Origin of the sequence: Gemmatimonas sp. (assembly GCF_046594945.1) — a bacterium.
Taxonomy (GTDB): domain Bacteria; phylum Gemmatimonadota; class Gemmatimonadetes; order Gemmatimonadales; family Gemmatimonadaceae; genus Gemmatimonas.
Window position 1 is genome coordinate 1 of the sequence record NZ_JBKJRB010000115.1, and the last position, 52,457, is coordinate 52,457.

A 52,457-nucleotide genomic window follows, 5' to 3' on the forward strand; every position below is an offset into this window, starting at 1 on the left:
CGGGCAGCAACTGGCGCGCGAGGTCGACGCTCAGGAACTGCGGGTTGGTATCGAGCACCTTATAGCGGGCCATGGCGGGCTCTCGACAGCGAGACGAAACGGCGACACCTTCTCGGCGTCCAACACCCGTCATCGCGTATCGAGTTCCGTTTTCACATGGGCACCATCGGGACTTATCCTACAACCTCGTTAGCAAGCCGTAGCAAGTGCGTAACGCTTGACGCTAATAGCGCCGCGCGCGAACGCTTCTTTATGATCGTCAGTTTCGCCGACAGAGATTCAGAACGGTTGTTTGATCGGCAACCGGTGCGGCGATTTGCAGCCGAACCACGGAGCGTGATGCTCCGCAAGCTCCTGTTGCTTGATGCGACTGTCGAGCTGACTGAACTTGGAGTGCCTCCCGGCAATCGACTGGAGAAGCTCAAGGGTGATCGTACTGGGCAGCACAGCGTTTGCGTCACGCCAACGGGCCGTAGGAAAAGGCAATTTCGTTGCCGGAGGATTTCGTTGACGGTGCTAGCGACGCCGCATCGGGCAGCGTCTCCATGTCGTTCTCCATGTTGAGTACGAGACGATGCAGGGTCCATTCCCCGTGCACCTTCGTGCCGCCACGCAGCGTGAAGCGATCGAGCCGCTCGTGGCGCTGCGGCGTCTGCATGGCGACCGTCAGCTCCCCGTCCGCCGTGCTATTGGTGCGACGGCGCCCAACCATCGTGGTTGCGGTCGCTTCCAACTTCGTGACGCGCGCCGCGAGCAATTCCCTCCGACGCCTGTTCCGCGATCCGGGTGCACATCGCCACGATCGCGAAGCGTACTGCACCGTCCCGCGGCGGCTCCAACGTGGGGTCGGTTCCGAAACCGGCGCGACGCGGAGGATGCAGTCGCGTCAATCCAGGGCCCGACATCCCCGGTGCGGCGCTGCGAGTCAGCCGAGCCGGGAGCTCGTCAGCAGGACGCGTCGTTCGGCTTGTCGTAGACTCATGAGTTTAGGCTGGTGCATTGACGCCGTGACAAGCCGACTGCACGTTTTTGGCTTCTCTCACTCGGAGTGACGTTTGCACCAGCATCAGACATCCTCATGCGGGGCGGCGCGCGGGTCGCTGCTCACGGTAGGCCTGATTTTGGCGGTCATCACGCCTTCGCACGCGCCGGCGCAGCTTAAGCCCGCTGCGAAACCTGTCGCCAGCGGTCCGGCATTGACGCCCGAATTGCAAAAGGTCAGAGCGGCGCTCGACAAGTACAAGGATCCGATCACGGCGGTTCATGACGGCTATTTGTCGACGCTTGGCTGCGTTGAGTATCCGAAGGGCGGCGGCGAAGGGTCGATGAAATACGTCGCGGGCGGTATGGGGGTGCATTTTCTCAATGGCCCGCTGATCGGTCCAAACCTCGATCCGGCGAAGCCGCAGGTGCTCATCTATGAGATGGATGGCGACAGGCTCAAGCTCGTCGCCGCCGAGTGGTTCGTGCCCGTCGAGGCGGCGGGCAAGACCGTGCCCAAGATCTTTGGCCAGGAACTCGGTGGACCGATGGCGGGGCACAAGCCCGTCATGCCTGATGGTCTGGTGCACTACGACCTGCACGTCTGGCTCTGGAAAAACAATCCGGCCGGCGTCTTCTCACCCACGAACCCCGCAGTCAGCTGCCCGAAGGGCGCCTACTCCTTCTCTGAAGACGCGCCCAAGATGCTGATGCCCAAAGGCAAGCGCATGAAGTAGGACTCATGACTCGCTCGTGTGTTTGATGACGGTGTCGAGTGGTGTGCCTCGACTCTTTCGAGGCGTTCATGCAGCGCGTCGTGTTACGACCCTCGGGTATGGTTCAATCGTCGTACGTGCGGGCACCCACAGAGGGATCCACACGCGCGACGTTCTACGATGGCGCATCAAAACCGACGCCGCACTTCCGCGGTTGCCGCGGTGTCGCTCTACACGACGGTGTTCGACGTCACGCGTTTCGTTCTCGCGAACCTGCCGAGAATGAACGTCGAGCCATTCGGCTGCGATGTGCTTTCGCCAGCGACAACAACTGCTTCTTCATCGTCGGCCATGACGGCAACCGACGCAATCCGCCAATCCATACCACGGCGCGCCTGAACCCGGCGACCGGGAATGGCATGGTGATGCGCGAGGTGGGAACTCCCCACCTCGCCATGCGACTGACCGGAGCATGGGTTCTCTTGGAGTAGGCCAACGTGGATTTTGTCATGTTCACCATGGCACGTCCGGACATGCTTCGCCTGATCGGTCTCGGCAGCCTTGCGATCGTGTTGGTTGTGCCGGGAGGCGCGTAGATGCACCATACCAAGCGGCGTCGATCGATCGACATCCGCGCCGCGTAAGCGCTGCTCGCGGTGCTTCTCCTCCTCGCACGCGGTCCCCGATGCCGGCGCGTATGCCCTCGTGCCTCACCCCTTCTACGCCGCCGTCACGCTTACGGCAATCGCTCAAAGGGCAATCGGCGCGGCTTCACCGTAGCCAGCCTGGCCATGAGAACGGGGCCGAGTTCTCCAGTATTCACAGCACTGCCGTTGCACAGAATCCCCAAGGCGAGTTGTCGGCGCGGCAATCGACCGGCCCACGCAACGTATCCCCGGTCCAGCCAGCATGAAACACCATGCGCTCTCCGGCCAACGTGTCCAGCTCCAATCCCATCGCATACGTTGTCGCACGTCCCGAGCGGAGTACACCCGCACGTTTCATGTCTACCGTGAAGCCAGCACCTCCCACACGCGCTGTGTCAAAGTTGTGCAGCCATTTCATGAGATCGGGCACGGTGAAGGAGTCGTCCGCTGGGGCCAACAACGGTCTCGCCCGGCATGTCCAGCTTGAATCGACCGGCCTCGTCAGGGCTTCATGCGAGCGCGCGGTTCGGGACGATCTCGTTGAGCGAATCACGCCAGTGCGTGTGACGCATGCCGAGCGGATCAAAGCTGGTGCGCTTCGTGAACCTCCGAAGCGACTCGCCAGACACGCGCTCAACCAGAATAGCAGCCAGTACGAAGTTGGTGTTGCTATAGCTGAACTCGCTCCCAGAGGGAAAGTTGAGTTCGCGCTGACGGCAAAGACCGTCAGCGCGTCGTCCAAGGAATACGCCGCCGTGCCACTCGGCCAGCGCGTCATCTCCACTAAGTTGCGCCAGTCACGCCAACCGCTTTGATGCGTCAGAATCTCCCGAACGGTGGTGCCACCAAAGTGGGGGAGTTCGGGAATCCAGCGCCGTATGTCGTCATCCAGTGAGCGCTCACCCGCGCGAGCGAGCAGCACCACGGCCGCGGCGGCGAACTGCTTCGAAACTGAGCCAGCCTCAGATACGATACTGGAGTCGTTGCGACTCCCTCGTTTCAGATCGCGCAGGCCAAAGCTGGAAAGCCAGCGACGCTGACCCGTAGCCCATTTATGAACTCATTGAAGGAGCGGCCGAGTCCCTCGTTGAGGGTCCGTGAAAGGGTGCGTGGTGATGTGTCGAGGGACGTAGCGAGTGTGGTGAGCGTCAGCAACGGATCACGATGCCATTCGTTCTGGACTACTTGGTTTTTCCATACAGCGGCCTGAGTCGTGTAGCTTTTGACTGGGGTCCGCGGCCCAGTCGCCTCGGCAGCATAGCGTGCGCGATCAGGCAGTCCGCTCGCAGTCGAAAGCGCCGTCATCGCAATCGCGCGACGACCGTATCGGAATCCCAACTGTCCAGTCACATACGCGAGCACGGCCAGTGTCACCACAATTGGCAGTCGCGCGAAGTCGTCGAGCGGCCGTGTCAAGAGGTGGACCAGCATCATGACCAGGCCGAGCGCTCCGGTGCCCACGATACCGATCAGCATCACCCGAAGCCAATCGAGCCGAGTCTCTTCGCGGTTGCTGACATTCTGATCGAGCCACCCTTGCCACTGCTCGTAGGCGCGCCACGCGCGCGGCGCTGTAGACACCCAGGGACGCCAATACCGCGATTGTTCCAATCGGTTCGACAATGCCGAGGTGCGAGCCACCATACCCATTCCATTTCGCTTGAGGCGGAAGCGCAAAACAGACCAGCTGGTAGAGCAGCTGCAGTGCCACGGGCACAAAATGGCGCCAAAACTGCGACGACAAGGCGCGAGTGGCGAGGGTCTTTATGTAGGTCCAGAGCCGCGGCCCCACGCGAGTGTGAGGTCGAACGGTGCGAAGGTGAGAGCGGGGTGCAGATCGTACGCACCTGCGAACCCGAGCACGTAAGGCGTAATACGGAGCGCGATCGAAGCGGTGGGCGCCGCCAGCCACACGGAACCGACATGGCGACCGAACGGCAGCAGCAGTGCCGCGAGCAGCAACCCGTTCGCAGTGGCGACTAGCAGGAGGAGCGAGTAGGGTCCGAAGTGCATGCGCGTCAACGGCTCGGCGCCGCCGCACGTACCCATGCGGCAACCGTGGCGACGAGTCGCCCGCTGACACTTGGCGGGAGCGCCTGAATCCCACGATACGCGTCTTCCAACAGTGGAAGCGCCGATTCCCGATCGCCAGCGCGCAACAGGCAGTAACCGACCCCCGCGCGAAGCCGCAGCGCAAGCAGCTGCGTGCTGTCGAACGGAACCGCACGCGACGCCGATCGCGCGAGCGCTTCCCCTTCGGCGACTCCTGTGCCGGAACATAAGTCTACGGCCAGCAGCCATTCGGTATTGAGCACAAACGCATCAGTCGCGGGTCGCAACGGCCGCAGGATGGCCAGCGCCTCACGGAGTCGCGCAATCGCCGCGATGGTATCGCCCTGGATCTCACGCGCCATCGCGACATTCGGCAACTGTTGCGCTGCCTGTAGGCTGCGCTCTCCATACACCGCTTGGCGAATCGACAACCCCAAATCAGACAGCGACACATACTCGGCGTTATTCCCTTTCGATCGCATGACCGCCGCCAGCTTTTCGGATGCGTCGCCAACGGCCCAGTGCCGCGGTCCGGCAAACGCCGTCCACTTCTTGATGACCGCGCGAAGAATGGAGTCGGCTTCGTCGAGCCGGTTCTGCCGGAAGATGGCCCATCCAAGTCGCGATTCCATCACCAACGCTTGATCCTCGATGCCAGACGCGCGCCAGATGGGCAGCGCCTCCCGGTAGCGCGACTCAGCTTCAGTCCACTTTTCGCGAGACGTTGCCAAGTTGCCAAGATCGCCCAAGCTGGCCGCGACGGCCGGACTGCTGTTGCCAAGCGCCTTGATACGCGACGCGAGCGCCTGTGTATAGAGCGTTTCCGTTTCGTCCAACCGTCCCTGCTGCGATCGCAACCGACCCAGCGACACACGCGAGAGTTGTACATCGGGATGATCAGCACCGAGCAACGCAATGCGCATGTCAAGCGCCTCGGACACGAGCTCGGCGGCTTCATTGGCTCGACCACGTTCGGCCATCACATTACCGAGGCGTCCGATGACGTTTGCCAGTGTCGGGTGGCGCGCGGGAAACACGGTACGGGCGGCTGGCAAGGCGCGCCGGAGCGTCGCTTCCGCGGCGGCGTTGTCGGGCGTGTTCGCCTGCGCATCGGCGACCCCCACGAGCGCCTCGATCACCCGAGGATGCTTGAGCCCCAACGCACGCTCGAGAATGACGGCCGCACGCTGCAGCAGTGGCAGCCCTTCGCTGGGTCGACCGGTGTAGGCGTACAAGTTGCCGAGCGCTACCAGTCGCTCGCCGACCCGTTGATCATCCGGACCGTGGCGGGTCGTGGCGAGCTCCAGCGCCTCGCGATACAGCCGCTCGGCGTCGGGAAAGCGCGCCTGTCCGTACCGCACCGAGGCCAGTTCGCCAACGGCCGAGCTCACGAAGTCATCGTTCGACTTCCGTGTTCGGCGAAAAATAGTGAGAGCCTCGGTCAACTTGGTATCGGCGGTTGCCAAGTCGCCCGACGCTCTGGCGATGCGCCCAATATCGGCGGCGAGATCTCCAACCACCGTAGCACGAGGCCCAACGGTCCGACGTTGAATCTGATACGCACTGTCGACGTGCGCACGCGCGGCGTTGTAGACGCCCAACTGAAAATAGGTTCGACCAATGGTGGCTTCGATCGCGGCTCGCACCTCCGGCTGCCGGAGCTGCTCATCGCGGAGCGACGCGGTCGACGCTTTGTCCAACAGGTCGCGTACGCGCAAATCCTGACCCTGCGCCGTGGCGGGATCCGCACTGGCCAGCATGTCAGTGAGGAAGGTGGTGACGGCCTGCGACTTCGCTGCTTCTGCGGTGGCGCGCCGTGCGCTGGCGATGGCGGCCTCCTGCTCTCGTATTGCCTGCGCGCGCGCGGCATCGGCAATACCCAACGCCGAATCTGCGACATGAAGCGCCGCGGTCGCCGCGCGCTGTTCGCGCTCGGCCGCTTGACGTGATTTGTCCGCTTCGTCGCGACGCGTCACGGCCAGTTGCTCGGCGCGTGTGGCGCGAATGGCTTGCCACGCACTCACGGTCGCACCAACGGCGAGCATGAGCGTGCCCAATGCGACACTGCTGACCAGCGCACGATTTCGTCGTCCGAACTTCTGGAGTTGATAGAGCGGACTTGCCGGCCGAGCAATGATGGGTTCGTCGCGCAGAAAACGTCGTATGTCACTCGCCAGTGCGTCGGCAGAGTGGTACCGGCGCTGTTTCACTTTCTCCAGCGCTTTCGCGACAATGATCTCGACATCGCCGCGGAGTCGCCGATTGATGGAACTCAGCGGGGCAGGGTCGTCGACGAGAATCACCCGCGCCGCCTCGTGCAACGCCGCGCGTTCGAGATTGTACGGCAACCGTCCGGAAATCAATTCATAGAGCAGAACGCCAAGCGAGTACACGTCACTCTGCCCATCCACGTTGGATGGAATGGCGTCGACTTGTTCGGGGCTCATGTACTGCAGCGTACCCACCATCTCGCCGACGGACGTGTGACGCGTACCCGGAATGTCCGAGTCGGTGAGGCGTGCGACGCCGAAGTCGAGGATCTTGGGTTGGCCGCTTTCGTCGACGAGGATATTGGCCGGCTTGAGATCGCGGTGTACAACGCCCTGCCGGTGCGCATGATGCACCGCATCGCAGATCAGCGCGAACAGTTCGAGTCGCTCGTCCAATTCCAAGCGATTCGTATTGGCGAACGCCGTGAGCGGAAGGCCGCGAATAAGCTCCATCGCAAAATATGAGCGAGGACCTGTTGGGCCCTCGTCGGTACCGACCTCGTAGATCTGCGCGATGCCGGGGTGCTGCAGCCGCCCGAGCGCTTCGGATTCCAGCGCGAATCGACGGGCAAGCTCCGGCGTCACGAACTCACCGCGAATAACCTTGAGCGCCACATTGCGGCGGAGCTGATCGTCCTCCGCTTCGTACACGATGCCCATTCCACCCTCGCCCAGAACACCAAGGATGCGGTAGCGACCAATCATGTCGATGGGCATTTCAGGACGATTGAAGGACGATGACGACGATCATCCGTGCTAATTTAGCCGTCGCATGCACGCCGCCAGTATCGTGGGCGCGGGGCCGAATACTCTCGCCGCCGTCATGCCGCGGTCAAGCGCATCGCCGGTGTCGCGCTTTCCACGACCTTCGTGTCGCCGCTGCATCCGTTCGAGCAACGTTCTGGCATTTTCGAGGTTAAGGTTCTTGGGGGTTTGGTGTAGTTGAGTAAGTGGCCAAAACGCCGCTGAACCACCTTGCTGTGGGTTGGCACGGACATCACGCGGATCACCGGCAACACCCTGAACAACACGCGTCCTACGCCGTCGACTCGCGCGGCCCCGATCCGCGGAGAGGCCGTTGGCGGTTCGGTCCGGTGCCGCGGGCCTCACGGCGGGCTTCGCCGCATGCCGCATCGCCTGCGGTACCATCGGTCGCCTTGCCGACGCGCCGGTGGTGTGTCGATGCGTTTCGGCGGCCGGCCGCCGAAACATCGTTCTACGAGGGGGTAGCCGAGATGCAGCCTCGCGAAGTCCCGACGTGCCAAAAGTGATTCTCCCTTGCGTCAGCCCATTTCGTGGCGTGCCGACGCACGCTGTCGCGCCGCCACCGGCCACGTTGGTGGCGCGTCCGCTGGCGCAACCCAGCCTCTTCGATCTATTCACGCCAGTCTGTGTCGGATACACCGATCGGATGGCGCACATCGCGGTTGATGGTGTACCGGTGTCTACGTTGCGACGCACCCGGTCACCACAGACATCGATCGATCGCCATCTCCTTGTGAAGACGAGCTCGGCGTTTCCGTTCCAGGGCGACGCCCAGCCGTGGACCACTTCGTACCGTCAAGCAGTAGCGCCGTGAGCCCTCCCGCTGCGATTCGCGCCATCGTCTTCGACCTCCTGACCGGACTGCTCGACTCCTGGACGGTGTGGAACGCCGTGGCTGGTGACGACGCGCTCGGTATGCGCTGGCGCGCGGCGTATCTGCGGCGCACGTACGCCGAGCAGCGCTATGCGCCGTATCTCGACATTGTTGCGGCGGCCGCCCGCGACGTTGGCTTGCCGTCAACGATCGCTGACGCGCTTGCCGCGCAGTGGGGTACACTCGCGCCGTGGCCGGAAGTATCCGCCGTGCTGTCAGCGCTCCGCGAGAGCACCCCACTGGGCGTGGTGACGAACTGCTCGCAGGCGTTAGGGGAGCGTGCCGCGCTCGCCGTGGGCGTGCCCTTCGACGTGGTAGTCACGGCCGAGGCGGTGGGATTCTACAAGCCCAATCCGCGCTGCTACCTAGCGGCCGCCGAGGCCTTAGGCGCGGCTCCGGCCGACGTGCTCTTCGTGGCCGGGTCGCCCTTCGATGTGGTGGGGGCCGCCGCCGCGGGCATGCCGGTGTATTGGCACAATCGCATCGGCTTGTCGCGTCCATCGGGGGTCACCATGCCGTCACCCGATGGCTATCGAGAGGCGCGCGATCTGTGGGGACTCGCGCGCTGACGCCATGCGGCTACGATCGTGTACCCGCGGTGAAGCGCCGGCTCATGGGCGGGCCCGGCACGCGCGGCGTATGCGGCGTCACGGGTCGGCTACAGGGTCGTCAACGGGGAAATGAGCCACGTGTTCGTCGTCGTGGAAGAGGTGGTCTTCGGTGCACGGGCCAATGACGGCCTGCTCTGGTACGTCATGCCAGACGTTCGTCTGATAGTCATGACGCGATGACCGACGTGCACCGCGACGTCATCGACTTCGGCAACGGACAGTGGTTGCTGTCGTTGCTGCCCATCCATGCGCTGCGGACCGCGGCCGATCAGTGCCTGACGCGCGGCGATGCGGCCCTGCTGCAGTACGGCGCCGATCAAGGCGACGTGGAATCCCGCGAACCGCTGGCACGTTACCTCGGGCACCGCTAAGTCACGTCGTTTAACGCGACCCAGCTCATGGGGTCGGCCGGTGTATCGCAGGCGCTCGATCTCATGTGCACGCGATTCACACGGCTACGGTTCGGCAGCCGCGACGGGTTCGCCCATACGCTGCGATTGAGTTTCGCGCGCTACGACCCGACGGCGCTGGTCAACGACGTCGGTCGATTGGCGCGGGCGGTGGCGAGCTACGGCACGATCACCGAGTGGATTCGGCGCATGCGCCGGACGAAGCTTTTGAGTGCAGACTGATAACTGGGCGATGAGAGCGATGCGTACTGTGCACCCCTGACACGAACCCTCTCGACACACCGGAGGCGCGATGGTCGCTGCCTCGGACGGTATGACGGCCGAACAGCTGATCGGCGACGAGATTCCCGGGAAGCGCGTGGAGCTGGTGCGTGGCCAGCTCGGCTGGGCGACAGTGCGAGGCCGGCTCGCCACTGCGGATCCGGGTTTCACCCTCGCGCGCCGACCCGACACCGTGCGCGCACCGGATGTCGCGTATCTCTCGCGTGAGCGGTATGCCGGACCGATGCCCGACGGCTTTCGGGAGTTGTGATCGCACAGGCGCGGTGGTCGTGGGCTGGTTGTCGCTGGGGACCGTAGTGGTGTGGGTCGTCGATCCGCCGTGCGGGCAGGTGGTGGGGTACCGCGCGGACGGTCCGGTGTCCGTGTTGCCCATCGGTGACAGGCCGAGCGGTGAGGAGCGCCTCCCGGGATTCACGTTCCCGCTACAGGAATTATTCGCGCCTGATTGAGCGGTGTTGGTGGGCCTCGGCGAACCGTCAGCCGACTACGCCGCAAGGAACTAAGCGGCCGTTAAGAATCGTTCCATCAGTGTTCTGACCTCTCGAGTCCGCGGGAAGCCGGCCTCATATCCACTGTCGTGGCCCGACGGGCCTGCCTATCGAAGCGTTTGACCCGGTCCGTCGCCCTCCCGCTGAAACCGGTTGCTCGATCCCACCATTCCGGAGATGTACTGCTATGCGTGTTCCCCTCCGACGACTCGTGCGCGGTGCCGCGCGCTGTCGTGGTCCTGCGCTTACGGCGGCGGCCCTGCTGGTCCTGCTCGCCTCCACGTCTTGGCCGCTCCTCGCGCAGAGCACCGCGACGGTAACCGGGAAGGTGACCGATCAGGCGACCGGTCAGCCGCTGCAGGGCGCCAGCATTCTGTTGGTCGGTACGCAACGCGGCGCCCTGACGCGTGAAGACGGCAGCTATCGGTTCACGGCTCCAGCGGGTGGCTACGAACTGCAAGTGCGCTACATCGGCTACGGCACCAAGCGTGCGCCGATCGTGCTCACCGTGGGTGGTACCACCAGCAACGACTTTGTGCTGGAGAAGTCGACGTCGCAGTTGCAGGCGTTCGCCATTACCGGTACTCGCCGCACGAGCGAGCGCACGGTCACCGAAGCGTCGGTACCGATCGACGTGATTTCTGCATCCGAGATGAAGCAGACAGGCCGTACCGAGACGAGTCAGATCCTCCAAATGCTCGTGCCGTCGCTCAACTTTCCTCGCACGAGCATTGCCGGCGGGACCGACATGCAGCGGCCGTTCACGCTTCGTGGGCTCACGCCCGATCAAACGCTGGTGCTCGTGAACGGCAAGCGTCGCCACACCGGCTCCGTGCTGGCGTTGAACAACTCGATCGGCCGCGGCACCACCGGTGTGGACCTGAACGCGATTCCCGCCTCGTCCATCGAGCGGATCGAAGTGCTGCGCGATGGCGCGGCGGCGCAGTATGGCTCTGACGCCATCGCGGGCGTGGTGAACGTGATTCTCAAGGGAGCGGGAAGCACCAGTACCGACTTCTCCGTTACCACCGGGGCCACCTCCGGCGGCGACGGCGAAACGTTTCAGGCCGACGGATCACACACGTTCACGTTCGGCTCGAACGGTTTCCTCAACGTGTCGGGGGAGTTCCGCAACCGCGGGCGCACCAACCGGTCGCTGGCCGAATTTCAACCGTCGGGCTGGTACGTCAGTGACGCGACGGCCGACCAGGGTCGCCTGAACTACGCCCGCACGAACACCAATTGGTTTGGTGATGCCCCTTCGACCGAAGGCGGTTTGATGTTCAACGCGGGTGCGCCGATCGGGAACATGCAAGCGTATGTGTTTGGCGGTACCATGCTGCGCCAAGCGACGGCCTTCGGCTTCTCGCGCCGCGCGCGTGACGACCGCAACGTGCGCGGGGTCTATCCCGACGGCTTCCTCCCTCAGATCATCGGCACGAGCTTCGACGCATCGCTGGCGATGGGTCTCAAGGGCACGACGGCCGGTTTCAACTGGGACGCGAGCATCGAGAACGGCAACAACTACTTCCGCTTCAATCTCGCCAACACGCTCAACCCCACCTACGGACTGGCGACGCAGAAGGCGTTCTACGCCGGCTCGCTCAACTCGAATCAGATCACGGCGAACCTCGATGCGTCACGGGCGCTGTCGCTTGGCCTGGCCAAGCCGGCCAACCTGGGCGTCGGCCTTGAAGTACGGCGGGACCAGTACAACATCTACGAAGGTGAGGCGGCCTCGTACAGCGACGGCGGACAACGCATTCTCGACGGTCCCAGCCTCGGGCGCTTGGCGATTACCGGTTCCCAGCTGTTTTTCGGATTCCGGCCGGTGGACTACACGAACGCCTCGCGTACGTCGTACGCCGGCTATGTCGACGTGGAGCAACAGCTCGGGAAGTGGCTCACGCTCGGCGGGGCAGGGCGCGCCGAGAACTTCTCGGATTTCGGCGGGACCACCATCGGCAAGCTGACGGCCCGCGTGCAGCTCGTTCCCGATAAGTTGGCGATTCGCGGTGCCGTGAACACTGGCTTCCGCGCTCCGTCTCTCGCGCAGATCAACTACTCGGCGTCGGCGTCGAACGTGTTGGTGATCAACGGGGTCCCCACGCCCAACGAAGCGCGGACGATTCCGGTGAACACCGATGTCGCGCGTGCCCTGGGGGCCAAGCCGTTGGAAGCCGAGCGCAGCACTTCGTACACGAGTGGTTTCGTGTTCACGCCCACCGCATCGTTCTCCGCCACCGTCGATGGCTACAACATCGATATCCGCGATCGCATCATCCTGTCGTCGAACTTCACCGGCACCGCGATCCAGAGCATTCTGAGTCGCTTCCCCGGTTTCGGCGGGGACGTTCGGCCGCGCTTCTTCACGAACGCGATCGATACCCGTACGCGGGGCGTGGATGTTGTGCTGCGCTACGCCACCACGATGAGCGATGGCGGCACGTTGCGACTGACGGCGAGTTACAACTACACCGAGAACAGCATTCTCAACGATTCCATTCCCAATCCTTCTGAGTTGCGCGGCGTGTCGGAACAGCTGTTCGATCGCACTGAGCGTGCCCGCCTGGTCGAGGCGCAGCCTCGCACGAACGTGCGTGTGGGCGCCACGTATCTGCGCGGACCCTGGACCTTCGAGCTTCAGCAAGCACAGTTCGGGTCGTTCATTACGCGCTCGGACGCCCGTGAAAGTGCGGCCGGTCGCATCGCCGACCAGCGGTTCAGTGCGAAGTGGGTGAGCGATGTCAGTGCGTCATACGACTTCGGGAAGCTGCGCGCCACCGTCGGCGCCGACAACCTGTTCAACGTCTATCCTGATCAGATCTCGACGCTCAATCCGGACAACTATTTCGGGTCGCGCCAGTACTCGCCGTTCTCACCGTTCGGCGCCAATGGGCGCTTCGCCTACTTCCGCCTCGCCTATACCCCGCGATGAGACACTTCAGCCGATTCTTCATTGGCGTCGCGCTGTGCGGCGCGCTTCCCGTCCACACTCTGGCCGCACAAAGCACCGGCACCGGCACCGGCACCGGTACGGTAACCGGCACCGTGACCGAGGTCAGTACGGGTAAGCCCGTGGCGGGCGCGACGGTACAGGCCCTGGGCACAACCCGTGGTACGCTGACCAGCGCCACGGGTACGTACCGCCTGGTGCTGCGCGTCGGACCGGCGCAGCTCAATGCGCGGCTCATTGGTTACGGCTCGCTCACCAAGGCGGTGACGGTCACCGATGGCGGCACCGAACGGGTGGATTTCGTGCTGGACAAGTCCGCGCTCAATCTTCAGGCCGTGGCCGTGATTGGCTCACGAAGCAGGGAACGCACGGTGACGGATGCGCCGGTGCCGATCGATGTGATCACGGCGGAGCAGATCAAGCAGACAGGGCGCACCGAAGTCGGACAGATCCTGCAGATGCTGGTGCCCTCGATGAACTTCTCGCGCGCCAGCGTGGCCGACGGAACCGACCACCAGCGGCCGTTCACCCTCCGCGGGCTCGGTCCCGATCAGGTGCTCGTGCTCGTGAACGGCAAGCGTCGGCACAACGGCGCGCTGGTCAACATCAACAACTCCATTGGTCGCGGATCGGCGGGCGTGGACATGAACGCGCTCCCCGCCTCCGCCATCGAGCGCATCGAAGTGTTGCGCGATGGCGCGGCTGCGCAGTACGGATCGGACGCCATCGCGGGCGTGGTCAACATCGTGCTCAAGACCAACGCGCCGTTCGATATCTCGAGCACCGTGGGATCCACTACGTTGGGCGACGGCCGAGTCACGCAGGCCGACGCGTCCAAATCCCTTGCGTTGGGCACCAGTGGATACGTCAGCTTCGCCGGTGAATTCCGCGACCGCGGGTTCACGAATCGCTCGCTGGCCGATCTGCGCCCGCAGTACGGCGACTCCATCTCGGTGGCGAACAACGCCTTCGTGCGCGGCGCCAACGCCCGAGCGGCCGATCCGTTCCGCGTGAATCGCGTGAACCACCGACAGGGCGACGCGGCCACACAGGATGCCATCGGCTTCTTCAACGCGGGTCGCACGCTGGGGAACGATGTCACGCTCTACGGCTTCGGCGGCATCAGTCGTCGCAAGGGTGAGGCGGCGGGATTCTTCCGGCGCCCGGGCGATACTCGTACCGTGCGTTCACTCTGGCCCGACGGTTTTCTCCCGTTGATCCGAACCGGGATCGTCGATCGGTCGCTGGGTGTCGGAGCTCGCGGCGACGCGCGCGGCTGGAAGTGGGATGCCAGCTCGGTGTACGGCCACAACAGCTTGCGCTTCGATGTCGCCAACAGCAACAACGCGTCCATGGGCGCCGCCAGCCCGACCAACTTCTACTCCGGCACCCTGCGCTTTGCGCAGGTCACGAGCAATCTGGATGTGTCTCGCGGTGTAGACGTTGGAGGAGCATCGCCGCTGAACGTGGCCATGGGCGTGGAGCATCGGTGGGAGCAGTATGGGATTGGTCAGGGCGACAGTGCGTCCTGGCGCGATGGCGGCGCGGTGCTCAAGAACAACGGGCGCGCGCTGTTCACGCCGGGGGACTCGCTGCTGCGCGGACAGCCGGGGGCGCAGGTGTTCCCCGGCTTCCGCCCGGCGGATGAGACGGTCGAATCGCGCACCGCGGTCGCGGGCTACCTCGATCTGGAGCTCAAGCCAACCACGAAGTGGCTGGTGGGTGCGGCGGGTCGCGCCGAACGCTTCTCGGACTTCGGCAGCGCGGTGACCGGAAAGCTCAGCACGCGCCTCGAACTCTCAGGCCACTGGTCGGTGCGTGGTGCTGGCAGCACGGGCTTCCGCGCCCCGTCGCTGGCCCAAAGCAACCTGTCAGCGACCAGCACGAACTTCATCGGCAATCCACCGGTGCCGCAGGAGGTCATCACGCTGCCTGTGAACAGCGCGGCCGCCAAGGCATTGGGGGCCACCGCACTCAAGCCCGAGCGCTCGCAGAATCTGTCGCTCGGCGTCGCCTACACGCCGACGAAAAGCTTTTCGGCCACGCTCGATGCGTATCGCATCACGATCGCGGATCGCGTCGTGTTCTCGGAGAATCTGCTCGGCGCGCAGGTGCAGACGGCGCTGGCTGGACTGGGCTACGCCGGACAGACGTCAGCACGCTTTTTCACCAACGCCATCGACACGCGCACGAACGGCGTGGACCTCGTGGCCAACTATGGCGTCACGCTGGCCGACCAAGCGACGCTGCGGATGACGTGGGGCACCAACTGGGGACGGACGTTCGTGACACGTATCTCGGACAATCCGCCGCAGTTGGCGGCACTGAACGCCAAGCTGTTTGCCCGCGTGGAGCGGAATCGCGTGGAGGAGGCGCAGCCACGACTCAACAGTCGCCTGTCGATCAGCTATGCCCGCAAGGCGCTCAGCTTCGAGGTGCAGCACGCCTACTTCGGGTCGTTCACGCTGCGCCCGGGGGCCATCGTGGACGGGGCGGGGAATCCCGTACCGATCGTGACGAGCGCGCAGTCGGATCAGACGCTCCGTGGCCGCTGGATCAGTGACGTGAGCACGTCGTACAAGTTCACGCGCTTCACACTCACGGGCGGTCTGGACAACGTGTTCAACATCTACCCCGATCGGAATATTCCCATCAACTCGAATTCAGGAATCTTCCCGTACTCGAGCTTCTCGCCGTTCGGCTTCAATGGCCGATTCGTGTACGCGCGCATTGGCTACCGGCTGTAACACCGGCGCTGCGCGTTCGGGTTCGATCACCGGTCGTCTGCTACTGCTGGCGACCGGTGGGCAACGGGATGTACGGTTTCAAGGAAGTCGGATCGTGGCCGACGAAGTTTCCGGTGTCACGCTGATCGGCGATCCCAGAGGCGGACGTCGGCGGGCACACACCGGGGGCAATCTGTTTTGCGCCACCTTTCCGGGCACCGGCCTGGAAGGGGACGTGCCGCTCAGCGCCTACGAATGGGACCACTCAAATCCGGCTGGTGGCAGGCAGCCGGATTCGAGTGCCGGCGAAATCGATGGCCGCATCGGCGTCGCGCTAGTGGAGGACGGGGCTGATCAATCCGATGGCAGGCATATTCGACTCCACGTTGAGGACACGGTATCCGCATCGGGAATGCGGCCCAGCTCATCACCAGTCTCTTGAAAGCTTTGGCGCTCATCGGGCTGGCGGTGGCCGCGATGCTTGTGAGCCCGGACCAGACACCCGCACCCGCGATCGACATGGCCGGCGAGTTGTTCGTTGCCGCCAGCGTGGCTAGGCGCCTGTTCGGATCGGCCGGCGACACGGTCCTGCGTCTCCTGACCGTCGTTTCCCTGCTTGCTTCGGTGAACGCATTGCAGTTGATGGCCTCGCGCATACCGTTTGCCAGGAACCGCGATGGCCTCCTGCCGTCCATTTTCCATCGCGAACATCCTGGCGTCACGCTGGTCCCAGCCCTGCTGGCTGGTACCGCGCTCACGCTCGGCTTCATCGCCGCGAACACGTTTGATACCGTTCTGGCACTCCTCGCGTTCTTGATGGTCGCGAACTAGGCGATGGCGTTCACCGCGCTATTCGTGAAGCGACGACGCCAGCCAGACGCTGTGTGACCGTTCCGTGTTCCGGGGTACCCGTTGGTGCTCAGTATCGCCCTGGTGGCGCTCAGTTGGCCTGCGTATCGCGTGGTTCGTCGGGGAGGAAAAGCCACGATACAAACGGGCGCCGTTTCTAAACGCGCCGTGCGGGCGCCCGTGCGATGACCCAACGTCGCAGCGTTGGGCAGCCATCCACACGTGCGTCATTCCCTTCTCTCTTTTCCCTGGAGTTTCTGTGACGTTACTCGAGGAAGTCGGTGAGAGCGCACGCCTTTCACGCATTGGCCCGTAATTGCAGGCGGTCCGGGTCGGCGTCTTGGTGTGCACCGCCGGCCAGCCGGTTGGAACGGGCTGAAAAGGTCACCAGCTACGTCGCCGACGCCGAGGGCTTCAATGTCCTCACTGCACTCTTCGCGGAGAGTCTTTCCGAGAGCCCACCCGTGCGATCGACGCCCCTGATCGCGCTGCCGCGCGGGCATTCCGATCCGAAACTGCCGTTCGTGCTCAGCCGGGTTCGGACTTCTGCCCGTCGCTTGCGGGCACGAGCCACCTCAGCACCGGCACCTTGCGGAGCACCGTCGCCAGCGGCGAGAGCAAGAGCAGCGCCACCATCATCATCGTGCGCAGAAAGAGGAAGATCAGAAGCAGCAGGAAAAGGACGATCGCCGCGTACGCCACGTAGGTGCCGAAGCCGTTCTCACCGAGCATGCGCTATTTTCCGGCCATCCTGCAGGCTATTGAGCAATGGCGTCGTCAGCGCCGTCGTGACGAGCGCCATGACCACCATCATCGCGAAGAGCGGCGGGGAGAGCACGCCGATATCAAGCCCGACGTTGAGGATCACGAGTTCCATGAGCCCGCGGGTGTTCATCAGCGCGCCGAGGGAGAGGGCGTCACGCCACGACATCCCGGAAACGCGCGCGGCGAGCGCCGAGCCCCCGAGCTTTCCCGCCACCGCCACCAGTAGCACGAGCAGGCACAGCGCCCATGCCTGCGCGCCGGAAATGAGCGTCAGCGTCGTGCGGAGTCCTGTGAACGCGAAGAAGAGCGGAAGCAGCAGGACGACCATCAGGTCGCGGAGCCGGGAAGTGAGTGCGGCCACCGCCGGCGACGACTTCGGCAGCAGCGCGCCGACGAGGAACGCGCCGAAGAGGGCGTGCACGCCGATCCATTCCGTCACCCATGCTGATCCGAGCGCGAGGAGCATCACGACCGCGAGGAACCCCTCAATGCCTGCCTCGTCGCGCGCCGCGCGCGCAGCAAGGCGCGCGAGCAACGCGCGACCGGCGGTGAACATCACCACGAGGTACGCTGCGGTCCCCGCGAGGGTGGCCAGCAGCGGTGCCGCCCCTTCGGCGCGCGCCACCAGTACGACGGCGGCGAGAATGCACCACGCCGTCACGTCATCGATCGCCGCACAGGCGATCGCCACGATGCCCAGTGGCGAGCCCGTCATCCCGCGCTCCTCGAGGATGCGAGCGAGAACGGGAAAGGCGGTGACGCTCATGGCCGCGCCCATGAAGAGCGCGAACGAGGCGAAGGGAACTCCCGCGGGAGCGTAGCGTCCGTAGAGCAGTAAGGCGAGGGCGCTCCCGAGCAACAGGGGCGCGATGATGCTCGCATGGCTGGTCACCAGCGCGGCATGTCCCCGCCGGCGCAGCTCGGCGAGATCGAGATCGATCCCGACTACGAACATGAAGAGCAGCACCCCGACTTGGGCGAGCGAATTGACGAAACCGAGGCTTTCAGGGGGGAAGAGCGCACGAGCGACGCCTGGTGCCGCGAGCCCGAGCGCCGAAGGGCCGAGCAGTAGGCCGGCGGCCATCTCGCCGACCACGCGCGGCTGACCGACGCGCCGGGCGAGCGCGCCGAGGAGCCGCGCCGCGCCGACGATGACCACGATCTGCGCGACGAGCCGGCCCAGGTCGAACGCCGAGCTGCCCGACGCGGCCGCGGGGGCGGCCACGCCGGTCGCCGCCGGCAGCCCCGCCCCGGCGTGCAGCACCAAGAGCACGAGCGCGGCGGGAAGCCCGACGAGCACGGCGTAGGCGGCGACCGATCGGGCGAGGCGCTGCGTCGACGAGGCACCGGCGCGATCTGCCGAGTCGAGTGCGGGTTGCATGTCCGGCGTGGGGCGGAGAATGGGGCGAAGTCCTTCGATGGGGCGCCACGATGCCGAATCGACAGGTTGCGGCGAGCGGGGCCAGGTGGAACGTAGCGGCGCTGGGACGCTGGGCAAGCTGGCTCGGGACGTAAGCGACGCTGCATCGAACTGGGTGGTTTAACGAAAGCTCGCACGCGCTGGCTGAGTTGGTCCACGTGTCACACTTGCGATGGGAAACGCGGCTCTCCAAGCTATCCAGGATGTGATCGTCGAATGATGGACTCTCGGCGTCGATCGTAGCGCAGTAGGAGTAGTCGCGAGATTTTCCCCGAAGCCTCGGAGGTGCGTGTGCACACGAATTCAAAGTGGACGATGCTGGGTATGGCCTCGCTGCTCGTGCTGTCGGCGTGCGGTGGCACTCCGAAGGTGGCGGCCAAGTCGAACAACAAAGTGCGTGTCGAGGCCAAGTGCGTCAGCCTCGGTGTGGTCAACGTCAAGGTGGACCAATGGGCCGTTGACGTCGATCGGGACGGGAGCATCGACTGGATTCTCGAAACGGGTGGGGATCCGGCAACGGATGCGATCGTCACGATCGAACCCAAGAACGCCAACGCGCCGTGGCCGTTCACGGATCGCGCCCCGATCACGCCGACGGTTGCTGGTGCGAACAAGAAGGTGCGGCCCAATGCCGGCGGACCGGGGGGCAAGAGTGAAACGTACCGCTACAATATCCGCATCGTTTGCGGCCTGGCACCGAATCAACAGACGGTCGTGATCGACCCCGACATCATCGTGAATTGACGTCCTTCAGCCAGAGTTGATGAGCGCGACGCGGGACCATCCCACACGCATTGGCCCGTACGACATCATCCAGCTGCTTGGTGAAGGCGGTATGGGGGTCGTGTATGAAGCCGAGGAAACGGAACCGGTCCGGCGTCGAGTCGCGCTCAAGCTGATCCGCGCGGGTCTTGACGAGGCGCGCGATCTGCTGGCGCGCTTCGATGCGGAGCGGCGCGCGTTGGCGGTAATGAATCATCCCGGCATTGCACGGGTGCTGCAGGCCGGGAGCACCGAAACGGGTCAGCCGTACTTTGCCATGGAGCTCGTGCGCGGGTTGCCGCTCACGGAGTACTGTGACACGCGTCGGCTCAGCGTGCGCGATCGCCTGCAACTGTTCATCGGCATCTGCGAAGCAGTGCAGCACGCCCACCAGAAGGGTGTGATTCATCGCGACCTCAAGCCGTCCAACATTCTGGTTACCGACGAAGAGGGACATCCACAGCCGAAGATCATCGACTTCGGCATCTCGAAAGTGCTTGGGCCACCGCAGTCGGAGCAGCTGGCCAAGACGCTGGCCGGCTTTGCCATGGGCACCGTGGCCTACATGAGTCCCGAGCAAGCCAGCAGCACCGCGATTGACGTGGACACGCGGGCCGACATCTACTCGCTTGGTGTGATGCTGTATGAATTGCTCGTGGGGCATCTTCCGGTCGACCCAGCGGTGGTCGGGTACTACGAGTTTCTGGCGCGGCTCTCGAGCGGAGACACCAGTCCGCCCACGCCCAGTGTCGGACTGTCGAGCGCCGTCGCGCGGAGCGAGACCATCGCGCATCGCCGTCGTACCGACTGGCGTCACCTGCAGGCGGAACTACGCGGGGATCTCGACTGGATCGTGATGAAGGCGATGCACCCCGACCGGTCGCATCGCTACGAAACGGCGAACGGACTTGCTGCGGACATCCGGCGCTATCTGAGCCACGAGCCGGTGTCGGCGCGCCCTGCGAGCACGCGCTACCGTATGGGCAAGTTCATCCGTCGGCACAAGGTCGGGGTGATCGTGGTAGGCGTGGCCACCGTGCTGGTAACAGCGAGTTCGGTGGCGGCCACGATAGGCTTTGTCCGTGCGCGCCGGGCCGAACAGCTAGCGGCGCGGGAAGCGGAATCGGCCAAGCAGGTGGCCGATTTCATGGTGGACCTGTTCCGCCAGTCCGACCCCACGGTATCACGTCGTGGCAGTGTCACGGCGCAGGCGATTCTCGATCAGGGCATACGCCGTGTTACCACCGACCTCGCGTCGCAGCCGCTGCTCCAATCGCGACTCATGCAAACCATGGGTACGGTGCAGACGGCGCTGGGCCGGTATCCGGAAGCGCGAGCCCTGCTCGAAGACGTGTTGCGCACACGCGAACGGATGTTGGGCAAGGACGATGTGCTGGTTGGCGAGACGCTCACCTCGCTGGGCGAACTGACGCGAGATTTTGGCGATCTGGACGCCGCCGACAGGTACCTGGTGCGCGCGCTTGCTATTCGCGAACGCGCCTACGGACGGTCGCACAAGGACGTGGCCTCCACGTTGTCCATGCTGGCGGCACTGCGCTGGCGGCAATCGAGGTTGGCCGAGGCGGAGTTGTTGTATCGTCGTGTCCTCGACATCGACGCCGACGTCCGCACTCCCGACGACGCGCGGACGCTGCGCGATATGCGCGGGCTGGCCGCCGTGTATCGCGCACAGCAGCGCAACGCCGAGGCCGACTCACTCTGGCGCACCACCTTGGCCCGTCAGGAGCGAACACTGGGCAGCGACCACCCGGACGTGGGAAGCACGCTCAACAACATCGGCGCGAACTATTACTCCGACGGCAAATACGAAGAAGCCGCCGTGTACTACGAGCGTGCCCGTCTCATTATGGAAAAGGCGTATGGCGTGGAGCATCCACTGACCGTGAGTGTGATGAACAATCAGGCCGAAGTCCTTTGGAAACTCAAACGGTACGCGGCGGCGGAACCGCTGTTCCGGCAGGCACTCGCAGCCAAGGAGCGATTGTACGCGCCGGAGCACGCGTCCATTGCGGTGTCGTTGAATGGGCTGGCCGGCGTGCTGCGTGACAGCAAACGCGAAGCGGAAGCGGAGCCCTTGTACACCCGTGCGTTGGCCATCCGGGAAATTGGCAAGGGTTCGGCGGATCTCGGGGAGACGCTGCGGGACTACGCGCTGCTGCTGCGGGCCACGAACCGGGCCGTGTTGGCGGCCCAGCTGGAACAGCGGGCGGTGGCGCTCAAGTAGCGTTCACGTAGCGCTCAAGTAGCGTTCACGAAACGACGCGTTAAGCGGCCGAGAGCGACTGCAGCGCCAGCCCGCGTAGGCGTTCGACGTGGGCGCGTACGCGCTCATCGTCGAGATCTTCAAGATGCTTGAGGAACGTGCCGAGCGAGGTCGGACGATGTCGGGCGAGCACTTCGAGCGCCGCGATCGCCGGGTCGACCGGGCCCCCATGCGCCAACGTACGGGCGCAGAACCGAACGAGTCCCTGATGCGTCTCCTTCTCGGTGCTCGCGTACATCGCGCAGATGAGATCCATCTGCACCTCCGGCTTATTCTCGCGGTCGAGCGCTGCGACGAGGATGGTTGCCGGAATGCGTGCTTCACAATGTTCCAGCGCATGCAACGCAGTACGGCGCACCTCCGATGTGGCGTCGCTCAGGGCCAGCAGCAGTGCTTGCTGGGCCAACTCGGTCCCGAGACAACCCAAGGCGTCGACGACCGCCATGCGCACGCGACTATCAGAATGCATGAGCGTCTGCACCAGCGCTTCCGTCGCATCAGTAACCCGTAGCGCGCCAAGCAGCGCCGCCGCGTTGCGCACAACGTACCATTGCGGATGACGCAGGCTGGTCACGAACTGTGCTGACCGCACACCGACGGCAACGATGACGTCAAAGACGGCGCGTCGCTCGCCGGCGGTCGGCGCCGCCGATAGTTGTGCGAAGAGCGCCTGGACCGCGAGCTCGCCCGCGCGCGCCAGCAGATCGCGGAGCGGATCTCCAACCGCTGTTGCCGGCTCGCCCATCGGAATGAGTCGCACCACCACACGAAGCGCGTCTATCGAGGCGAGCGCGTCGAATCGGCTCTCCTGAGTGGCACTCGTGGGGTCGGTCGCGCGGCGCTCGCTGTCGAAGACCGCCCGCAATGCTGAAAAGGCACCGCGCGGGTCGTCGGCCGCGATCGCTGCGGTCAACTGCGCCGCGATGTCGCCACCGTCGGATGCACACGTGTTCAGTGCAACGACATCGGCACGAGGAGTGAAAAACTGGACCGTGATGCGCCAGACGCCCAAACGCGTCCAAAGGTCGGCAAACGAAGGACCGTCGGCCCGCGGAGGCCCATTCAGCAGCGCGGCCAGTTGCAGGATATCACGCTCCGCCACATCGCGACCGACGTACAGCGAGCGCACGCGATGAACGGACATCATGCGACGGAGTGTCTGCGCGGTATCAGTCGGTACAGGGTCATCGTTGACCAGCAGCTGATCCTCTTCGCACACCATGAGCACAGCGCCGCCGCTGGCCAGTACCTGCGCCCGCGCGACACTCCTCCCAATCTCTCGCGTTGGCGTTCCGTTACTCAATTGATCGAGCAACTGCGACAGCACTTGAGAGAACGGAGCACTGGGCAGCGGCTCCACGCGCACCGCGGCTGGTGGCACCAACGCGAGCGTCGGTGCCGGATCCTCGTCCGACACGTTCACCTCCCTTCCGTGCATTCGACCGCTGTCGGTGGAACGTGCTCAATCGCGTGCTCAATCGCGTGCTCAATCGCGTGCTCAATCGCGTGACTAATCGCGTGACTAATCGCGTGACTAATCGCGTGATCGAGCGCCGATCGCAGCGCGTCCGGCGTCAATGGCTTGCGCAATGTCGTGTCGAACGATGTTCCGGACATGGACCAAGGCGTATCGGCTGTTGCGCCACTGCGCAAGCTCATCACGGGCAGGGATGCATCATCGAAACGGAGCAACAACCCGATGGAATCGCAATCCATGCTCGACAGCGATTCGTCGTAGAGCACCACGTCGATCGGCGTCTTGGCGTCTCGTAGCTGCGCCGCCAACGCGAGTGCCTCATCGGTCTCCACCGCGGTGTACACGGTCCATCCATGCGCTTCCAGCGACACGCGTGCCCACTGCAGCAACGACGGATAATCGTCGAGAATCAGTACTCGACGATCTTGGACTGCGCATGCAGGATGGGTCAAAAGCGCCCGGGTGGTCGAGAGCGTAACCCACGACGCGAGGTCGCGTTCGCGATCGGCGGTGCGCAGGAGCACGCCCGCGGAGTCGGTCGCGTTTCCCGCGACGGTTGTGCGCCCATAGCGCACCGTGCACGGAGGCCCACCGCTGCCTTCGAGCACACGGGTCACCCGGTCCACGAGCGACAGCGCCGCCGGGTGACCGTGAAACGGCTCCAGCACGGCAAACGCGTTGGCCGACACGCGCGCGCAGACGGCCTCCGGTTCAGCTGCCTGCACGATCGCCGCCGCGACGGTCATCACGGCGACATCATCGCCGTCGAGCTGCAGCGAATGCAATACATAGCCGTTCGGCTGGCCGGCCGGCGTACGAATCGCACGCCGTACGGCGTGTTCGAAACCCGACCGGCTGGAAAGCCCAGTCAGTGCATCGACAGCGCTTGGTTGCGCGTGATCACGTGACCATCGCTCCCGTTCGACGCGCATTGTTTCGTGCGATGTCGTGAGTTCGTCGAGTGCCGCCCGAAGCTGCAGCTGCGCCACGGCCGCCGTGGCGAGGTCGCGCAACGTCTGCAGCTCGGACTCGAGCCACGGGCGAGGCTCCGTGCCGATTGCGCAGAGTGCGCCCAGCGTCTCGCCCTCACGGGTGATGAGCGGTACGCCGGCGTAGGCCACGACACCGAGATCCGTGATGGCGGGATTGTGACGCACCCGCTGGTCCAGCCGCGCATCTTCGATGACGAGCGGCTCGTCAGCGATCACGACATGCTGGCAGAACGAATGCGAAAGCGGCGTGCCACGAGCGATTCCGGCCCATCCGTCGAGGCCATTCAATCCCGCGAAGGACTGTCCTCGGTCGTCCACCAGCGACACGGCCGCGACGGGAACGCCCAGCATCGTGCAGACCACGCGCGCCAAACCGTCGAGCACTTCGTCGCGGCCCCCGTGAAGCAGCTTCGTGGCCCGCAGCGCCGCCAGCCGCGCGCCGTCGCGGAGGACACGATGGGCTTCGGGATCCGCCGTGGACCGCCAGTACGATGGAATTGGGGACATGGAATCTTGGACGGACCCTGGTGGAAGTCGGTCTGCTCTCGCGGCAGGCAACTGAAGACTCGGACGATCTGTGGCGCGTAACATGCCCGAGGGCGGCAAACACCTGAACTTCAGATCGCCGCGCCGGCACCGATACTCGTTTCAAAGGTGCGATTCGGACGGCTCTGACATGCGCCGCGGCATGTGGGCTGGCGATTCCGTAGGCACGTGTCGTCCGGAGAACGCATGGTGGATGAAGGCGAATCGCTGAAAAACTCGGTGGAGATTCAGGGCATCTCTCGTGCCTTCTGGGCGTGCGTCGTCACGCTGGTCAGTTTTTCGCTCGGCTCGCTACTTCTGATGTTTTGGCTTACGAGCGCCATGACATCCGACGGGCTTCGGGTGAACATGAGCGGGCGGCAGCGGATGCTCACGCAGCGGCTCGTCGCGATGGCCTATGCGTCATCGGGTCGCTCCGAAGCGGACCCGCGGTCGGCCGTGATCCGTGACGAGTGGACGGCGGCTTGGGAACGCCTCGGCGAAGGAGCCGTGCCGATCGATCAGCCGACGCATTACGCGGCCGCGCAGGTGTCGTATAACAACGTGGTGGCGGCACTTTCCACAACGGATACGACCGCGAGCATCGATCGGCTGGATACCGTCGCCCAGCGATTCGTGAGCGATCTCGACGCCTTGACTAGCGCGCTCGCGTCCACGGAGTCGCGACACGTGGTGCGGCTTCGCCTTGTGCAAGGCATCTTCACCGCCGCTCTGATCGCGATGCTGTTGCTCCTGCATCGGTTTGCTCTGCGGCCGACGCTTCGAAACGCGAACACGATGGTGGTGGCTCAGCGTCTGCTGAACGCACAACTGTCAACGGCCAACGATGCGCTCGCGACCTCCACCGATGAGCTGGAACAACAGAACGAGCGATTGCGCGAACAGCGGCATTCCCTGCAGGAAAGCGAGGAAGAACTCCGGGCCCAACAGGTGACGCTGCTCGACCAGCGCGCCCAATTGGAGAACGCCGCTGTGGTGTTGAACCGGTTCGCCGGCGCCCTCGATGCCACGCCAGACTACGTGATCATGGTGGCGCTTGACGGGACGGTGGTCTACGCCAATCCGGCGGCGCAAGCATCCATACGCAATGTGTCACGTCACCGCGGACGCCATCTGCTCCGCTATCTGGGCCGAGATGATGCTCGTCGCGTGCAGGCGGAGATCGTGCCCGAAGCAATGCAGTGTGGGGTGTGGCAGGGAGAGTTGACGTTACGCCCCAGCTCCACAGTTGAGCATCATGCGAACGTGACCATCATGGCGCAGCGCGATCGGTTCGGGTACACCGACGTCTTCGTGGTCATCGCGCACGACATGCGCGCCGAACATGACCTTCGGCAGTCGCTCGCCGGGCGCGAGGCACTACACCGTGCCGTCATTGATTCTCTTGTTGAGGGCGTGGTCGTCCAAGATCGCGAGGGGAAGATCATTACCTGGAATCAGAGCGCCGCGCGCATTCTCGGGCTCAGCAACGAACAGCTGGCAGGTCGGACGTCGTATGACGAAGGGTGGGAGGCCACCTATGCCGATGGGCGTCCACTGCCTGGCGACGAACATCCGATCTCCCGCGCGCGCTTACTGGGGGAGTCCGTCGATGCTTTTCAGATGCGCGTAAGTGCGCAGCCCGGGCACCTGCGCCACCTGTCGGTCAACGCCAGGCCGATGTTCATGAACGACCTCGACGACCGGCCGGGCGCCGTGGCGAGCTTCTCTGACGTGACGGCCGAGGTGGCCCTGTCCGAGGAGATGCGGCGTCTCTCCCTCATTGTGAAGCAAAGTGACTATGCGGTCACCATCACCGACCGCGAATCCCGGATCACGTGGGTCAACGATGCCTTCACGTCGTTGACCGGATACCAGGAAGCCGAGTCCATTGGACAACCAGCGAACCGGCTGCGGAGCGGGGTGCACAGCGCGCCAGAGTCACTGGCGCGCATGCGCGAAGCGGTCGAGCGCGGCGAGAGCTTGGTTGAGGAGTTGCTGAGCTACCGACGGGATGGCACACCGTACTGGGCGGAGGTCGCGATCACTCCACTGCGTGATGCGCAAGGGACGTTGACCGGCTTCGTGAGCCTCTCGCGGAACGTGACAGCGCGTCGCGTCGCTGACCGTGAGCGTCAGACGCTGGCGGCGGCCTTGGCGGTGACGGCCGACGGCATTGCGATCGTGGATGCGGCGGGCGCACTCGAGTTCACGAACGAGGCGCTCACACGGCAGTTGGGTGTCACCGCCGACGACCTGCAGGGACGGCTCTGGTTGTCCTTGTACGATCAGCCCACCGCGTTGTCTCTCACCTCGCATGTGCGGCAATCGGTTACGCCGCTGGGATTCTGGAACGGCGAGGTCGAGGCGCGACGCGAGAACGGCACGGAGTTTCCACAGGAACTCTCGATCACCGCGCTCCCCCACGGCGGCATGGTCGTGGTGGTCCGTGACATCTCCGACCGTCGACAGGCGGTGGATCACCTGCGCTTCTTGTCGACGCGCGACGAACTTACCGGGTTGCTCAACCGACGAGGCTTCATGGAAGTCAGCCGTCCGGTACTGGCGGGCGCGCTCCGCGCCGGTCAACCGTGCGCGCTGCTTTATGGCGATCTCGATCAGTTCAAGCAGATCAACGACAAATACGGGCACGGCTGCGGGGATCGGGCACTCCAAGAGATATCGAAAATCCTCGTGGCCACGTTTCGGACGGAAGACGTGGTGGCGCGGCTCGGCGGTGACGAGTTCACGGTGTTGGCGCGTGGACTCACTCCCGCCGATCTTCCCGCGCTGCTGCTTCGGCTCGAGCAGACGGTGGCCGCCCATAATGCCCGTCGATCGGGCGATCCCACAGGCGACTGGCGTCTGGGCCTCAGCCTCGGGGTAGCGTATGCCAAGGCGGGAGACGCGGAGAATTTCGACGCCTTGCTGAAGCGTGCCGATGCCGAGCAGTATCTCGTGAAGTCGGAGCGGCGACGGCGGTCAGCGGCCTAACGGTCGCGCCGCGGGCGTATCGAACTGTCGTCGTGGAACGTAGCATATCAGAATGCGGCATGCCGTTTTTTGCATCTCACCCTCTTCTGATGGAAGGTCGACGCCATGAATCTCGTCGTCGGGGCAACGGGCTTGGTCGGTAGCGAAGTATGTCGTCAATTGGCGGCGGCCGGTCGACCGCTCCGGGCTCTCGTGAGGCCCACGTCCGATCGCGCCAAAGTTGAATTCCTGAAGGGTCTGGACGTGGACATTGTTCAGGGCGACTTAAAAGAGCGCTTGTCTTTGGAGGACGCCTGCCGGGGTGTGGGAGCGGTCATTTCGACGGCCTCGGCGACGATCTCTCGACAGGAAGGGGACTCCATCCAGACCGTCGACTTGGAGGGTCAGCTCAGCCTCATCGACGCGGCGAAGGCCGCCGGGGTCGAGCACTTCGTACTGATCTCATTTCCTGAGACGCCAGACGAATTCCCGCTCCAGACCGCCAAGCGCCGCGTGGAAGCGCACCTGAAGGGTAGCGGGCTGGCGTATACCATTTTGCAGCCGACCCTCTTTATGGAGGTGTGGTTGAGCCCTGCGCTCGGGTTCAATGCCGCCGGTGCCGAGGCGCAGGTCTACGGCGGTGGGCAGAACAAGATCAGCTGGATTTCGTACACGGACGTGGCCAAGTTTGCTGTCGCCGCCTTGAGCAATCCCGACGCACGCAACGCGACCATCAAGCTGGGCGGGCCGGAGGCGCTCAGTCCGCTGGAGGTGGTGCGTGTGTTTGAGCAGGTGAGCGGTAAGGAATTTTCCGTAAATCACGTGCCGGTTGACGCGCTGCGGGCGCAAAAAGGGGCGGCCGCTGATCCGCTCCAGGAATCGTTCGCGGCGCTGATGCTCTCGTATGCGCGCGGAGAAGTCATCGAGATGGCGGGAACGCTGCGAATGGTTCCCGGGCCGTTGCGCTCCGTCAGGGAGTATGCGGCGGCTCAGGCGACGGCGTAGCACAAGCGAGCATGGCCGTTCCATCGAGAAGGCACCATTCCTGTCAGCGACCGAAAAGCGAGACATCTTCTACAACAACGCGGCGCGATTCCTTCGGCTTAGCGACGCGGAGATTGCACGCCATCACGGCCGCTCGCGATGTGGGGTGATGTCATCGTCGTACGGGGGGGACAGATGACACCGATCGGCGCGCCACATCGGTTAACCGCGCACGCAATGGCCCCTTCCATCAACGCCCGCTCACCCGTGTTCGGCTTGGGCCCGTAGCTTCCAGCTGCGTTGCAGCTGCTCAGGCCATCTCGCGTGCGCGCGTCGCGGGTCGAAGGTAGCGACGGCGACGCGTTGCAGGCACCGAACGTTCCTCATCCGCAAGGTCCCGCATGTCAGCCTCCTCCGCAGCGAACTCTTGCCTCGACCGTGTTGGAGCCCTTGTTCGACCCATGCCGGTCGTCACCGCCGTCTTGGCGGCCGTGCTGTTCGGATGCACCGCGCCACCCCCCGCCGGAGGCACGCTGTCCGACGGTGCACCGGCGGCAGACCTCGCGGCCGTACGCCGAGCGGTGAGGGATGCCGACAGCGCGTTCGCGGCGGCGGCCACCGCCCACGACTTGGAGGGAAGCGTCGCCAGCCTCACGGCCGACGCGATCATGTTCCCGCCCGATCTGCCGCCGATCGTCGGCAGATCGGCGATCCGAGAGTATATGCGGCAGTCGTTCGCGACGCCGCACTTCTCCATCACGTGGACCACGGATACCGTCGTCGTGGTGGCCGGCGGGGACATGGCGTATAGCTTCGCGCGAAGCCGCTACACGTTCCCGGCACATTCCGGCCGACCCGACGCGGTAGATACCGCCTAGGGCAAGGGCATGAGCGTGTGGCGGCAAGACAGGGACGGGCGTTGGCGCGCGACGGCTGACAATTGGAACGGGGCGCCGACGCTCCCGCCCATTGTCCCGGTCCACTCTCCCGACTGATATCATGCGCCGTCGCGGCACCGAGTTCTCGAGGGAGGCGCCGCGCCGGAGACGAGCGCGGGTCTGATCGCCGAGCAGCCCCTCTTCATGGTGGGGATGGCACGATTGACGGTAACGGAAAGGCAGACGCTTGTCTCACCCATCGGGGCCTCAAGGCGGCGGAACGCCTTACCCCGTCACGATCGATGACCAGCAACGCTTCCCCTGACAGCGAACGCGCGCGCCGCACGGCACCGCCTTCGCTGTCAGGGGATATGCACTGATTCCCACAAACTCGATTGCATTGTCATTCAGGCTCACGTGCTGCTGGCCGACCGCGGTGTGTCGAACGCCGTGTTTACAGCGACGTGCTGCAGATCCGTCCACGCAGCGATACCGACAGCGAGTACGTGTTGAAGTTGATGACACCTGTATTGCGGAACGAGCCTGTTGCACCGGCAAAGACACCGGTTCCGCTGGCCACGGTGAGCACGTCATTCACGCGACAGGTGCCGACGTCCTTGCCGGCGGGTGCGCACACTGCGCGGTCAACCGTGGTGAAGGACCCGTCCGCCGACCTGAAGAAATGGATTAACGTGAGATGCTGCGCGCCTTGAGCCAGTTTCCCCGACACATCCACACCGGTCACGATCGATCCGAGCATGCCGTTTACGCCGGCGACCGTGGCGGGGAAGGGGACCGCTCCGAGCCCGTACGAACCGGTCGGATATTCGACCACGCCGAGCGCGGCCGTGGTTTCCAGCAGGACCTGCGCGCAGTTTGCCGCCGCCGTCGCAGCGCGCGTGCTCTCAGGCTCCACCATGGTGGGCGCGGCGTCGCCGCAGCCGGCTGTGAAGAATGCCGTGGCGGCCAGCAGGCTACGTGTCAGGAAACGAGCGGAGGCGTGATACATGAGAGTGCTCCAGTGGGAGAATGGTGGGACCAGATGGCGCGACGTGGCGGAACGACGATCAGGCAGTGCGTCTTTCCTTTCGGAATGCTAGATCGCGGCCGTTAGGTGACCGTTAGCCGGCCATCGCGCTCGCGTCGCTCATCGCGCCGGCGCTGCTGGCGAGCACGACGGTGCGTTGCGAGTCACTGGGGCGCCGCGCCGCGAAGGGCCACGCGGCGCCAGCCACTGCGGCGCATCACGTGTCCGTCGGCATCGTAGGCGGTCGCGCGCCAGCGCACGATCACGGTCTCGCGACTCCAGACCAACGCGGGCACCTCGTAGTCCGTGGTGATCGCCGGCAGGAGCGCACTCCACACCGCTGTACCAGTTACGGATTCCAACTCCACGCCATAGGTCGATGCACCGGGCTCGGGGCTCCAGCGAATCCGAAAGGTCGAATCGGTGCGTGATTCCGCCGACTCCGCCGGCTCTAGCGGCGCCAGTCGCGTCCGGCCACCACGCGCGACGGGCGCACCGTCCCCCAAAACGACATACCGCAACACGGGCATGGGAAACCCTGCCACCGCGCCGGCGTGTACAAGACCGGTGCCCGCTCCGGCGTCACCAAGATCAGAATCGCCAGCACGGTCATCGCTTGCCTCGAGGCGCAAGAGCACGAGATACGTGCCCTCGCTGGCTGATGGCAATCGGGCGGGATCGGGCCCTCGTAGCGTCATGCTGGTTCCAGGTGGCACGAATACGTTGAAGCGTTGCACCTGCGAGAACCGCCGCTGCGAACCGCGTGCTTCGCGAGGCAATGCGCCTTCAGCGATCAGGTCGGCGTCAGCGGGCGGCTCCTCACCGGGAAGCACCACTTCCCATCGACCGACTAACTGCCCGGTGCCGTTGTACGTGATGTTCGCGCTGAAGGCGGGCGGCGACTCACCGGCTTGAACCACCTGCACGTTATCGCCCCCGGCGAACTGTACGCGCACATCGGTCAGGGCGAATGGCACGTTCGCCTGTCCACCGGTCAGACGACAGGTAACCGCGATGTACTCGTCGGGTCCACCAGCAAGATTCTGAAAGTGACGCACATAAAAGAAGGTCGCGACCGCGCCGTTTCGCGCCGCGAGATACGCGCGGCGACTTACCGACGCCGGAATGGACATGATGTCGGTAAAGCCGCCTTGCCCGCTGCGTCTCGACAGATCGTAACGACCGGGCAGCTGGCCGTAGATCGTCGCCGCGTTGCAGCGGCTTCCGCGATCGGGTGCTGCGCTCACCAGCTCACCGCACCACACCCCCTCAGCGGGCCGCAGGGCCGCGCTGACACCGCCGAAGGTCAAGAACACCGTGGTGGCGTTCATCGCATTGACGCTCACACCAGTGGGATTGACCCGAACCTGAGCGCGTGCCGGCGCGCTCAGTACCATCGCCGCGCCAAGCCACACGGCGGGCACGAGACGAAACCATGTGCGTCGCATTAGAACACCCGCAAGTTGAGGCCGGACGCGATGGACCATTGCTGCTGTGACAACAGCGCCAAGGGATCGAGGGCCGCGCGAAGGAAATCGGGGATGCGCGCCGTCGTGCGCGCGTACCGCACGAACAGCTGTCCGCGGGCACCACCGCTGGCATCACGCCAAAATGCGAGCGGTTGGGTGAGTTCGGCGCGCTGCTCGCTGTTGAGCGTCGTCGGCCCAGTGGGCGGCGTCGTGCGCAACAGCGAGAGGGCGAGGGCCACCGACGTCTGTCGTCCCCGTCGGAGATTTGCATTGAGCGTGGCGCGATTGGTCGTCGACTGCTCCCGCCGTTCTTCAGAGCGCTGCCGATCGTGGCCCAGGTCGAGCGACACGTCAGCTTGTGTACCAAAGAACCCGCTCACGGACACCACATCAGAACCGGCGGAAAAGTCGGAGAGTTCGCGGCTGATCTGTCGGTTGTCTTGATGACTGCGGTTGCGCCGCACGGACACGCGCCACGTCGCGAGCTGCCATTGCGCGCTGGCATCGCTTAACGTGTTGACCTGATCAGGGATATCCTGCGGCCGAAACGTGTCACCGACCGGGATCGACGCGGCCTGCTGCGCGGCGCGATTCACCGACAAGGTCAGAATCGGCCACAGCGCACGATAGCGGCGCATGCGCACCAGGGTGGCTACTGGCAGCGCCAGATTGCCCGACGTTGACCGATCGCGGGTAGAGAGAATGGTGAGAATACGCCCCACGTTGTCGCGCGATTGTGATGCAGCAACTTGTCCGCTTAACGCGCCGAGCGTGAAGGTGACGTCGGCGCCGTCCTGCTGTCGATCCGCCTGCAACGACGCGGCGATGCTGCGGTACAGCGGATCGACGCGCTCGTGACGGGCGGCAACACTCAACGCGATCACGCCAAGTCCACGGACGGTGCGATTCTGCAGCACACTCAGGTTGGATTCAACGAACTGGGCGCTACGGGTCTCGGCTTGGCTGGCCTTGATCGTGGCATTGCCAATCAGTTGCTCATCGAACGCGGCGTTATTGAAGCGGCTTCGAGCAATGCCAGCGCTCAATCGGGCGCGTTGTCCCGGCGACTGCAGATTGAGCTGTGCCGCGCCACCTGCGCTGCGCTCGGCGTCGAGAATCGCGCCTTGCTGAAAGCCGTTCAGCGGTAAGCTCGACGCGTCGAGCAGCGTGAGCTCGAGCTTGGCGGCACCCGGACGCGTGGCGACCAACTCACGACCAAGGCTCATTCCAAGGACCCGATGGTTGGACCGTGTGACACCGAGTGGGTGATCCCAGCCCACAATCGGTGACGCGCTGAGCGCTCCGATGCTGAGCTGCGTTGCGCCACGGGCAACCGCCAGTGATGCGCCGCGTGAACCGAAGCCGTTGGCGAGGTGTCGACTCGTGCCGAACGACGTTTGTCCAAGCGTGAGCGTGGTGCCGCCGGCACGGAGCGCGACGCGCACGTCGGCCAGATCAATACGTGGCGCTCGCTGCTGCAGTTGTCCGAAACGCAGCGCCTCTTCACGGCGGGAGGAGCCGATGTACGAGGTCGAGGTTTCCAACACCACCCGTCCGCGTTCGTGACTTGTTTGTAGCGCGCCATTCAATACGGCATCCTGAAAGGTTGGACGCGCTGGTGCCGGAATACCGCTCGAGCGCCCTGCTGCGAGTTGTCCCTTGTTGCCAACGGTCACCGCGGGCGTGGCAGAAACTCGGGAGAATCCGCTGGCCGTGAGCACGTGCAACACGACCCTGCGCACTTCGATCCACTGCGACTGCACGACACGGTACAAGGCGATGCTCGTGTTGCCCGCCGGCAACGGCTGCAACGTGGGCTGATACGTAATGCCAGCGGCCGAGCGCACGGCCAACGCGGTCACATCGGTGGTGCCCACGATGAGCGCCAGTGTCCCATCGCCATCAGCGAGAGGGTGATCAAGCGAAAACGTAATCGGTGATCGAGCACTGATGGCCCGCGTGGTATCGAGGTTGAGCGTTGCGACGTAGGATGTCGCGATGGAGGGCGTTGCTTGCGCCGACCCAGTCGACGCCACGAGCAGCGTCAATGTCGCGACGTGAGTCGCCACGCCCACGACGCCGCCGGCACAGAGAGAACGGAATTGGCTGGTGATGTGCATGACGCAGGAAGAGACGCAGGGGCCAAGTGGTGGTGCGTGAGGCGCCTTATGGAGTGACGGTGACTGGCACGGTGAGTGTGGAGGTGTATGGCCCAAAAGTTGTCTGACGTGTAAAAGACACGGTCACCAACACGGCCGCGGATTGCGGAGTCAGCGCTTGTGTAGAGAGCGTGACCAATTGGATGAGGTCGCCTGCCCGAAACGGCACCGACGTGGGCGCCACGACGCTGCTGCCATCGCTCTGAACCCGGACGCTCATGGCCTCACCGGTAGGCACGGCGCTATTGAGCCGAATTGTCAGCGACGTGCTTGCTCCTGCCGTCACGGAGACGGGAGAAACGACAGCGCTGGCAAGTACTAACGGGCTCAGAGTCAGTGACGCCGACCTCGACTCGCCATTCGCCGTCGCCTCGATCGTACCGGTACGTGGCGCGGGGATGGCTACACTGCCAACCGCAAACTTCGTGATCAGACTCGAAACCGTGACCACCGCCGGGCACACCAACGCGGGATCGGCGCACGTGATCGAAACCGCCAGCGGCGCGACCGGCACAGCGGTCATAGTAATCGTCGCGCTATCGACGGTCTCGGCGATCGCCGTCGTGCGCTGCAACACAAGGCTGGCGATCGTTGGCGGATCCACCGTCAGTGTGGCTGATCGCGTTTGACCGTCAGCGGTCGCCGTGATAGTGACCACTCGCCGAGTGGGAACGATTGGTGTCGTGATGGTGAATGGCGTGACGGTAGCGCCGACATTAACGACGCTTGGAACGGTCGCCGACGTGGGGTCGCTATTTCCGAGCGCTATGGGAATCGCCGACCCCGTCACTCTAGTATTAAGGCTGATGAAGCCGGATATGGTTCGTCCACCAACTACGGTAGCGCTGCTCGCGCCGGCGCTACCGAGTCCGATCGCGGTTGGCGCTGGTGGCTGTATCATCAACCCAGCGCGCGCAGTGCTGATGGACGCCGTACCCAACGTCGATACCGTGATGCTCGCGGTGCGCACAGCGCTGACATTTTTCGTCGCGATGGTGAGCACCACCGGATTTGTGGTAACGGCAATTGGTGCCGAGCTGACGACCAGGGTGGTGTCGTTCACCGTGGCCGCACTGAACACGATGTTGCCAGCGCTTCCGCCAACGGGGATCTCCGCATTCACGGCAATGGTTGCAGTGACCGTGTTACCGCCTACGGTCTGGTTTGGTGACACCTGCACGCCAACAATCGTGAAGGCGGCCGCACGATCGATCACCGTGAACGAACCGAGTGACGTCGATCCGGCTATCGTTTGAATAGTGACGGGACCCGACGTGGCCGTCTGAGGCAGCACAAACTCGAAACCTTCAACGCCAGGGTTGAAGGTCACTAGCACACCAGGCATTCGCCACGACGCAATCGACAGTGGAGAGCCGATTCGCACCAGTCGCAGGGCGCGCCCAAACACTCGATAACGTTCTCCGCGAACGAGCGTGGTGTTGGCGACAGGCTGAAACTGTCCGTTGCCTGTACTCACCTGCACGTCGGTGACTACTGGAGGTGGTGCATAGAACACGTCGGGGATCGATGTACTACCAGCGGCGTTGGTCAACGTCAGTGTCCCCGTAACCGTATCAGGTAGCACGGGGACGTTCAATTTGATCGAGTCGGCGCCTTGAATGATTGGCGCAAAGCCGGAAAAGAGATCGGCCGACATCTGCGCAGTGGGGAAGTACGCAGCGGAGGTCACGGGGATCGACGTGTTGCCAAACCGAACCGACAGCGTATTGCCAATGCGAACTGTTGGCGCGATGGAAGTCACATTGAGGGTTGATACGCTCGTCAACTTAACGCTGCTCAGGGGCCCCACCGACGCGAGATGTTTCCCCACCAGCACCTGACTCCCGGCGAATAATGCGCGCACTTTCAGCGTGGCGATCTGCTCCACTCGACTGCTCACGAGCTGCGGGAGTTGTGATACCGCGTTGATTGGCGGCAATTCACGCGGCCGAACGATCAGTGAGTCGGCGGGCGCTCCATTGATGGGCGCGTAGAACAGGTTCGCTGGCGCTTGAGTGATGTCAGGCGGGACACGCAGGCGCACGATGCCGTTGACGACCTCAGCACGCACCTCAATGGTTCGCTGACTGTTCGAAAAGTATCGTTTACCAAATTGCGCCCTGATCAGGTAGCCGCGCGGCGCGACGTGCGTGCCCGCGAGCGTGACCTCTTGGTCAATCGGCGCATCGTTGTCCGGCGAGACGGCGGTGACCTTGGGGTCGAGCCCGGCGATCACTACGAACTCAACGGCACCAGGCGCAAGTTCATAATGTGCAGTGGTCTGGTTCTGACCCGACATGCCGCCACTGAGGTTCCCGTCGAAGAAGGCCCGAGTGAGAAACTCGGTACGACCAGCACTATCAACGCGGATGCGAAAGCGCGCTTCCGTTGCGCTCCGGCTCACCGTCGACAGCAAGGTAACGTGACGCTCATCCGCGTCGTATGCGGTGTTGTTGAGTTCTGAACCACTTACAACAAGCGTATACGCTTGACCGACCGTGAAGCGGCCCTGAATGGCCGGCTCTTCAATGCGCATGGCTGAAATCGTACCATGATCGAAGAGCCGCAGATTCACGACGTCAGGACCATTGGTCTCGACGAGGTAGCGGATGCGGAGCTGCAGTGCTCCCAGCGGCGTGGCATTGGTGGTAGTGAGACGAACGGTGATTCTGGTGTTGGCTCCGCCGGTTTTACTCACGATGGTAGCCGACGTACCGCTCACTGTGGCTCCGCTTGGCGTGCGCACCTCTACACCCGTCGAGAGGTCGAGGAAAGATCCTCGGACAACCACATCGGCCGATTGCGTGCGAAACACCGGAACCGTCTGCGATGCGCTAAAGGTGCCAAGATACTCGACCGATGTCACGGTACGACGTGACAGAAGGTCAGAGGCGCGCAGCGAGAAGGCGGCGAACGCCAACAACAGCGGAGGAAGTCGGAGAATACGGGTCACCGCAACACGACCAGCGTAACCGTGCGAGTGAGGGCGACGCTCCCGACTTGCACTTTGAGCGAGCTGGCAGGGGCAACCGTCAGCGAGGAGAGATCGGAAATGGTGCGAGAGGTCAGCGATCCCGTGATGGGGTTCGACGAGGTCACCCGTGCCGTGATCTCGACCTCACTATTCTGCACGACGCCGCGCGTGGCGATAGAAAAGCTCTTGCTCGTTTCGTTCGGCGCAAAAGAAACACGCGCGGGCACAGTGGCGTCGGCTGACGAGGATGCCAGTTGCACGACGAATCCATTGTGGCCGGTTGGTGCGACCAGTCGGCCGGTCGTGGTCGTACCGCCTTGCACGGTCGGATTACCACGTATCAGTCCCGGCGACGCGATGGTGAAATCGGTGATACCTTCGGCAGCGATGGTCATCGTGCGCGACACTGTCGAGTTCCCGACAGTCGCGGTCACCGTCGCCGACGTGTTGACGTCCACATTTTTGGTCACGACGGCGAACCTGACGGACTTTGCGCCAGCGGGAATGGTGATTGTACTCGGCACCAACACCGCGGGTGAACTGCTGGACAACGGCACGATCATGCCGCCGGCCGGTGTGGGACTGTCGCCAAACACTTCAGCCTCCGCCGTATTGCCACCCACGGTGAGCGTTGGCATGTTCATGGCGGACAATCGCCATGCGGGCACCACAATTGTCGCCGTGCGGGACACGGTACCCAAGGCCGCGGTGAGAGTCACTACGGCGGTTTGCGAGACCGGGTTCGTCCGAATTTCGAACTCCGCCACGGTATCGCCTTCCGGGACGCGCACACTTGCTGGCAGGGAGACGGCCGGACTGCTGCTCGAAAGCCGCACCTCCTGACCACCCGCTCCGGCGATATCCGCCAACACAACACGAGCGGGTCTTTGTTTGCCGCCGATCGTCGTGTCGATCGCGACGAAACGCGCGGCAGCAAGAGAGCGAACGTCTTGTATCCCGAGAGATGCCAAGCCGGCAGGGAGGACAGAGAACGTCGTGGTGCGTGATGTGCCAAGTGCGGTCGCGGTGACCGTGACGACTGTCGGTTGATTGACGGGTCGCACGGTCGTGACCGTGAATGTTGTGCCGCTTGCGCCCGCAGGTACCGAAAGCGTCGAGGGGATGGTCGCAATCTCGGGAGGGCTCAGGCTCAGTGTAGCCACCACGCCACCTGTCGGCGCGGGCCCGGCCAGTCGTACCGCTGCTTCGAACGATTTCGTTGGCACGCCGGCAATGTGTGATTCATTCGGCTTGACCGAGACCGACTGCAGCACGGGTGCCAGTACGTTCAACAACACCGACTGTGTGCTCGCACCAATGGTGGCGGATATCGTCACCGCGACGCTTTGCGACGTTGGAATGCACGGAAGCGAGGCGAATCCCGTCGTTTGTCCTGCCGGAATCGTCAGGATGGGTGGTGGAGGTATCACCGACGGTACACTGCTGGTCAATTGCACCGCGGCCTGAGTGGCCGTCGCTTCGGGGAGAGTGACGCGCAGCGGGACGTTGGCGTCGCACGGCGCGCTTGGCTTCGCTGTCGTCAACGTGAACGGCGACTGCGCGCGCAGTGCCGGCGCGCTGATGCAGAGCGACGCGAGCACGACGTGCCATCCGGCGGACGTAAAACGATGCATGCGGGGCCCCTCCAGGAATGCCAGAGAGTACGGTCTCACGGTAGAGTGGCGCGTACGAAAGCGGGTCAGGACTCGGTCGATCACCGGCGCGCTCCAATTGGACTGTGGTGGGACTGGACGATGCGACCTTCAAGAACACCGTTCCGCGGGTCCGTTCCTCCTTGCGGAATGCTAGATCACAGCCGTTAGTTGACCGTTAGCTGGCACCGCCGGCGCGTTAGGTTCCTCGAGCCATCCGAGCCACCCGAGCCATCTCGCCGTGAACACGTTGCAGGGCCATGCCGCCGAGACCGGGCCGCCGCTGACACTGGGCCTGCTGGGGACTCCACTGGTGTCGGGATCCGGACACGTCCGGGCCTCGGGCCTTCTCGGAAAACCGAAAGCCTTCGCGCTGCTTGTCTACCTTGCGCTCGGCGGAAAAGAACTGCGGCGACGCGACGAAACGCTTGCCCTGTTCTGGCCCGAGTCCGACACGCCCCGGGCCCGGAATGCGCTGCGGCAGAGTCTCTTTTTGCTCAAGAGTCATGTGCCGGCCAACGCGCTCGTGTCGATCGGGCAGGAGCGAATCGGTATCTCCGCGCAGCGGGTGCGGGTCGATCTCGCCGATTTTACGTCGTATCTCGAGCAGGGACGGGTGCGGGAAGCGCTGGCGCTCTATCGTGGACCGCTGGTCGCCGGATTCACGCTGTATGCGTCGTCCGACTTCACCGCCTGGCTATCGATTGCCCGTGACCGCGTGCATCGGCAAGCCATGCGCGGCGCGCTGGGACTGGCGCGCCACAGCAGCATCAACGGCGATTCGGACGACGCGGGTGCGCTGGTTCGGTTCGCCGTGGAGCAGTCGCCGTATGACGAAGACGTCGTTCGTGCTGGTATCACGCTGCTCAGCGAGAGTGGAGACCGCGCCGGTGCGGCCGCGCTGTATCACGAGGCGGTCGCCCGATTCCGCGACGGGCTCGGGATCGCGTTGTCACCGGAAACACAGGAAGCCGGACGCGCGGTGCTCACGACGACACCGCCGGCCGCGGTCGTGCACGCGGAGGTGTACCCGGTCGCGCACCCGGTCGCGCACCCGGTAGGGCACCCGGTAGGGCACCCGGTAGGGCACCCGGTCGCCACGCTCTCTCGGGCGCGCGCGGTGTCACCAGAAGCGCGGCGCTGGCATCTGCAGGCGCGCGCCTTCGCCGGTCAGCGATCTCCGCTCACGATCATGAAGGCGATCGATGGCTTCGAGCAGGCGATCCGCCTGAGCCCGGACTATGCCGAGGCGCACGCGGGGCTCGGGTTCGCACTCTGTCAGGCCGCCGTGTACGTGGACTATCCGGGCAGCGACGTGTGGGCGCGCGCCAAGGCGCATGCGGCCCGCGCCACTCGGCTCGATCCGCAGCTCGGGGAAGCGCATGCGGTGCTGGCGCACGTCACGCTTTGCTATGACTACGGCTGGCAGGCTGCGGAGGCGCTGTACCAAAAGGCGCTGGCGGTGGACCCGGCATCGACGGTCACACGACACTCGTACGCGCTGTACTATCTAGCGGCGGCCAATCGCACCGACGAAGCGCTGGCGCTGCTCGACCGCGCACGCGATGAAACGCCCGATAATCCAGGTCACAGCGTGTACTTCGCATTGTGCTGCATCTTCGGGCGGCGGTTCGAGCGTGCGCAGCAGGAAGCGGAGTCGGTGATCGAAGCGCATCCCGAGCTGGTGCAGGCCCACTGGATTTGCGGCATGGCGCGTGAAGGCATGGGAGACTTCCCTGGTGCGATAGAGACTTACGAACGGGCGGTGGCGATGACCGGACGCAGTTCGATGTACCTCTCGCAGCTTGCGCGCGCGCAGGCGGGTGCCGGCCATCATGACCGCGCGCTGCAGATTCTGGCGGAGCTGGACGAGCGCGGCACCGATAGTTCGCACGCCCTCTACAACAGCGCCGAGATTTTCGCGGCGATGGGTGACATCGAGCGCGCGCTCGACGCATTGTATGGGGCGTATCGGCTGCGCAATCCCTATCTCATTTTCTCGGGCGTCAAGTACGCGCTCGATCCGCTCCGAGGCACGAAGCGGTTTCGTGATTTGGTGACTCGCATGGGAGTGCCACGGTCGGCGCAGTCGCCGTAAGCTCAGAAGTCGAAATATTGACTCAGAACTCGAGACTCACCTGAGGGTGGAGTTTTGAGGTAGCGTTTAAAGTCGTGAGTAATTCAGGATGGCACCGCACCCGCCCGGAACCGCCACGGAACGTCGCGCTCCGCCGCATCGCGCCGGCGATAGTCACCCGGTGACACGCCAACCGCACGCTTGAACGCCTTCGAGAAACCAAACGCGTCCTGATATCCCACCGCGTTCGCCACCTGCTCCAGCGTACGGTCACTCTCCACCAGCAGTCGCATAGCGCGCTGCATCCGTACAACGCGCAGATATGCCAGTGGCGTGTCACGCATGACCTCGCGGAATCGCTCCGCCAGCACGCTGCGCGAGAGACCCACCGCGCCTGCCAGCGCTTCGAGCGTCCACGCTCTCGCCGGCTCGTCATGCATGTGCGCTACCGCCTTTCGAACGTGCGGGTCACTCACCGCGTGACTCCAGCCTGCGCCAGTTTGTCCGCGACGGGCAACGATCTCACGCATCAGATACGTGAACAGCACGTCGAGCAGTCCATGCACCACCGTCTGTCGGCCGAGTGCATCGCGCCGCGCCTCATCGGCGAGCATGGCGACGGTCAGCCCAAGCGGATCAAGACCGGGCGCGCGATCGGCGGGCAATACAAACCACTCCGGCAATTCGGCGAAGAATGGGTGCAGTGGTGCATTCCACAACTGATACGCACCGCTCACCACCGCTACACCGTTCGTGCGCGTCGAATCCGGCGTACGATCGGTGGGGATCGACGCGATCGGCACCGCGTCCGGGGAGACATGCGTGGAGAGCACGTGTACACACCCGCGTCCCATCACCGCGATATCACCGGCCTCGAGCCGCAACGGCTGCACCAACGCTGGCGCATGCACGAACACCACGCCCTCGAGCACCACGTGAAATCCAACGCTACGGTCGCACGGAAAGCGAACGGCGCGTTCGGGGGTCAACCACCGCTGGTCGAATACACGCCGGACAAGCCCGGCGTCGGCCATGAGCTCCGACAATAAGTCCATGCTCTAAAAGTACACAAACTGGACGCAAAGACAAAGAAATACGACGAAAAGCCATGTTCCATCCGATTATCGGCACGCACTCTTCGTTTCAACCTTATAACGGGATGGACCTTGTGAAGACAATTCTTGTGCTCGGCGCGAGCGGCACGGTTGGTAGCGAACTCTCCCGGTTGCTCGAAGCGGCCGGACACACCACACGTCGCGCCACGAGCCGCGCGAGCGGACCCGGTCAGGTTCACGTGAACCTCGTGACCGGCGAAGGAATTGCGGACGCACTGATGGGCGCCGATGCCGCGTTCCTGATGTCACCCCCTGGCCACGTAAATCAGGATGAGCTGCTTGGTCCGGTCATCGAGCAGGCGCGCACGCATGGCGTGCAGAAGGTCGTGCTCATGACCGCAATGGGCGCCGACGCCGATCCATCGACCCCGATGCGAAAGGCAGAGCTCGCACTCGAAGCCTCCGGGATCTCATGGAATGTGATCCGCCCAAACTGGTTCATGCAGAACTTCAACAGCTATTGGCTGCATGGCATCACACATGCGGGCGCGATTCAACTGCCCACTGGTAATGCGAAGGGAAGCTTTATCGACACCCGTGATATTGCAGTCGTGGCAGCCGACCTGCTGCAGCGCAGTGAGTTCGACGATCGCGAATTTGACCTGACGGGTGGCGACGCGCTCGATCACAACGCCGTCGCGCGCATTCTGAGCACCGCGGCCGGTCGTCCGATTCGATACGAGGAGATCACGCCCGACGCGATGCGTGCCGGGCTCCTCAGCGCTGGTCTCCCCGCGCCGTACAGTGAGTTCATGCTGATCATCTTGAACTACTTCAAGCTGGGATACGCCGAACGCGTGACTGATGCGGTGCAGACGATCATCGGCCGTGCACCGCGTACATTCGCGGCCTACGCGTCGGAATATCGAGATGCCTTTGTGCGTTAGTGGCGCGTCGCGGATGCCCGTGGCCGCTGATCGACGACCGTCACGATCACCGCAATGGAGAAGATCAGGTGAGCAGCAACAACACGCGTCATGATGCCGTCCGCCACGCGAGCTTCGTTTGGCGGGAAACGCTGTGCTCGCCTGCCTGGTCTGACGCCAGCCGGATCACGTACCCGGCGCCGGCATACAACGCAGCGGCCACCCAGGGAGCACGTTGAACACGATGATCCATCGCGACATCAGGAGATCTGCCACGAAAGTTTATTGCCACCATTCCCGGGTGCGCGTTGCTGGGCGTAAAGTCCCCACGTACCACCGATGCGCACACCGACGCAGTAGTTGTAGGCGCCCTGTTTCTGGTAGTTGTTGACATTCACGCCCTTGGGATTCTGCGGCCCGAAGACAGCGGTGGCCGCGTTTCCCGGTGCCAGCGACAGCGTCGTGTCACCGGCCCGCAAATTCGTGCACGCTGTCTCGGCGACAATCCCCGTTGGTTGCACGTGGGCGGCCACAAGACTTCCCGCGTGGTGATGGTACACGATGGCGCATCCGGTCAGCTGCGTCGTGACCATGAGGTCCGCGCCATGGACCACCGTGCCCGCAACGTGCAACGACTGACCGCCTGGCGGAACCGGGCGATCTGTCGTCGCGAGCGATGCGTACGGCTGCACGTGTAGCTGAAAGACATCGATCTCCACGCAGGGCAGGTTGCCAACCGAAGCGATCGGCGCGAGATGATACTTGTTCTCCAACGGGTCGAAGATGAACCCGTACGGCATCACCCCGGATGTCGACGCGCCTACCATATTGAACGCGTTCGCCGCCAGGAACTGCAGCGGATGCGCCTGTAGCTGCGCGAGCTTGGTCGTGAGATCGGCGATCGTGGTTGTCACCGCGTCCAGATGCAGCCCCAGCGCCGCAGAAAGGTTCGCGTCGGGAATGATCGCCGTCGCCGGCGGCGCAACGGACCGATCGGCGTTTTCGAGCGCCATGCGGATCAGAATGATCGCGCGACGGTACTGTCGAGTCTCCAGCACCGCATCACGTCCGCGTAACGCAGAGTTCGATCCCTGCGACATCGCCGCACTCGCGGTGTTGGGTATCAAGCCCGCCGCGTCGCGATCGCGCAGCATGTCCGCGACCAACGCCCGTTTAGCGTTGTGCATCGGGGGTACCGTTGCCGTCCGTATGAAGGCAATCGTATCGGTGATGCGAACGGCGTCGTCTTTGGACACGGTAATTCCTGGTACGGGAAAGTCAATGCGGTGCAGGGCATCGCGCGGTAGCCATGCGGTAATGAAACGTCGTTCCTCGTCGCCCGATATGCGACGAACTCCTCCGCGGCCGAATCGATAAGCATGACCGGCTCCGGTTTGCCTCACGCGCGATCACACCGGCAATCAGACGCGCGGCGGGTCGCTGTCTCGCGCAAAGTGACGGTGTCGCCCGACTGCGGCGATGAACGCGTCGATGGTCATGTCTGGCGAAGCGGCCTCGACTACGAGCCCCGGATCGATCTCACCGGACGGAAGTACGAGTGGAATTCCGCACGCATCCAGCACCGTCTGCCCCGCACCGATCGCCATCACAGTCTTGCAGTGGCGATACTGATCTTTAACGAAGTCCATCGTACGCGCATCGCCAAGCAGTGAGGCGATCGCTGATTCGCCGTCGGGAATGATGACGGCGTCGAACAGTACCGAAGGAGAGTTCGCCAGCGACCCATCTGTCTCCAGTGTTCGCCGTGCTCCGTCTCGAGCGCACCGGGCGTCAAGCCAATCAGTCGGGGTTGTGCTTCTGCCTTACGCAGCGCGGCGCTAAGCGCGGCGACGGCTTGTCCATCCACGCCATCGGCGACGAGGATTGCCACCGTTCGCGTGCGCACGGCGTCTATCCCAGGACGCGCCGTGAGTGACAGTGCTGACGACTTCGTTACCTCGGGCGCCATGACGGCTTCCGTGGCGCGAGGGAGCGCGGCAGGGAGGGCCATACGCAGCCCATCGGCCACACCGCGGGCGAGTACGTCGGACACGTTCCTGAGCGACGCCACCATACGCTCGCGAATGGCCGGTACCGACACCTTCGATAGCTCGAAGCGAAATCCGGCGACGATATGACGCCGCTCGACCTCGGGAATGCGCTCGTGATCGAAGTGCGTGATCTTCTCGCGAAGAATGGAATCTTCGAGAAGCGTCGGTCCGCGCAGCCCCGCTTTTCAGGAATGCTGATTGTCAGCGATCGGTACACCCTGATTGGTGGTCAGTCGCTGTCCATCGGCGTTCGACCGCGCCTCAATGGTGTTCGGGGAGGCATTGCGCTCGGAAAGCGTGCTGGCTGTTGTCGTCGTAGATGACGGCGCCGAGTGTGCACCGGCTGTGGGGTGCAGAGCGTTCTCGCGCCCGTGCTCGAGCGGCGTATTGGCGCTACTTGGCATCGTGGATGTCAGACGCTGCGCCTCTTCGGCGTGAGACGATTTGGCGTCCGGCGAATGCGATGACAACGGCGTCGTCGGGAAGAATCCGCTCCTTTCGATCCGCGCGGTGCCTCATGGTCAACAAGTGCGCGTGTACGCGTAGCGATGTCGGAGAGATCACACTCGCGCGGCTTAGGCACGGATGCTGCAAGGCAATGAGGACCTACTCCCATTCCCCTCGCCGAGGCATCTCAGTATGGAACTCGCATCACTGCACGAACTGTATGTCGAAGGATTACGCGATCTGTACAGTGCCGAGCATCAGATCCTCAAGGCACTGCCGAAGTTGCACAAGGGTGCGACCAACCCGAAAGTCAAAGACGTGTTCGCTACGCATCTCGCGCAAACGGAGCAACAAGTCGTGCGTCTGGAGCAGATTTTTGAGGAGCTTGGTATGAGCCCCAAAGGAAAGCACTGCAAGGGCATGGAAGGGCTCGTTGCCGAGGGCGCTGATCTGCTGAAGGAAGACGCGAATCCTGACGTACTCGATGCCGGATTGATCTCGAGCGCGCAGCATGTCGAGCACTATGAGATGGCAGGCTATGGCACCGTTCGCACGTACGCGCAGTTGCTTGGATTTGCGAAACAGGCTGAACTACTGCAGACCACGCTCGATGAAGAGCAGGCGGCTGATCTGATTCTCACGGAGATCGCACTTTCGGTGAACGTGGACGCGATCGTCGGCGACGGCGAGATGGTGGAGTAGCGCAGATGAGCAAACTGCTGCGTGGTGTCGCCGCTGGATGGGGCGCCAAAAAGCTGGGAGGCGGTTGCTTCTCCACGGTTCTGATCTTCGTGCTCTTGTGGTGGCTCCTGGGAAGCCTCGACATCTTTCGCTGATCGCGGCTACCAGCGGCTCGACAAGATGGCCGGTGAATGAGCGAACGGTCACGCGAATGTCGAACCGCTGTGTCGAGTCCCCGGCACTGCCGCGTGTTTAGGGGTGCCCCGAGTGTCACGGTAGCGTTGCGTGCCGTGGACGCTGGCGGGGGCAGCAGGGTTGCCGACATCGCCGTGTCGCTCGTGGGTTCGCCAGACGCGTCGGCGCCGCCACAGGTGCTCGCGCGGGTTGTAACCATCGGCTCATGGTCCGAGGCCACTACACTGTTCGGCACTTTGAAAAATCAGCGCAGTATCGTCTGGGCGAATCCGACCCAGCGCACGCTGCCGCTTGACACACTGGTCGCTGACGCAGCGTCCTTAGCGTCTGCTTCCGTATCGCCCACCGGACGTGGGTTTACCTATCTCCGTGAGCGCGGGAAGATCGCGCTCGCACCGTGGCCAATGAACGGAACCACGTAGCGCGTAGCGGAGGGGCTGGCGCCGGAGTGGCTGCCCGACGGGTCACTCACGTTCTCGCGTTTCGATCAGTGGCACTGGCGCACGAAGGTGTCCGGGAGTCGCGGCTTCGCGAGTCACTCATGATCAACACGGTGAGATGATCGCACCTGACCGCGCCAGTCGGCGCGGACCTCCAACTGCGCGGTTCCGGGCGTAGCGCCGGCGTGCATTTGCGCCTGCTTCCGAATTGGGTGGCCACGATGGAGCCAATGCACGCGACTTGCCCGATATGGCTCGAATGCCCACATCAATACATATGAAAACCACACTCAATCTCGACGACCACCTGCTCGAAGAGGCGCGTCGTCTCACTCGCATCGACGAGAAAACCGCGCTCGTGCGCGCGGGACTCGAAGCGCTAATCGCCCGCGAAAGCGCGCGCCGCCTCGCCGCCTTGGCCGGATCTGAGCCCTAGCTGGTCGCGGGCCGTCGCCGCCGTGCGGCGGCGCGCGCCACCGGGTGATTCTCGTCGACACGTCGGTGTGGATCGACCACCTGCGGCGCGGTGACGCGACCCTGGCGGCGCTCCTCGAATCCGCGAATGTCGTCGCGCACCCATTCGTCGTGGGGGAACTGGCGTGCGGCTCGTTGCGACCGCGCAGCGAGGTGCTCCGCCTGCTCAGCAGCTTGCCAATGGCCACCACGGCGTCGCACGATGAGGCGATGCATTTCATCGCGGGGCAAAGCCTCGGCAGTCGCGGCATCGGCTACGTGGATGTCCATCTGCTGGCATCGGCGGCGATCGACAAGTGCAAACTCTGGACCCGCGACAAGGCCTTGGGTATTCAGTGTGCACGTCTTGGCGTCGCGTTTGATCCGGTAGATCATGGGTGAGACCATCGCCAAGCTGCGGCATCCGCACATTGTGCCGCTGCTCGACTCCGGCGCGGCCGATGGATTGTTGTACTCGGTGATGACCTGCGTACGCGGGGACAGCGCACGATCCCGCGTTTAACCTCGTAAAACAAACGTCTAGCGTTAGTTTTACGGATCGGGTCAGCGTCGCTCGATCTGCAGAATCAGGCGCCCGAGTTGGCCACAGACGATGGCCTGTATGATTTGGCGACAGGACTTCGTGCGCAGCCACCTCGAGCGTGACGTTCCCATGTTCGTGCCGCGCATGCCGGCCGAATTGGTCGGCCGGCTCTGGCGAATGCTGGCGCACGCGCAGGGCACTCCCGTCAACAACGCGAGAATCGCTGCCAGCCTCGAAGTGTCGAGCCCCGCGATCGGTCGCTAGGTGGATCTGTTCACCGACCTGCTGCTTGTGCGGCGCCGTCCTCGCGGGAGCGGGAATCTCGGCAAGCGCCTGGTACGGGCGCCCAAACTCTACGTGCGAGACAGTGGCGTGCTGCATGCGCTGCTGGCGATCGAATCGCTCGACCACCTGCTCTCGCATCCAGTAGTGGGCGCACGTTGGGAAGGGTTCGTCATCGAGCAGTTGATCGCCGCCGCGAGCCACGATAGGCTCCCCCTCTACTTCTGGACGGAAAAGGGAGCGGAGGTCGATCTGCTCTTCGAGCGTGGAGGGCGCGTCGAGATGCTGATCGAAATCAAGCGGACGTCGGCACCCACAGTGTCGGGGGGCTTGCGCTCCGCCGCGGCCGATCTGGATGCCGCGGCGATACACGGCGTGCACGGCGTGCACGGCGGGTCGGAGAGTTGGCCGATGGGTGGTGGCATCACCGCGACGTCGCTGGCCGGCCTCGCCGAGCATCTGTCGGCCACCGCGCGATCGTGCCATCCACACGAACCCGGCTCGACGGCATCTCGCTTGTCCCGTAACTTCGCATCATGAGCATTGTGCAACGTCTTACCACTGCCCTCGGCCGTAGCTACCGCGTTGAGCGCGAACTTGGGGCCGGCGGCATGGCCACCGTGTACCTCGCGCACGATCTCAAACATGATCGCGATGTCGCGATCAAGGTGCTGCACCCGGATTTAGGCGCCGCACTCGGCGGCGAACGCTTCTTAAGCGAGATCCGCACCACCGCGCGCCTGCAGCACCCGCACATCCTGCCGTTGCTCGACTCGGGCGACGCCGATGGCTTGCTGTACTACGTGATGCCGCTGGTCACGGGCGAGACGTTGCGCGCGCGGCTCGAACGCGAACGCCAGCTGCCCATCGCCGACGCGTTGCGCATCGCGCGCGAAGTGGCCAGCGCGTTGGACTATGCGCACCGCCAAGGTGTGATCCATCGTGACATCAAGCCCGAGAACATCCTACTGCACGACGGCAGCGCGCTGGTGGCCGACTTCGGCATCGCGCTCGCCGTGCAGAGCGCCGGCGGTGCTCGCATGACGCAAACGGGGCTTTCGCTCGGCACGCCGCAGTACATGAGCCCTGAGCAGGCGATGGGCGAACGCACGATCGATGCGCGCAGCGATGTATACGCGCTCGGTGCGGTGCTGTACGAAATGCTCGCCGGCGACGCACCGTTCATCGGCAGCAGCGTGCAAGCGATCGTGGCAAAAGTATTGAACGAGAAGCCGACGCCCATTCACACGCTGCGCGATACGGTGCCATTGGCCATCGAGCAGGCAGTGGGTACCGCGCTCGCGAAGCTGCCCGCCGATCGGTTTGCGAGTGCGGCGGAGTTTGCGACGGCGTTGAGCAACACGAGTGGCGCCACGTTTGCCGCAGCAGCACAACCCTCGCGCCCCACGCCGCGCTGGCGCGACGTGCGCACATGGGCTGCGTTGGCCGCACTCGCTGGTGCAGCGATTACTGCTGCGCTGTGGATGGCGCGGTCCGACGCGTCGAGAGTCGCTCGTGCCGACGGCTACGACGTCGGTCTCCCCGACAGCGCACAGATCGCGTTTACGAAAAACAACGGCCTTGGCGTGGCGTCGTTCGCCGTTTCGCGCGACGGAGCGTTCGCGGTGTATGCGGCCGATCGTGGCGGCACCACGCAACTGTGGGTACGCGATCTGCGCACCTTCGAATCGCGCCCGCTGGCCGGCACCGACGGCGCCAATGGGCCGGCGCTCTCGCCCGACGACAAGACGGTGGCATTCGTGAGCGGTGCGAAGCTCAAGACCGTGGCCATTGCCGGCGGGACGGTCGCGACACTCACCGATCTGACGGCGTACAAGGGCGCATCATGGATCAGTGCCGGCCGGCTGTTGGTCGGTGACGATGACGACGCGTTCGTGGTGGATCCATCATCGGGAAGCAAGCGGTCGGGGCCGCGCTTCTGCATTTCTCCGACGGAGATCCCGGGTCATGATCTCGCCCTCTGTTCAGAGGGAAGCACGGTGTTTCTGGTCAACACGGACGACGCCTCCGGGCGCGTTTTTTATCCGCGCGTAGTCGGCGAGGCTGACTCGGCGGGCCGCGTACCGTCGCTGTTCGGCGCCGGCGCGCGGGTGGTGGATGGTCGGTATCTCGTGTTCATGTCGGTGGAGGGCGCGTTGCAGGCCGCGTCATTCGATCCTGCCACACGTGCGGTGGGTCGCGTGGTCCGGGTGCTGGACGGCGTGCGTCGCGAGGGGTATTCCGGCGCCGGACAGTTCGCGCTCACAACGCGTGGAGATCTCGTGTATGCCCCGGGTGAGAACGCGCAGGTGGGTCGGTTGGCGAGCACGAAAAACGGCGTCACCTTCGATACCTTGCCGCTGCCACCGATTGCGGCGCTGCGCTTCGACATGACGCGCGATGGGCGGCGATTGGCGGTGGTGAAGCAAGGGGTGCGCGGGCAGGAGCTCTGGGTGTTTGACGTCGCGACAGGTCGTGGGAATCTGTGGCAGTCGCACTTTTTTATCGGTGAGCCCCGATGGAATGCCGAGGGTACGTCACTGGTCTTCGATGTGCTGCGTGGTGTGGCCGACACCGCCGTGTCGCTCGTGGGTTCGCCAGACGCGTCGGCGCCGCCGCAGGTGCTCGCGCAGGTCGTAAGCACCAGCGCATGGCCCAACGCCACAACACTTTTCGGCTCATCGACAAATCAGCGCAGCATCGTCCGGGCGAATCCAACCCAGAACGCGCGACCGCTCGACACATTGATCACCGGCACGGACGTGCTGGCTTCTCCATCCGTGTCGCCCAACGGCCGCTGGTTTACCTACCTGTTTCAAAACGGAAAGATTGTGCTTGCACCGTGGCCATTGAACGGAACCACGTACCAAGTGGCGGAGGGGCTGGAACCGGAGTGGATGCCCGATGGGTCACTCACGTTCTGGAGTTTCGATCAGTGGCATTGGCGCACGAAGGTGTCCGGCAGCGGCGGCGTGCCATTCACGCCGCCCGAGCGGTGGTTTCGCGATCCTCACATGATCAACACGGTGAGCCGGTCGCACCTGATCACCCCGGACGGCGCGAACCTCTACCTGCGTGGCTCCGGCCGCAGCACCGGCGCGTACCTGCGCGTGATACCGAATTGGGTGTCCACGATGAAGCGTGCCGTCGACGCGGCGGGGAAGTGACGCATCGCGACTGGTGGGCTTCGACGCTACCTTGCACGCATGACCGCGCGCTCCGACCACCAGCCGCCTCGCGTGACCCTCGACGATCTGTACGGCGAGGAAGCCGCGGCGTGGATGCGCCTGTCGCCACAACAGCGCTGGGCCGAGTCCATGCGTCTCGCGGCATGGCACCACGCGCTTGGAGGCACGAGTGATCCCGACCCAGATCCTGCGAGTCCTTTCTACGATCCGGATGTACGACGTGCGCGCCCTGTTGATGGGGGGACAGGCGTGCGTGTTGTACGGCGCGGCCGAGTATAGTCGCGATCTGGATCTGGCGGTGCTGGCGACGCCCGAGGCGTTGCCAACCCTGCGCGAAGCGCTCGAGTCACTCAACGCCGCCGTGATCGCGGTGCCATCGTTTGATGTCGCCTATCTGGATCGCGGGCACGCGGTGCACTTCAGTATTCCCGACGGGTCAACGTCACCGTTACGGGTGGACATCATGAGTCGCCTGCGCGGCGTCGATGCCTTTCCTGTGCTTTGGGAACGGCGGACCACGATCGCCTTGCCCACGGGCGCGGGTGATGCAGAAGTGCTGGTGGACGTGATGGCCCTCGAGGATCTGGTCGCTGCCAAGAAGACCCAGCGGGACAAGGATTGGCCGATGCTGCGCCGTTTGGTAGACGCGTCGTACGCGGCCGCGCGCGACGATGCCGTGAGCGACGCGCAGGTCGACTTTTGGCTGGCAGAGCTTCGCTCGCCGGCCTTTCTCGCGGAGGTGATCGCGCGATACCCGGAAGCCGCCGCACGCTCATCACGTTCGGTGGTACGAGCGGCACTGAACCACGACGATATGGACGTAGCATTGGCCGCAGAGCAAGTGCAGATCATGGTGCAGGACCGTGCGTACTGGGCGCCACTCCGCCGCGAACTTGAAGCGTTGCGTTTCGCAGCACGGAGAACGCGTGAATGACACGGCAGCGCGGTTGCGGGGTGCACTCATCGACCGCTACACCGTTACGCGCGAACTTGGGGCCGGTGGCATGGCCACCGTGTACCTCGCGCACGACGTCAAGCATGACCGCGATCAAGGTGCTGCATCCCGACTTGGGCGCGGCGCTCGGCGGTGCACGGTTCCTGAGCGAGATCCGCACCACCGCAGGCCTGCAGCATCCGCACATTCTGCCGC

Annotated in this window: 45 protein-coding genes and 1 pseudogene; 27 read left to right on the forward strand and 19 right to left on the reverse strand. The window is 64.1% G+C overall.

The genetic code is table 11. The annotated features are described in order from the left end of the window. Positions 1–252 precede the first annotated feature (252 nt). On the forward strand, positions 253–564 hold the full coding sequence (locus tag ACLL97_RS13945) for a type II toxin-antitoxin system RelE/ParE family toxin (protein ID WP_411281084.1): 312 nt from the start codon (positions 253–255) through the stop codon (positions 562–564). Here the strand turns inward: ACLL97_RS13945 and ACLL97_RS13950 are convergent. Continuing rightward, on the reverse strand, positions 458–712 hold the full coding sequence (locus ACLL97_RS13950) for a hypothetical protein (protein ID WP_411281128.1): 255 nt from the start codon (positions 710–712) through the stop codon (positions 458–460). The two genes, ACLL97_RS13945 and ACLL97_RS13950, sit on opposite strands and share 107 nt — an antisense overlap. A 343-nt stretch (positions 713–1,055) precedes the next feature. Between ACLL97_RS13950 and ACLL97_RS13955 the strand changes: the two genes are divergently transcribed. Beyond that, entirely contained in the window at positions 1,056–1,718 is a 663-nt protein-coding gene (locus ACLL97_RS13955; RefSeq protein ID WP_411281085.1) for a hypothetical protein, read from the forward strand. Between the two features lie 1,135 nt (positions 1,719–2,853). On the opposite strand, the gene ACLL97_RS13960 is transcribed toward ACLL97_RS13955, so the two are convergent. The 5 genes and pseudogenes from ACLL97_RS13960 to ACLL97_RS13980 all read right to left on the reverse strand — a co-directional run bounded on the left by ACLL97_RS13960 (position 2,854) and on the right by ACLL97_RS13980 (position 7,383). Continuing rightward, positions 2,854–3,141, reverse strand: a complete 288-nt coding sequence (locus ACLL97_RS13960; protein WP_411281125.1) for a serine hydrolase — start codon at positions 3,139–3,141, stop codon at positions 2,854–2,856. A 50-nt stretch (positions 3,142–3,191) separates the two neighbouring features. Then, a pseudogene (locus ACLL97_RS13965) lies at positions 3,192–3,356 on the reverse strand (serine hydrolase); the annotation flags it as partial. Beyond that, the gene (locus ACLL97_RS13970; protein ID WP_411281086.1) at positions 3,344–3,925 is read right to left on the reverse strand and encodes a hypothetical protein; all 582 of its coding nucleotides are present in this window, start codon (positions 3,923–3,925) and stop codon (positions 3,344–3,346) included. The gene ACLL97_RS13970 and the pseudogene ACLL97_RS13965, both read right to left, overlap by 13 nt. A gap of 183 nt (positions 3,926–4,108) precedes the next feature. Continuing rightward, positions 4,109–4,357: a hypothetical protein gene (locus ACLL97_RS13975; RefSeq protein WP_411281087.1), complete on the reverse strand. Its 249-nt coding sequence runs from the start codon at positions 4,355–4,357 to the stop codon at positions 4,109–4,111. A gap of 5 nt (positions 4,358–4,362) precedes the next feature. After that, positions 4,363–7,383 carry a tetratricopeptide repeat protein gene (locus ACLL97_RS13980; RefSeq protein ID WP_411281088.1) on the reverse strand — a complete coding sequence of 1,007 codons (3,021 nt, stop codon included), beginning with the start codon at positions 7,381–7,383 and terminating at the stop codon, positions 4,363–4,365. Between the two features lie 583 nt (positions 7,384–7,966). Between ACLL97_RS13980 and ACLL97_RS13985 the strand changes: the two genes are divergently transcribed. From ACLL97_RS13985 to ACLL97_RS14025, 9 genes are all read left to right on the forward strand, one after another. Beyond that, the gene (locus ACLL97_RS13985) at positions 7,967–8,245 is read left to right on the forward strand and encodes a hypothetical protein (RefSeq protein WP_411281089.1); all 279 of its coding nucleotides are present in this window, start codon (positions 7,967–7,969) and stop codon (positions 8,243–8,245) included. Continuing rightward, positions 8,242–8,874 (forward strand): HAD-IA family hydrolase, encoded by a 633-nt coding sequence (locus tag ACLL97_RS13990; RefSeq protein WP_411281090.1) that lies wholly within the window; start codon positions 8,242–8,244, stop codon positions 8,872–8,874. Before ACLL97_RS13985 ends, ACLL97_RS13990 begins: the two co-directional genes overlap by 4 nt. Positions 8,875–9,092: 218 nt before the next feature. After that, positions 9,093–9,287 carry a hypothetical protein gene (locus ACLL97_RS13995; RefSeq protein ID WP_411281091.1) on the forward strand — a complete coding sequence of 65 codons (195 nt, stop codon included), beginning with the start codon at positions 9,093–9,095 and terminating at the stop codon, positions 9,285–9,287. A 27-nt stretch (positions 9,288–9,314) separates the two neighbouring features. Further along, the gene (locus tag ACLL97_RS14000) at positions 9,315–9,548 is read left to right on the forward strand and encodes a hypothetical protein (RefSeq protein WP_411281092.1); all 234 of its coding nucleotides are present in this window, start codon (positions 9,315–9,317) and stop codon (positions 9,546–9,548) included. 70 nt (positions 9,549–9,618) lie between these two features. Next, positions 9,619–9,858, forward strand: coding sequence for a hypothetical protein (locus tag ACLL97_RS14005; protein WP_411281093.1), 240 nt, complete (start codon positions 9,619–9,621; stop codon positions 9,856–9,858). 425 nt (positions 9,859–10,283) lie between these two features. Then, on the forward strand, positions 10,284–13,034 hold the full coding sequence (locus tag ACLL97_RS14010; protein ID WP_411281094.1) for a TonB-dependent receptor: 2,751 nt from the start codon (positions 10,284–10,286) through the stop codon (positions 13,032–13,034). Then, positions 13,031–15,799, forward strand: a complete 2,769-nt coding sequence (locus ACLL97_RS14015; protein ID WP_411281095.1) for a TonB-dependent receptor — start codon at positions 13,031–13,033, stop codon at positions 15,797–15,799. The genes ACLL97_RS14010 and ACLL97_RS14015 overlap by 4 nt, the downstream gene beginning before the upstream one ends. Positions 15,800–15,893: 94 nt before the next feature. Then, positions 15,894–16,220 (forward strand): hypothetical protein, encoded by a 327-nt coding sequence (locus ACLL97_RS14020; protein ID WP_411281096.1) that lies wholly within the window; start codon positions 15,894–15,896, stop codon positions 16,218–16,220. Between the two features lie 5 nt (positions 16,221–16,225). Further along, on the forward strand, positions 16,226–16,609 hold the full coding sequence (locus ACLL97_RS14025; protein ID WP_411281097.1) for an amino acid permease: 384 nt from the start codon (positions 16,226–16,228) through the stop codon (positions 16,607–16,609). 546 nt (positions 16,610–17,155) lie between these two features. Here the strand turns inward: ACLL97_RS14025 and ACLL97_RS14030 are convergent. Together ACLL97_RS14030 and ACLL97_RS14035 are read right to left on the reverse strand one after the other, a co-directional pair. Beyond that, positions 17,156–17,359: a hypothetical protein gene (locus ACLL97_RS14030; RefSeq protein WP_411281098.1), complete on the reverse strand. Its 204-nt coding sequence runs from the start codon at positions 17,357–17,359 to the stop codon at positions 17,156–17,158. Further along, positions 17,349–18,773, reverse strand: a complete 1,425-nt coding sequence (locus ACLL97_RS14035) for a cation:proton antiporter (RefSeq protein WP_411281099.1) — start codon at positions 18,771–18,773, stop codon at positions 17,349–17,351. Before ACLL97_RS14035 ends, ACLL97_RS14030 begins: the two co-directional genes overlap by 11 nt. A 330-nt stretch (positions 18,774–19,103) precedes the next feature. Between ACLL97_RS14035 and ACLL97_RS14040 the strand changes: the two genes are divergently transcribed. Together ACLL97_RS14040 and ACLL97_RS14045 are read left to right on the forward strand one after the other, a co-directional pair. After that, on the forward strand, positions 19,104–19,556 hold the full coding sequence (locus tag ACLL97_RS14040) for a hypothetical protein (protein ID WP_411281100.1): 453 nt from the start codon (positions 19,104–19,106) through the stop codon (positions 19,554–19,556). Between the two features lie 19 nt (positions 19,557–19,575). Beyond that, the gene (locus tag ACLL97_RS14045; protein WP_411281101.1) at positions 19,576–21,819 is read left to right on the forward strand and encodes a tetratricopeptide repeat protein; all 2,244 of its coding nucleotides are present in this window, start codon (positions 19,576–19,578) and stop codon (positions 21,817–21,819) included. 40 nt (positions 21,820–21,859) lie between these two features. Here ACLL97_RS14045 and ACLL97_RS14050 read toward each other — a convergent pair whose 3' ends face one another. Both ACLL97_RS14050 and ACLL97_RS14055 read right to left on the reverse strand, forming a co-directional pair. Continuing rightward, entirely contained in the window at positions 21,860–23,275 is a 1,416-nt protein-coding gene (locus tag ACLL97_RS14050; RefSeq protein ID WP_411281102.1) for a HEAT repeat domain-containing protein, read from the reverse strand. A 2-nt stretch (positions 23,276–23,277) separates the two neighbouring features. Continuing rightward, complete coding sequence (locus ACLL97_RS14055; protein WP_411281103.1) at positions 23,278–24,834, reverse strand: GAF domain-containing protein; 1,557 nt, start codon at positions 24,832–24,834, stop codon at positions 23,278–23,280. Positions 24,835–25,041: 207 nt separating this feature from the next. Between ACLL97_RS14055 and ACLL97_RS14060 the strand changes: the two genes are divergently transcribed. The 3 genes from ACLL97_RS14060 (at position 25,042) to ACLL97_RS14070 (ending at position 29,687) form a co-directional block, all read left to right on the forward strand. After that, positions 25,042–27,846: a PAS domain S-box protein gene (locus ACLL97_RS14060; RefSeq protein ID WP_411281104.1), complete on the forward strand. Its 2,805-nt coding sequence runs from the start codon at positions 25,042–25,044 to the stop codon at positions 27,844–27,846. Between the two features lie 105 nt (positions 27,847–27,951). Then, the gene (locus tag ACLL97_RS14065) at positions 27,952–28,830 is read left to right on the forward strand and encodes an SDR family oxidoreductase (protein WP_411281105.1); all 879 of its coding nucleotides are present in this window, start codon (positions 27,952–27,954) and stop codon (positions 28,828–28,830) included. 440 nt (positions 28,831–29,270) lie between these two features. Then, positions 29,271–29,687, forward strand: a complete 417-nt coding sequence (locus tag ACLL97_RS14070) for a YybH family protein (RefSeq protein ID WP_411281106.1) — start codon at positions 29,271–29,273, stop codon at positions 29,685–29,687. A 454-nt stretch (positions 29,688–30,141) separates the two neighbouring features. Here the strand turns inward: ACLL97_RS14070 and ACLL97_RS14075 are convergent, their stop codons facing one another. The 5 genes from ACLL97_RS14075 to ACLL97_RS14095 form a co-directional block, all read right to left on the reverse strand. After that, positions 30,142–30,696: a hypothetical protein gene (locus ACLL97_RS14075; protein WP_411281107.1), complete on the reverse strand. Its 555-nt coding sequence runs from the start codon at positions 30,694–30,696 to the stop codon at positions 30,142–30,144. Between the two features lie 182 nt (positions 30,697–30,878). Further along, positions 30,879–32,162 (reverse strand): hypothetical protein, encoded by a 1,284-nt coding sequence (locus ACLL97_RS14080; RefSeq protein WP_411281108.1) that lies wholly within the window; start codon positions 32,160–32,162, stop codon positions 30,879–30,881. Next, entirely contained in the window at positions 32,162–34,303 is a 2,142-nt protein-coding gene (locus ACLL97_RS14085; RefSeq protein WP_411281109.1) for a hypothetical protein, read from the reverse strand. Before ACLL97_RS14085 ends, ACLL97_RS14080 begins: the two co-directional genes overlap by 1 nt. Positions 34,304–34,349: 46 nt before the next feature. Next, complete coding sequence (locus ACLL97_RS14090) at positions 34,350–37,295, reverse strand: hypothetical protein (protein ID WP_411281110.1); 2,946 nt, start codon at positions 37,293–37,295, stop codon at positions 34,350–34,352. Further along, complete coding sequence (locus ACLL97_RS14095) at positions 37,292–38,950, reverse strand: hypothetical protein (RefSeq protein ID WP_411281111.1); 1,659 nt, start codon at positions 38,948–38,950, stop codon at positions 37,292–37,294. Before ACLL97_RS14095 ends, ACLL97_RS14090 begins: the two co-directional genes overlap by 4 nt. 259 nt (positions 38,951–39,209) lie before the next feature. Here ACLL97_RS14095 and ACLL97_RS14100 point away from each other — a divergent pair, with 259 nt between their 5' ends. Further along, on the forward strand, positions 39,210–41,066 hold the full coding sequence (locus ACLL97_RS14100; RefSeq protein ID WP_411281112.1) for a tetratricopeptide repeat protein: 1,857 nt from the start codon (positions 39,210–39,212) through the stop codon (positions 41,064–41,066). Between the two features lie 83 nt (positions 41,067–41,149). Here the strand turns inward: ACLL97_RS14100 and ACLL97_RS14105 are convergent, their stop codons facing one another. Further along, positions 41,150–42,100, reverse strand: a complete 951-nt coding sequence (locus ACLL97_RS14105; protein ID WP_411281113.1) for an AraC family transcriptional regulator — start codon at positions 42,098–42,100, stop codon at positions 41,150–41,152. A gap of 104 nt (positions 42,101–42,204) precedes the next feature. On the opposite strand from ACLL97_RS14105, the gene ACLL97_RS14110 reads away from it, so the two are divergent. Continuing rightward, positions 42,205–43,047 carry an NAD(P)H-binding protein gene (locus tag ACLL97_RS14110; RefSeq protein ID WP_411281114.1) on the forward strand — a complete coding sequence of 281 codons (843 nt, stop codon included), beginning with the start codon at positions 42,205–42,207 and terminating at the stop codon, positions 43,045–43,047. A gap of 239 nt (positions 43,048–43,286) precedes the next feature. On the opposite strand, the gene ACLL97_RS14115 is transcribed toward ACLL97_RS14110, so the two are convergent. From ACLL97_RS14115 to ACLL97_RS14125, 3 genes are all read right to left on the reverse strand, one after another. Continuing rightward, a complete protein-coding gene (locus ACLL97_RS14115; protein ID WP_411281115.1) occupies positions 43,287–44,282 on the reverse strand; it encodes a hypothetical protein in 996 nt (331 codons plus the stop codon). 165 nt (positions 44,283–44,447) lie between these two features. After that, complete coding sequence (locus tag ACLL97_RS14120; RefSeq protein WP_411281126.1) at positions 44,448–44,744, reverse strand: DJ-1/PfpI family protein; 297 nt, start codon at positions 44,742–44,744, stop codon at positions 44,448–44,450. After that, positions 44,633–45,253: a catalase-related domain-containing protein gene (locus ACLL97_RS14125; protein WP_411281127.1), complete on the reverse strand. Its 621-nt coding sequence runs from the start codon at positions 45,251–45,253 to the stop codon at positions 44,633–44,635. The genes ACLL97_RS14120 and ACLL97_RS14125 overlap by 112 nt, the downstream gene beginning before the upstream one ends. Positions 45,254–45,716: 463 nt before the next feature. Between ACLL97_RS14125 and ACLL97_RS14130 the strand changes: the two genes are divergently transcribed. The 9 genes from ACLL97_RS14130 (at position 45,717) to ACLL97_RS14170 (ending at position 52,241) form a co-directional block, all read left to right on the forward strand. Then, positions 45,717–46,226 carry a ferritin-like domain-containing protein gene (locus ACLL97_RS14130; RefSeq protein WP_411281116.1) on the forward strand — a complete coding sequence of 170 codons (510 nt, stop codon included), beginning with the start codon at positions 45,717–45,719 and terminating at the stop codon, positions 46,224–46,226. A gap of 5 nt (positions 46,227–46,231) precedes the next feature. Then, positions 46,232–46,360: a hypothetical protein gene (locus tag ACLL97_RS14135; protein ID WP_411281117.1), complete on the forward strand. Its 129-nt coding sequence runs from the start codon at positions 46,232–46,234 to the stop codon at positions 46,358–46,360. Positions 46,361–47,117: 757 nt separating this feature from the next. Beyond that, complete coding sequence (locus ACLL97_RS14140) at positions 47,118–47,276, forward strand: type II toxin-antitoxin system VapB family antitoxin (protein ID WP_411281118.1); 159 nt, start codon at positions 47,118–47,120, stop codon at positions 47,274–47,276. A gap of 44 nt (positions 47,277–47,320) precedes the next feature. Next, positions 47,321–47,695 (forward strand): type II toxin-antitoxin system VapC family toxin, encoded by a 375-nt coding sequence (locus ACLL97_RS14145; protein WP_411281119.1) that lies wholly within the window; start codon positions 47,321–47,323, stop codon positions 47,693–47,695. After that, on the forward strand, positions 47,688–47,816 hold the full coding sequence (locus tag ACLL97_RS14150; protein ID WP_411281120.1) for a hypothetical protein: 129 nt from the start codon (positions 47,688–47,690) through the stop codon (positions 47,814–47,816). The genes ACLL97_RS14145 and ACLL97_RS14150 overlap by 8 nt, the downstream gene beginning before the upstream one ends. Before the next feature lie 99 nt (positions 47,817–47,915). Next, the gene (locus ACLL97_RS14155; RefSeq protein WP_411281121.1) at positions 47,916–48,101 is read left to right on the forward strand and encodes a hypothetical protein; all 186 of its coding nucleotides are present in this window, start codon (positions 47,916–47,918) and stop codon (positions 48,099–48,101) included. Continuing rightward, positions 48,102–48,659 (forward strand): DUF4143 domain-containing protein, encoded by a 558-nt coding sequence (locus tag ACLL97_RS14160; RefSeq protein WP_411281122.1) that lies wholly within the window; start codon positions 48,102–48,104, stop codon positions 48,657–48,659. Next, a complete protein-coding gene (locus ACLL97_RS14165; protein ID WP_411281123.1) occupies positions 48,656–51,286 on the forward strand; it encodes a protein kinase domain-containing protein in 2,631 nt (876 codons plus the stop codon). The genes ACLL97_RS14160 and ACLL97_RS14165 overlap by 4 nt, the downstream gene beginning before the upstream one ends. A 190-nt stretch (positions 51,287–51,476) precedes the next feature. Then, positions 51,477–52,241: a hypothetical protein gene (locus tag ACLL97_RS14170; protein WP_411281124.1), complete on the forward strand. Its 765-nt coding sequence runs from the start codon at positions 51,477–51,479 to the stop codon at positions 52,239–52,241. Positions 52,242–52,457 lie beyond the last annotated feature (216 nt).

What these genes read in the sequence shown, in the direction of transcription:
- ACLL97_RS13945 (WP_411281084.1), top strand. Translation starts at nt 253, where the DNA reads ATGATCGTCAGTTTCGCCGACAGAGATTCAGAACGGTTGTTTGATCGG.
- ACLL97_RS13950 (WP_411281128.1), bottom strand. Translation starts at nt 712, where the DNA reads ATGGTTGGGCGCCGTCGCACCAATAGCACGGCGGACGGGGAGCTGACG.
- ACLL97_RS13975 (WP_411281087.1), bottom strand. Translation starts at nt 4,357, where the DNA reads ATGCACTTCGGACCCTACTCGCTCCTCCTGCTAGTCGCCACTGCGAAC.
- ACLL97_RS13980 (WP_411281088.1), bottom strand. Translation starts at nt 7,383, where the DNA reads ATGCCCATCGACATGATTGGTCGCTACCGCATCCTTGGTGTTCTGGGC.
- ACLL97_RS13995 (WP_411281091.1), top strand. Translation starts at nt 9,093, where the DNA reads ATGACCGACGTGCACCGCGACGTCATCGACTTCGGCAACGGACAGTGG.
- ACLL97_RS14000 (WP_411281092.1), top strand. Translation starts at nt 9,315, where the DNA reads ATGGGGTCGGCCGGTGTATCGCAGGCGCTCGATCTCATGTGCACGCGA.
- ACLL97_RS14005 (WP_411281093.1), top strand. Translation starts at nt 9,619, where the DNA reads ATGGTCGCTGCCTCGGACGGTATGACGGCCGAACAGCTGATCGGCGAC.
- ACLL97_RS14010 (WP_411281094.1), top strand. Translation starts at nt 10,284, where the DNA reads ATGCGTGTTCCCCTCCGACGACTCGTGCGCGGTGCCGCGCGCTGTCGT.
- ACLL97_RS14015 (WP_411281095.1), top strand. Translation starts at nt 13,031, where the DNA reads ATGAGACACTTCAGCCGATTCTTCATTGGCGTCGCGCTGTGCGGCGCG.
- ACLL97_RS14030 (WP_411281098.1), bottom strand. Translation starts at nt 17,359, where the DNA reads ATGCTCGGTGAGAACGGCTTCGGCACCTACGTGGCGTACGCGGCGATC.
- ACLL97_RS14035 (WP_411281099.1), bottom strand. Translation starts at nt 18,773, where the DNA reads ATGCAACCCGCACTCGACTCGGCAGATCGCGCCGGTGCCTCGTCGACG.
- ACLL97_RS14045 (WP_411281101.1), top strand. Translation starts at nt 19,576, where the DNA reads ATGAGCGCGACGCGGGACCATCCCACACGCATTGGCCCGTACGACATC.
- ACLL97_RS14055 (WP_411281103.1), bottom strand. Translation starts at nt 24,834, where the DNA reads ATGTCCCCAATTCCATCGTACTGGCGGTCCACGGCGGATCCCGAAGCC.
- ACLL97_RS14065 (WP_411281105.1), top strand. Translation starts at nt 27,952, where the DNA reads ATGAATCTCGTCGTCGGGGCAACGGGCTTGGTCGGTAGCGAAGTATGT.
- ACLL97_RS14070 (WP_411281106.1), top strand. Translation starts at nt 29,271, where the DNA reads ATGCCGGTCGTCACCGCCGTCTTGGCGGCCGTGCTGTTCGGATGCACC.
- ACLL97_RS14075 (WP_411281107.1), bottom strand. Translation starts at nt 30,696, where the DNA reads ATGTATCACGCCTCCGCTCGTTTCCTGACACGTAGCCTGCTGGCCGCC.
- ACLL97_RS14080 (WP_411281108.1), bottom strand. Translation starts at nt 32,162, where the DNA reads ATGCGACGCACATGGTTTCGTCTCGTGCCCGCCGTGTGGCTTGGCGCG.
- ACLL97_RS14085 (WP_411281109.1), bottom strand. Translation starts at nt 34,303, where the DNA reads ATGCACATCACCAGCCAATTCCGTTCTCTCTGTGCCGGCGGCGTCGTG.
- ACLL97_RS14095 (WP_411281111.1), bottom strand. Translation starts at nt 38,950, where the DNA reads ATGCATCGTTTTACGTCCGCCGGATGGCACGTCGTGCTCGCGTCGCTC.
- ACLL97_RS14105 (WP_411281113.1), bottom strand. Translation starts at nt 42,100, where the DNA reads ATGGACTTATTGTCGGAGCTCATGGCCGACGCCGGGCTTGTCCGGCGT.
- ACLL97_RS14110 (WP_411281114.1), top strand. Translation starts at nt 42,205, where the DNA reads ATGGACCTTGTGAAGACAATTCTTGTGCTCGGCGCGAGCGGCACGGTT.
- ACLL97_RS14130 (WP_411281116.1), top strand. Translation starts at nt 45,717, where the DNA reads ATGGAACTCGCATCACTGCACGAACTGTATGTCGAAGGATTACGCGAT.
- ACLL97_RS14135 (WP_411281117.1), top strand. Translation starts at nt 46,232, where the DNA reads ATGAGCAAACTGCTGCGTGGTGTCGCCGCTGGATGGGGCGCCAAAAAG.
- ACLL97_RS14140 (WP_411281118.1), top strand. Translation starts at nt 47,118, where the DNA reads ATGAAAACCACACTCAATCTCGACGACCACCTGCTCGAAGAGGCGCGT.
- ACLL97_RS14150 (WP_411281120.1), top strand. Translation starts at nt 47,688, where the DNA reads ATGGGTGAGACCATCGCCAAGCTGCGGCATCCGCACATTGTGCCGCTG.
- ACLL97_RS14155 (WP_411281121.1), top strand. Translation starts at nt 47,916, where the DNA reads ATGATTTGGCGACAGGACTTCGTGCGCAGCCACCTCGAGCGTGACGTT.
- ACLL97_RS14165 (WP_411281123.1), top strand. Translation starts at nt 48,656, where the DNA reads ATGAGCATTGTGCAACGTCTTACCACTGCCCTCGGCCGTAGCTACCGC.